Consider the following 57,671-nt stretch of genomic DNA (forward strand, 5'->3'; position numbering starts at 1 on the left):
AGCAGTAGCAGGGCATAGCGATCAAACAGCACACCGATCCAATCACTGTTGTTGTCAGCTTTGAACCGCTGTAGTAGCTCCTGGTCTGTTAGTTGTTGTATGGCTGGATTATTCACAGGCTAATAAATGGAATGCTGCATACTAGATGCAGCATTCACAAAAATCCATAATATTTTCTGATATAAAAAGTTTACATGCTATCCAGCGCCTGCTTGGCGGCGTCTTTCATGCTGCCGTCCATGCGTATTACCTCACGGAACATGCGGCGGGCTTTGCCCATTTGTCCTTTGCTGCGATAGCAGATAGCGAGTTGATAGCGGGCCAGTTCCACGTACTTGCCGGAGCTGACAGATTCCAGTCTGCGGTACCTGTCTATCGCTTCACCCAGGTTACCTTGTTGCTGGTATACCATAGCGGCTTTATAAAGGTATTCGTCACTGTTGATGGGTAAGGCGGCGGCTGATTCTTTTTTAGCCGGTTCAGGTGCCTTTTGTTCTTTGGCTACCTGGGCTGGCTTATTATCCGGTTTTGCAGTCCCCTTGGTATCGTCATCTTTGGCTTTATCATCATTCTTATCCGCCTTATCCGCCGCGGCTTTACGGATGGAATCCTGTTTTTGCTTCAGCAGGTTGGCCTGCTGTACTTTGCGGATACTGTCGGCCGCCGCTTTATGTTGCGCGGCTTTCAGGGCGGCTGCTTTTTTCAATGCAGCAGAATCTACAGGCTTCTGGGCCGCTGCCAGGACCGGTTTTGCCGGCGGCGTGACGGGCGCCGTATGTGTCGCTTCCGGCGCAGGCGTGGTAGTATGATCTACAGGCGTTACAACCGGAGGATTGCTGGCGGCGGTAATGGCGGTGCTGTCCTTTGCAGGCAGGCCGGCCATTATGTGCACGGGCGGCGGCTGGTTCCTTATATGGCCACGCATTACATATACGCTGCCTATGCCGAGCCCGATAAAAGCAACGATCCAGAAGTATACCAGCATATGTTCTTTGTTCTTTTCCTTGCGGGTATACTGGGCTATCTTCTGGGTATGTGAAACAGGCTGAATGCTGCTATGTACATAGCGTTGCAGCTTATTGGTCAGGTCCTGGTACCTGTCTGTATTTTCTTCCTTTTCCAATGCCTGCAGTGCATCAAAGCACAGGTCGCAATCTGTGAGATGCTGCTCTACCAGGTGTTTTTCTACATCGGTCAACCGGCCTTCCAGGTAACGTGGAAGCTGATCCCTGCTGAGGCAACGGATCGTAGAAAAAATCTTTAGTACTTTATCGTTATTCGGTTTACTACTTAACATATCCATTCATAAATAGCTTGGCAAGTTTTCCTTTGGCGGCTTTCAGCTGTGTTCTCAGTTTTTCCCTGGAGATACCGGTGGTAGCGGAAAGGTCAGCAAAGGGTTTATTTTCAAGATAGAATTGCGTGATGAGTGCCCGGTCGTCGGCATTAAGTCGCTGTAAAGCCTGTTCCAGCCGTACTATCAGGTCCTGCCGGTCAATGATATTAGTAGCGGCTTTGTCTACAGTATTCTCGATATGGAGTAAATCTCTGCCATCGCGTGATGGATAGAACGGGGTATTTTTCTCTGGTTTACCGAGATACCCTTTCTGTATATGTAAAATCCATTCGTTTACCTTGTAGATCGTTTGGGTTTTAAGACTGGCACTTAATCTTTGGAGGAGAGAAGGAAAGACTACGTTGGGGTCCAGGTTAGATTGCGGACTTAAATGGGGGAGGGTAACTGCAACCAGCAGATGGCTGTACCTGTCCATCAATACGCCTTCTGCCTCGCGGTCATGTTGTTTTCTGGCGCGGGATATTAGCTCTTTGTCCGATAAATTGGTTAACTGTTGTTGCATAAACTTATTACTTTATATTTACGTACAAAAGCGGAAAAAGTTCATTCAGCGCATAATATTATTGAATAATAAAACGGATTTATACAATTAATATGCCATACGCCATTGTAACTGTGCCAGTTGCGCCATTGCGGGGAACGGCCTCACACAGGAGTGAAATGATTTCCCAGCTGTTATGGGGTGCCGCTGTATCTGTTATTGATACGGCTCCGGATGGCTGGGTACAGGTAAAAAATCAATACGACGGGTATATGGGGTGGGTCACCGCCGCCCACCTGGAAACCATTGACGAAGCGCTTTTCCTGGAACCGGCTACCAGGTATCTGCCGGGTTGGGTAAATCGCGTTACGATGAACGGGGTGCCTATGCTGGTGCCTTTCGGTTGCCTGGTGAAAGGGCACGGCGACACAGCCGTTCAATGGGGTTCTATCACCGTAAAATTCGAAGATAAACCAGTTTTGTTAAATAATAACAATTCGGTAGATGTTGATGCACTTAAAGCAGCGGCAGCACAGTTCTTAAATACCGGCTACCTCTGGGGAGGTACCAGTGTATTTGGCGTGGATTGTTCCGGCTTTACACAAAACGTGTTTAAACTCTCCGGTATCTCCCTCCTTCGGGATGCTTATCAACAGGCTGGCCAGGGGCAGTTGGTAGGATTTCTACAGGAGGCACAGCTGGGCGACCTGGCCTTTTTTGATAATGAAGAGGGACGCATTACGCATGTGGGCATCCTGCTCAACGATCATGAAATCATCCACTCTTCCGGCAAAGTACGCATCGATGCCATCGATAATGAAGGGATTATTAATACCGATACCGGCGTTCGTACGCACCGGCTGCGGATTATAAAACGATTTTTTTAGGAGCGAAAAGCATAAAGCCGAAAGCAAAAAGCCATTGTGGAGAAGAACTCTGCGAGTATTTAAAATTCGCTTAGATCAATCTTCACAATGGCTTTTTGCTTTCGGCTTTATGCTTTTCGCTTTTATCAGCTCTGCTTGAAAATCTTGCGGTAATCCTCGAAGCTCTTCACAATAATCTCTTCTGCTTTTACTTTGTTCTGGAATTCTTCTACCACTACGGTTTTCTTTTCCAGCTTTTTGTACTCTTCAAAGAAATGACGCATTTCATCGATGAAGTGAGGAGGTAATTCAGAAATATCGTTGATATAGTTTACACTCATATCGTTGGCAGCTACTGCGATGATTTTGTCATCTGCTTCACCACCATCTATCATCTGCATTACACCAATTACTTTGGCTTCAATGATACACATGGGTACGCACTCTATTTGAGAAAGCACCAGGATATCGAGTGGATCGTGGTCATCGCAATAAGATTGTGGAATAAATCCGTAGTTGGCAGGGTAGTATACAGATGAATATAGTACGCGGTCCAGTTTCAGCAAACCGCTTTCTTTATCCAGTTCATATTTGGCACGGCATCCCTTTGGAATCTCTATAATGGCATTTACAATGTTAGGCACTTCAGAACCGGGATTCACACTGTGCCAGGGATTTGTCATCATAATAATCTACTTTACTTTAAGGTTTATTGTTCAATATTGGATTAATGCTGAAAAGTGAATAAAACACTCACCTCACTTTTCATGAAGATATGGTCAAAAGGTTCCGTTAAGTAAAAACAGGAAATAAGCCACACATTCAATCATTAATGCGTGGCAAAATTAAGGTAACTGGCCGTTAATAGCTAAAAATTATCCTCCTTTTGTACAAAAAGCCAAAGAGAGGAGAAAATTATTTAGTTTCAGGCAGTATAGCACCGGCGGAAGATGCAGTATCGGCCGGCAATACAGTGGTGGAGTCAAATGTGTTGCCAGTTTGTGGCGCGTAATTAGGAATGATGCTGTCGAAAGTCAGGGAAATTTTCCACTGTCCGTTTTCCTTCACCATTTGTAGCACTTCTTTCTGGTGGGCAGATGAGTTCAGGATGGTAACAGCCGCTTTGTCGCCATTCTCTTCTATATTCACCACTTCTATCTTTGCATTTTTAATTTTCTCTCTTTCTGCTCCACTGCGGCGGCCGTCGAAAATAGCATAGATCTGTATTACCTGTTGGGATTCTTTGGTGGCATAATCCCTTGCCTGGTCGTAGTTCGAATCCTGAATGGCATGCATAAAGGCCAGCGCCACCTCTTCTGGGGTAGCCCTCTTCTTACAACTGCCCAGCAGGAAGGTTGTAGTCAATGCCAGTGTCATGATTCGAAAAAAATTGGTCATGCGGTCGATAATTATAATATATCACAACAAAAATAGGGGTAAACTTCAATTCTGCAAAGTCTTACGACTACAGCTACGCTTATTCACAGGCTCCCGGACTGAATTTTCCCTCACGTAAAAACAGGTGAACTTACGGTAAACGCCGTTAACAAAGAGTTAATATTTGATAATCCGGCTATTTTGCCGGGTACTGATATGGCTGCCGGGAATACTCCGGAAGTGTAACAGGCCCCACAAAATAGCCGGTAATAAATCGGTTTATTTGTCCTTGTTAGCGTCGTATGCCTTGATGATTGCTTTTACCAGGCGGTGTCTTACCACATCTTCTTCATCAAGTTCCACATGCCCTATCCCCTCAATATTACGAAGGATGCGGGTGGCTCTTTCCAGACCGGATTGCTGATTTTTTGGTAAATCTATCTGGGTAAGGTCACCGGTGATGATGGCCTGTGCAGAAGCGCCAATACGGGTTAGAAACATCTTGATCTGTAAATCAGTGGCATTTTGCGCCTCATCCAGGATAATAAAGGAATTATCCAGGGTACGGCCACGCATATACGCCAGCGGGGCAATTTCAATAACACGGTTGGTCATATAATAACTCAGCTTTTCAGCCGGGATCATATCGTCCAGCGCATCATACAGGGGACGCAGATAAGGGTCAATTTTTTCTTTCAGATCTCCCGGCAGGAAACCCAGGCTTTCACCCGCTTCCACGGCTGGACGTGTCAGAATAATCTTTTTAACCGCTTTGTTTTTCAATGCGCGTACCGCTAATGCCACTGCCGTATAGGTTTTACCAGTACCAGCCGGACCTATCGCGAAAATAATGTCATTCTTTTCCGCCATAGCCACCATCTTCTTCTGGTTGGATGTACGCGCCCTTACTGTACGACCGTTAGGACCAAACACCAATACTTCATTGGGGTTACGCTCACTGAAATTATCGATTCTTGTGCCCTCCTCATCTCCAAGTATCTGTTCAAAATAGTTCTCCGTAAGATTACCATTCCGCTCCAGGTACTTAACGATCTGACTGATTTTTTCCTCCGCTGTAGCCACTTCTTCCGGTGCCCCACTCAATTTTAACTGGGTGCCCCTGGATAGGATCTTCAGCAATGGGAATTTCTTTTTCAGCAGATCGAGCTTTCCGTTATTAACGCCGAAAAACTCTATGGGATTAATACTGTCTAAATTGATAATGGATTCAGTCAATGATTCTATGATTTAATTGTCCAGGAAATTGCTGTTCGTATCGAATATATTTAAATCTTGTATAACCTGGAGGCCGCAATTGTTAAGCTATCACTAAATTCTATACCCATTCTGCTTGAAAGACTCCACTTTAGCGGCAATATCCTTGTTGCCTAAAGCGAGAATACGGGCGGCCAGGATAGCTGCGTTACGGGCACCCGCTTTACCTACTGCCAGGGTACCAACCGGTAAACCCGCAGGCATCTGTACTATTGAATACAGCGCATCAACACCACCAGGTAAACCACCATCTAAAGGAACTCCCAGAACTGGCAGCGAAGTGTAAGCAGATACCACTCCCGGTAAGGCTGCTGCCATGCCGGCCGCGGCAATAATTACGCCAAATCCCTTCTCCTGTGCAGTTATACACAATTCTCTTACTTTATCAGGATTCCGATGCGCAGAAGCCACAATCATCTCATTCTCGATGCCAAAATATTGAAGGTGTTTTTGTGATTCTTCCATTACTGGTTTGTCACTCTCAGAACCCATGATAATCAAAACTTTCATCTCTTGATATTTAAGTAAAAATGTTAATGTAATAAGTTGCCCCAAAGATATTGATCGTTTAACAATTTGAAAAAACTGAAAATCCACAGCTAGTGGATAAATGATACACTTTACCCATGCTTCCCCTTGTTAATAGCGCTTTTATAAGGAATTGACCTTTCCGGAACATTTTATTACTTTTACTTGTACAATAGTGTTTTTTGTTATATTATGCCTACTTTCGGCATTCAGGACACAACGATCTTAGTCACTGCTATCATATGAATGTAGTTATGCTGGAACAGCATTACCGGCACTTGCAACACCTTGAATCCGCCATTAATGCCTGTGCACTCTCTGTTACAATCAACACTGTGGGAACAGTGACTGCGGTAAATACGCAGGTGGTAACGGCATTACTGCAACCAGCCGAAGCATTGGTAGGTCAGCCCGCAGCCAGCATACTCCCGCCCGCCGATCCCCGGCAATGGCAACGCATCTGGACATCCCTGCTCGCCGGGCAGCCCGTACAGGAACAGGTTTGCTTCCTGAAACCAGACCAACAACCGCTCTGGCTCGAAGCCGGCATCAGCCCCCTTATGCAGGAAGATGGTACCATGGCCCATTGCATACTCATTGGTATGGATATCACTGCCCGCAAACTCGCTGAAATCAAACGGGCGCAGAATGAACCCTACTATAGCCAGGTACTGGAAAATCTTCCACTCGGCCTCCAGCAATTTTCTCCCGACGGGAACAGCATCGACCTGAATACCCGCCAACGGGAAATATGGGGAGAAACACATGCCTTCTTTACCAAACCTGGCTACAACTGGCTGGAAGACCCCTTCTACCGCCTCAATGGCCTCGTGGGGATGTTTGATGAAGTACTTAAAACCGGTAAAACACTCAAACGGGAAGTGCTCCTCAGCTACCGCGAGAAAACCAACGAAAACATCACCAGGCTATACCCGGTATACTTTGAAGCCACCATCTTCCCGCTCACCGATCCACAGCGGAATATGGTCAATATCTTCCTCATATTGGATGATATCACGGAAAAAAAGCTCTCGGAACTCAGCCTGCAGAAAAGCGAAAGACTCCTCGACAATATCATCGAAAACCTGCCCATCGGCTATATCCAGTTCGATAACTTCGGTTTTATACGCCGCATTAATCAAACCCAACGCCAGTTCTTCCAATCGCCGCATCTCACCATGATGCGCCAGCCCTTCAACGTAATGAACGATAGCCTGGCCACCATGTTCGAATTGGATAAACTCTTCCTCCAGGCCCTGGAAGAAAATAAGTCCCTGCGCGTGGAGAAACGCATCGACTTCTCCCAGGACAAACGCTGGACTACAGTAGGACGCGAAGTATACTTCGACCTCACCGTATTCCCGGTGATTGAACCCGTGGATAAAGAAATGATCGTTGTGGCCCTGGTCAATGATATTACCGATAAAAAAATGCAGGAGCTGGAAAACCGGAAAAACCAGGAATTCCTGCAACAAACCGGCAGCATCGGCAAAATAGGCGGCTGGGAACTGGACCTGGAAAGTAAACAGGTACGGTGGACCGACCAGTCGTACTATATCCACGACTGCACACCCGGCTCCCCGGTCGACTACGAAAGCGCCCTGTCGTTCTATACCCCGGAAGCCCGTGAAAGCCTGGAAATACTGGTCCATCAGTGTATGAGCACAGGTAAGCCCTTTGATGCCCAACTCTCTATTATTTCTGCCCGCCAGCAGCTGAAAAGAGTGCGCTCTATCGGTCAGCCGGGGTATGTAAATGGGAAACTGGTACGCATGTACGGGGTAGTACAGGATATTACCGAACAGGTGGAAATAAAGGACGCACTCTCCCGCAATACAGAGCTGATGCGGCTTTTCTTCGATACCATCGATATGGGATACGCTGCTATGGAAAGAAACGGCAATCTCAACTTCCTCAACCGCAAGGCAGAAAAGATGATCGGCCATCCGGTAGCCATTGGCAGCAATATCTTCGAAGAATTTCCCCGCCTGAGCGGCACCGTTTTTTACGCCAGGCTCCGGGAATGTATACAACAACAAACCTCTCAGTCCTTCGGCATCTATTTCCCGGTAGTCGACAAATGGTACGATTTTCTGCTCACACCCATGCAGGACGGCGGTATTTCCGTATTTATGCGCGATATCACCGACAGCAGGAAATTGCAGAAAGAACTGAGAAAAGCCAACGACCAGTTATCCAATCTCAATAAAAACCTGGTTAACCAGAATAAGCAGCTGGAAGACTTTGCCCATATTACTTCTCATAACTTGCGGGCGCCCATCGCCAATCTCAAGGCGCTGATGCAAATGCACAATGAAGCCATTGCGCAGCAGGAGCGGGATCTGTACCTGGGCATGGTGCACGAAGTCATCAAAAAAATTGATGAAACCCTCAACGACCTGGTGGAAGTAGTACAGATACGTAAAGACGTAAATGTGGAAAAGGAAAAACTACTCTTTGCCGAGCGCTTACAAAAGGTAAGGGATGTGCTGCTGGTAGATATTGAAACCAGCCATATTCAAATTACCTTTGACTTTGATGAAGAACCGATGATTGAATATCCCAAGGTATACCTGGACAGTATCCTGCAGAATTTTATTACCAATGCGATCCGCTATCGATCCTCAGAACGCACGCCCGCAGTGCATTTGAAAACCTGGAAGGAGAACGACAACATCGTACTGAGCGTACAGGACAACGGGGTGGGCATAGATATGGAGCGTTTTGGCAGCAAACTTTTTGGGTTCAGAAAAACATTTCACAAAAACAAAGATGCAAAGGGAATCGGCCTGTTCATTACCAAAACCCAGGTGGAGGCGATGGGGGGTAGTATACGGGCTGAAAGTCATCCTGGCGAGGGAACAAAATTTATTATTACATTTAGATCCGAATAAACCCCCTTTATGAAGTTGATCGATACGATTTTTATTGTAGATGATGACCCGATTCACCAGCAGATTGCTAAAATCATGATCGAACGTCAGGCTATCAGTAATCACATACGTGTATTTTCAGATGCACAGGATGTACTGGACTATCTCCGTACCAACGCCAGCAGTCCCGAAGCCTTACCGGATCTTATTTTGCTCGATCTCAATATGCCGGTGATGGATGGTTGGGAGTTCCTGGAAGAGTATGCCGGGTTCTGCACACAGCTCCCCAAGAACATCCGGATCTTTGTATTGACCTCATCCATTGATGAGAAGGACAAGGAGCGCGTGAGCGGCTACAGCTTTGTAACCGGCTATCTTACCAAACCTTTATCCAAGGAGATTATTGCGCACTTGTCTTAAGGAGATGAATCATCTTTTCAGGATCGGCTGCGGAAAAGACCGCACTGCCTGCCACTAATACATTGGCTCCCGCCTGGATTAACTGCCCGGCATTTTCGGGTCCTATGCCTCCATCCACTTCTATCAACGCATGGGCATGATGATCTGTGATCAGCTTCCGCAGTTGCCTGATTTTATGATAGGTCTGCTCAATAAAGGTTTGACCACCGAAACCAGGGTTTACACTCATCACCAGTACCACATCGATATCACGAATCACATTTTCCAATAGCTCAATAGGTGTATGCGGATTCAGGGCTACGCCGGCTTTCATGCCCAGGCCCTTGATTTGCTGGATATTCCGGTGCAGGTGTATACAGGCTTCATAGTGCACCGTTAAAATATCGGCGCCCGCTTTTTTGAAATCTGCCGCATACTTCTCCGGCTCTTCTATCATCAGGTGTACATCGCAGGGCTTATTGGCCTTTTGTTTGATCTGGGCAATGACCGGCAGGCCGTAACTGATATTCGGTACAAACCGGCCATCCATCACATCGAGATGAAACCAGTCAGCCTCACTACGATTAACCATGTCCACTTCTTTTCCCAGCTCCAGGAAATTCGCTGCCAGCAAGGACGGCGCCACTAAAACAGGATGTTTTTCCAAATGCAATATTTTTGAGTCATGTAAATGTAAGCAATTAAGGCTTCAGTCGCTGTAAGGCCTCCCTGGCTTCTTTGAAATCTTTTTTGAAGGAAGTAGCTTTGGCATAATCATCTATGGCCATGGCTTTATTGCCTTGCTGCTCCTGGCTCTCCGCCCGGTAGTAATAGGCCCAGGCATCGGTAGGCGCAGCTTTGGCGGCCAGGTTAAAATAAGTATAAGCCTGTTTCCAGTCCCGCTTACCCCGGTAAATTTTGCCGATAGCCAGGTAGGCTGGCTCAAACCCCGGATCTGCTATAATGCACTGGCGATAAGTAGCCAACGCATGCTCCGGATTGTTGAGATAGGTTTCCTGCGCCTGCCCGGCTTCATACAGGGGCCCGGCATTGGTGGTATCCATCCGCCAGGCCTGTTGGTAATAGTCGACAGCACGGGATTCTTTCCTGCTGCGCAACAAATCACCCAGTTCCATCACGGCTTCAAATTCCGCCTGGTTGCCGGCTGCCTGCACGGCGGTGGTGAGGTGCTGAATAGCGGCCGCTGTATCCTGCCGGTCTTCTGCCATTCTCGCTTTCAGGTAAAAGGCTTTGTCGCGCGCATCTTTGCTTTTTGCCAGCACACCGGCAATACTATCGGCCGGACCATACTGTTTATTTTCAATCATAGCGGTGGCCAGGCGATATTGCAGGTACGTATAGCCGGGAGCGATAGCCAGCGCTTTCTCGAAACTGCTGGCGGCTTTGGCGTAGTTGTTCACTACCAGCGCGGCTTCGCCGGCGCCGGCCCAGTAATCCGTATTGGAAGGTTGCAGGGAGGCCGCTTTCTCAAAATCAGCCTGCGCCAGCTGCGGGTTGGTGTTAAACAACAGCAGGGCACGGCGGTAATACAGGGCATCATTTTCCGGAAACCGTTGTATGGAATCTGTAACAGGGCGGATAATATCACTATATAAGGCCGAATCAGCAGCATTGGCATCAGCTGCGTGACGGGTGCCGGACTCATGACAGCCTGCGGCACCCACGAACAACAGGAGGATAGATAAATACTTCATACTGGCGCCAAAACTACAGAATCATTACCGCATTAACCAGTTTTTAAGCGTAGCATAATCTGCTGGCAATAAGGTAGCCTCTTTTTCCTTGCTGTATAACGACATCACCTTGGCGGGCGTGTATATTTCTTCCCGGATAGATTTCGGTGCGGTGTCTTCAAATTTCACGGGGTGCGCTGTTTCCAGGAAAACCCCCGTCAGTTCCGGCGAATTTTGCAGGTAGCGCTGTAAGCCCATAAAACCTACGGCCCCGTGCGGGTCCAGCATATAGTGATGTTCTTTCCACACCTGTTCCATGGTACGGATAGTATCTTTATCATTAAAGCTATAGGCGGTAAATCGCTCTGCCAGCTGGGGAAGGTTGTTACCGAATAACTGTAAGATCCGTACGAAATTACTGGGGTCGGCTACGTCCATCGCATTGGAGAGGGTAGGAGTAGCGGTACCCGGCTCGTATTTGCCGCTGGCCATGAAGCGGGGTACTGTATCATTTACATTGGTGGCGGCCACAAAGTGTGAAATGGGCAACCCTATGGCGGCAGCCATCATACCGGCGCATATATTACCGAAATTGCCGCTGGGCACAGAAAATACCAGGCGTGGATGGGCCGCTTTCATTTGTTTGTAAGCCAGGAAATAATAAAACATCTGCGGCAACCAGCGGGCTACGTTGATGGAATTAGCGCTGGTCAATGGCCGGTGGGCTTGTAATTCCGCATCCAGGAACGCTGTTTTTACCAGCTGCTGACAGTCGTCGAAGGTGCCGGCAATTTCCAGCGCATGTATGTTATGCCCTAAGGTAGTAAGCTGCTTTTCCTGTAAGGTACTCACCTTCTTTGATGGATATAGGATCACTACCTCTACACCTGGCACCTGGTAGAAGCCATGGGCCACGGCACCGCCGGTATCGCCGGAAGTGGCTACCAGCACAGTAACCGGCTGTGTGGCATTGCGGCGGAAATAGCCCAGGCAGCCGGCCATAAACCTGGCGCCTACATCTTTAAAAGCAAGCGTAGGGCCGTGGAACAGTTCCAGCGCATAAGTATGACCGGTTACTTTTTGTACCGGGAAAGGAAAATGTAAGGTATCTGCTACGATCTTTTTTAATGCTGCTTCGGGTATTTCATCTCCAACAAACGGGCGGATGACGTTAAGTCCGATTTCATGATCCGTATAATCTTGCAGGTGACTAATAAAATCTTTGTCTAAGCTGGGAATTTGCTCCGGGAAGTAAAGTCCCCTGTCTGGTGCTAACCCTTGTACAACTGCTGTCTCGAAATTTACCTGGTGCTGCTTGTTTTGTAAGCTGAAATACTGCATGAATAAAACGTTGTTAAAAGGTTAGTCAATCACTTTTACACCTGCGGTGTTGATTTGGGATACATAGATTTTATAATCTACTCCCAGTGGTGCGTAAACGCTATCCATGGTGGCCGCTACTTTGCGGGCATTCTCTTCACCTTTGCTCAGCATAAAAACAGATGGGCCGGAACCGGAAATTCCTCCGCCCAGTGCGCCGGCTTCTTTGCACTTTAATTTCAGCTCATGAAATGCCGGTATCAGGATGGCCCGTACCGGTTCTACAATCACATCTTCCAGCGAACGGCTGATCAGCTCATAATCGTCCTGGTAAAGGCCGGCTACCAGCGCGGCCACATTGCCCCACTGGCGGATGGCGTCAGTCATCAGTACTTTTTGTTTCAGTATCTCGCGTGCATCCGACGTTTTTACTTCGATCTGGGGGTGTATAACAGTCACCCATAAATGCTCCGGTGTACGCAAACCGGTAATATCCAGTGGGCGGTAGCTTCTCACCAGGGTAAAGCCGCCCAGGATGGCCGGTGCTACATTATCCGCATGAGCAGAGCCACAGGCCAGCCTTTCGCCTTCCATGGCAAAACGCACCAGTTGTTTTTTGGTAAAAGGTTCGCCCAGCAGGTGATTTACGCCTACTACGGCGCCCGCACTGCTGGCAGCGCTGGAGCCAATACCGCTGCCCGGATGTATATTTTTAAAGATCTCTATTTCAATACCAATATCAGGTCGCTCATATTTCTGTAATAACGCCTGAACAGCCACCCCGGCCACATTCCTGGAAGCTTCCAGCGGTAGGTCGGCGCCATGGATGGCGGTAATACGGATGCCGGGTTCACTGCTCCTGCGGAGAATCATCTCGTCTCCCGGCGCATCCAGGGCCAGTCCTATTACGTCAAATCCACAGGCAACATTGGCCACAGTTCCCGGCGCAAATACTTTGATACTATCCATAAACCGTATTAGTTAGTTTAATTTAAGAATTGATTTTTACGTTTGCAACTATGCCGCAAAGTCTTCATACAAAATTTATAATCTGGCACTGCGGATAATATCTGCAAATATGCCGGAGGCGGTAACATCGGCGCCTGCACCTGCGCCTTTTACGATCAGCGGCTGGTCTTTATAGCGACTGGTACTATACAGTACGATGTTATCCTTGCCTTCCAGTTTATAAAACGGGTGGTCCACGCCTACGCTTTGCAGGCCCACAGATGCTTTGCCATCTTCATAACGGGCTACAAATTTCAATCGCTTGCCCTCTGCAGCAGCGGCTTCCCGCAATCCCTGGAAGTGGCCGGCATGTACATCCAGTGTTTCGTAAAAGTCTGCCACCGATGGCGCATCCAGGCAGGCACCGGGGAGGAAAGAGTAGTTGGTGATTTCATCCATCTCAATGGCGGCGCCACTTTCCCGCGCCAGGATCAATATCTTTCTCATCACATCTTTCCCACTCAAGTCTATCCGCGGATCTGGTTCGGTATATCCTTCATCCTGTGCGGCTTTTACTACCTGCCGGAAACTGGTGCCATTCACAAAATGATTAAATACAAAGTTCAGGCTGCCGGATAATACGGCTTCTATGCTATGTACCTTATCACCGCTCCGGATCAGGTCATTCAGTGTGTTGATCACTGGTAAACCGGCGCCCACATTAGTTTCAAACAGGAAGGAGGCATTGTATTTCCGGGCCAGGTCTTTCAGTTTCTTGTAGTAGGCATAATCGGAAGAACAGGCAATTTTATTGCAGGTGACTACGGAAATACCATGTTGCAGGAACTCGTGGTATACGGCAGCAATGTCAGCACTGGCGGTATTATCTACAAATACGCTGTTGCGAAGGTTCAGCGCTTTGATTTGTTGTACAAAATCATCAGTGCTCAGATGCGCTCCGCTGGCCAGTTGGGTACGCCAGTCATCGAGTACAATGCCGGTTTCAGCTACCAGGGTATGTTTGCTGTTGGCCAGCCCGATCACCCTTACCTGCAAGCCCAGCTCGTTGCGCAGGTAATGTTCCTGCTGCTGCAGTTGTTCCAGTAGTTTACTACCCACATTGCCTACGCCGGCTATGAAGAGGTTGATCTGTTTGAGCGGTGTTTCAAAGAATGTTTCGTGCATCACGTTCAGTGCTTTCCTGATATCTGACTTGTTGATGACTGCGGAAATATTTTTTTCGGTAGATCCCTGTGCGATGGCCCTTACGTTGATACCATTTCTGCCAAGAGTACCGAAAAGCTTGCCGCTGGTGCCATGATGATTTTTCATGTTATCGCCTACTACGGCCACAATGCAGAGATCTTTTTCTACCTGCAACGGTTCTATACGTTTCTCCAGTATTTCCTGGCCAAACTCACTGTCTACCGCAGTTTTGGCTTTCAGCATATCTGCTTCATGAATACCTACGGTGATGGAATGCTCAGAGGAACTCTGGGTAATCAGGATTACGTTGATGCGTTCCCGTAGCAGGGATTCGAACAGGCGTTTGGAGAATCCTGGAATACCCACCATGCCGCTACCCTCGAGGGTGAGCAGGGCAATATGCTGAATACCGGAGATACCGGTAACGGGTAAACTCCGTTCTTCGTTGTCCTGTATCAGGGTGCCATGATCTTCTGGTGCAAAAGTATTTTTGATCCAGATGGGAATACGTTTACTCATCACCGGCTGAATGGTGGGAGGGTAGATGACTTTGGCGCCGAAGTGCGACAATTCCATGGCTTCTACATAAGAGATATGTGAAATAGGAATGGCCTGTGATACCATGCGGGGATCGGCGGTCATCATGCCGCTTACATCTGTCCATATGTCAAGTGCCGACGCATTTACAGCGGCAGCTATAATAGAGGCGGTGTAATCGGAGCCGCCCCGGCCCAACGTGGTGGTTTCTCCATCTGCTGTAGCGGCTACAAAACCGGGAAGTACTACGTAATCACTGGTGTTCTGTGCAAAGAACTGTGCAATATTGTGGTTGGTGGTAACAAAGTTAACGGTAGCATGACCGAATTGCTGATCGGTAACAATCAGTTCGCGGCTGTCTTTACAGCTGGCGGAAAATCCCTGTTGTTTCAGTTTTTCTGCTACGATCACGCAGGACATCAATTCGCCGTAGCTCATGATTTTGTCGAGCGTGCGGGGACTTAGTTCCGCTACCTGGAAGATGCCATCACAGAGGTTTTCCAGGGCATTGAGTTTTTTCTTCAGCTGGCTGATCTGGCTGCTTTGTGCCGTGATAGGGAACAGCTCACGGATAGTATCCAGGTGCCTGGCTTCAATTTCCTGCAACACTTCTTTGTAGGCTTCCTGGCCTTTTTCAGCCAGTTGACCACAGCGTATAAGTTTGTCCGTAATTCCTCCCAGTGCGGATACTACAATGGCATACTGTCCTGCAGGTTTATATTGTTTGAGGATGTGACAAACCTGTTCTATTGCTTTGGCGCTTCCTACTGAAGTGCCGCCGAATTTTAATACTTGCATATGGAAAATTTATACGTAGATAACTCCGGGTCCTCCCGGTTAGGTACCACTTGTTGTGGTCATTGGATCATATGTGAAAACTAACCCCGCACTGGGGTTGTAATAATGGTAGACGTGGTCGCCATAGTGCCCGTAACCACTTGCCGGGAAGCAGCGGTTGTTATAAAGGATTGATATGTATAAAACGGTATCACTATTGAAATATGACGATTGTGTAACAAAAGTCAGCAATTACACCGGTAAATAAAAGTGCAGTGAATATTTTTAGAAATGTTTCAAAAAAAGGCTGTTTAGTTTGTATTTGTGTGTTATTAAGTTTGTTTTAATGATATATTTTCAATGAAAGAAAGATTGTTTGATGATTTTACTATTTCATTATTTTCAATAAATATTGAATCTATGACAATATTATGACTGTATTAGCTGTTTTTAACTAAGTTTTACTGTTCCGCTGACCGGATTGTCATATACCCCGACTTGCGGCTCATCTCCCTAACATCTTTTGGAGATTATTAAATTATATCCTTATCTTAGTGACCTAAACAATCGCCACTTGTCCATTTCGCTGAAATATACAAGCAACAGTCAGTCAAATTACTACTTCCTCATGGCAACACTTGCTATGGATTCGGCTTTGGCATAACCTTTCCCAACGGCCTCTAACGGCCATTCTTCGTGTTTATATACCGTAACTTTGTAATAGTATTCCGTTGCTATTCCTGTGCGTGTACAACTGTTTACCAGTTCACATTTACAGGTATCCTGCAACCCGCTACGCAAAATGATTTTTATACACCGGCAACCGGGGAATCATACACCCATTCAATTATTAATTGTACACCAGAACAATCATTGTACACCAGAACAATCTTTTCAATTTACCTGTTATGCCACACTATCATAAACTTGGACAAATACCGCATAAACGCCATACCCAGTTCCGCAAACCGGATGGCAAGCTGTATTCGGAACAGTTATTTTCCACAGAAGGCTTTTCTTCTCACTCCAGCTTATTATACCACTGCCACCCCCCTACAGAGATTGTTAAGGTAGACGAGCCCTACTCCGTAGCGCCCAAAGTGGCAGAAGAAAAAATGCTGAAACACCGCAGTTTCATGGGCTTCAAAGTAAAGCCGGAAGATGATTTCCTGCAGAGCCGCAAGGCAGTATTGGTCAATAGCGACCTTCATATTGTACTGGCAGCACCCCGCAAAAGCATGGAGGGATACTTCTATAAAAATGCAGATGCCGATGAAATGATCTTCGTGCATGAAGGAAGCGGTACACTGAAAACGCAGTACGGGCAACTGACTTTCGGCTATGGCGACTACCTGGTAATTCCCCGCGGTACCATCTACCAGATCATATTTAATACAGCAGACAACCGCCTGTTCATTGTAGAGTCGTTTAGTCCTATCCGTTATCCAAAAAGATATCTCAGCAAATACGGCCAACTGCTGGAACATTCGCCCTATTGCGAAAGGGATATCCGGCAACCGGAAAACCTGGAAACGATCGATGAGGAAGGCGATTTCCTGATCGTTGCCAAAAAAAAGGGCGTTATTTACCCGCTTCATTATAAACATCATCCGTTCGATGTGGTAGGATGGGATGGCTGCGAATACCCGTTTGCCTTTTCCATCCATGATTTTGAGCCGATCACCGGCAGGGTGCACCAACCACCGCCGGTGCACCAGACATTTGAGGGCAACAACTTCGTGGTATGCTCCTTCTGTCCGCGCCTGTTCGACTATCATCCCCAGGCAATCCCGGCTCCGTATAACCATAGTAATATCGACAGCGATGAGGTATTATACTATGTAGATGGCGACTTTATGAGTCGCAAGCATGTGGAACGCGGCATGATTACGCTGCACCCGGCGGGCATCCCGCATGGACCGCACCCGGGCGCCGTGGAAAAGAGCATCGGCGCTAAAGAAACAAAAGAACTGGCAGTGATGGTGGATACTTTCCACCCGTTACAGATAACAGCAGCAGCATTAGACATTGAAGATGGCAGTTATGTCATGAGCTGGGCAGAGTAATAACAAAATCAACCTCCTTAATAGAACCAAAACAATTGAATGTTATGGAAACAGCATTAATGAATGCCGACAACCTAACCGGTCAGCAGGATTTTTTACCACTCAACGGTACCGACTATGTTGAGTTTTATGTAGGCAATGCCAAGCAGGCCGCCCATTACTATAAAACAGCTTTTGGCTTTCAATCCGTAGCTTATGCAGGTCCGGAAACCGGGGTAAGGGACCGGGTTTCCTATGTATTGGTACAAAACAAACTGCGCTTTGTACTGACAACTTCCCTGTTGCCCGATACCGATATTGCCCGCCACGTGGCCAAACATGGTGATGGTGTTAAAGTACTGGCCCTTTGGGTAGATGATGCCCGCGCCGCTTTTGAAGAAACCGTAAAACGAGGTGGTACGCCTTACCTGGAGCCGGTAGTAGAGAAGGACGAATTTGGCGAGGTGGTGCGCAGTGGTATCCGTACCTATGGCGACACGGTGCATGTTTTCGTGGAGCGGAAGAATTACAAGGGACTTTTCCTTCCTGGTTATAAAGAATGGAAAACCGCCTATAATCCTGCAGATACCGGTTTATTATATGTAGACCATTGCGTGGGTAACGTAGGCTGGAATGAAATGAATACCTGGGTATCATTCTACGAACGTGTAATGGGATTCAGGAACCTGATTTCTTTCGACGATAGCGATATTTCTACCGAATACTCGGCCCTGATGAGTAAGGTGATGAGTAATGGCAACGGCCGTGTGAAATTCCCGATCAACGAGCCGGCAGAGGGAAAGAAAAAATCCCAGATCGAAGAATACCTGGATTTCTACGGTGGGCCCGGTGTACAACACGTGGCCATTGCTACCAATGACATCGTAAAAACGGTGACCGAACTGCAAGCCAGGGGAGTAGAATTCCTGACAGTGCCCTCTTCTTATTATGAAACATTGCTTGACAGGGTAGGCAAAATTGATGAAGACCTGGCTCCACTGCAAAAGCTGGGCATATTGGTAGACCGGGATGATGAAGGATACCTGTTGCAGATTTTCACCAAGCCCATACAGGACCGGCCAACCGTATTTTTTGAGATTATTCAGCGTAAAGGAGCACAGTCCTTCGGTAAAGGTAATTTCAAAGCCCTCTTTGAGTCAATCGAAAGAGAACAGGCCCTGCGCGGTAACTTATAATTAACACGACCTTTTTATCACTTGTAGGGTTACTATAACCCACAGTGATGGCTACAACTATTAAATGCAGAGCCCGCCTGGATTGCCCGGCGGGCTTTTTTATTTTCGTTTATTCAAATATTTATTAATTTTAATGTGTAATTTTGAATAATAAGAGAATGCGGGTATAACAAAGATTGTCTTAGAAGATCCTTGTTGTTAACAACTTAATAACTAGCACTTCCTTTAATTCCGGTTATTTTTACGCCTTCTTTTATATACTTTAACTTTTCTTAATGTAAAACCTATGCTCAACAAATTATCCATCCAATGGGCTGGCGCAGCTATGCTCATCGCTTCTGCAGTAACCTTTTCCGCTTTTTGCGCTGATAACAATGGCCAGTCAGACACTTACCTGCATAAAATATCTTCTCCGGCCGGACAAACCGTACTGGAATACAATGCCGACAAAACCATCCGGAAAATTGTGCAACAGCACAAAACAGAAAACGCCGACTACAATAATGTACAGCTGCCGGTATATGAAAATGGCCGCCTCGTGAAAAGCCTGATGGCCGATGACGAAAACGCCACTACCGGTGAACTGTATACCTCTTACGACTATGCGCCTGATGGCAATAACATGGCGAAAATCAGCTACTACCGTAATAATGCAGTATATGCCTACGATTCGCTGGTATATAATGCTGCCGGTAAGCTGACCTTCCGTTACCAGGTAAGTAAAAACGTACAGAAAGGTGCCTGGGAAAATACCGGTTACCAGCAATTTACCTGGAATGAAGATGGCGACATCTCCCGGATGGATACCTACGGCAAACAACCGGGCTACAGCAGGTTTGTGCATACAGCCATGGTCACCTATACCTACGATAACCGCCCTAATCCGCAACAGCAACGCCCGGAGCTGGCCGGCCTGATGGACCTGAATGTGGCACATTTATCGGCGCATAATATCGTAACAGAAAACTATAACAGCGCCAATTCTTCCCGGATCATCACCAGTACTTATTCTTATGCCTATAATACTGGTAAGTTCCCCGTACGTGGCACCTATACCTCTGGCGTGGATGCAGCAGTGGTAAAACTGGAATGGATAAAGCTACAGTAAGGCAATAATCTGTAACTTTACAATATTAAAACCAGAAGTTCCGTTTTTTATGAGGATGCAAACATTATTCGGCGTACTATTTCTGTTGGGAGGAATTTTTCAGGCGTTCACGGCTATATTAATCTACCAGGGGCATAAACACTATATACTTAAGATTGCCAGCAAAAAGGTGAGTATGGTAGTATATTTTATTCTTTCGCTGTTATTGTTTTATCTTGCTTACGTGAATCTGGTTTAATATTAAAATTTTGTTGAATTAGTATATGAAACGACTTGTTGTAATCGTTCTGATATTGCTTGGTGCCGGTAAAATTTTTGCGCAGCAGTCTTTCCTCGAAAATCAGAAAATGTTTCCCAAAGTAGGGGAGGCCTACCGGGAGAAAGAGGAGTTGCTCAAAAAGGAATTTGAAAAGAAAGGGCTTGCCTATCCTGCGAAATATATTTTCATACGCTCTTTTAAACTGGACAGCGAAATGGAGATCTGGGTGAAGAATAGCGCCTCAGATAGCTTCCGCCTGTTCAAATCCTACCGGGTTTGTACCTTGTCCGGGAAAATGGGCCCCAAGCGTAAAGAAGGCGACCGCCAGGTACCGGAAGGTTTCTACTATATCAATGACTTCAATCCAAACAGTAACTATCACCTTTCCCTGGGTATTAATTATCCCAACTATTCCGACCGCATCCTGAGCGATCAGAAAAATCCGGGAGGTGAAATCTATATCCACGGCAACTGTATCACGGTAGGTTGTATTCCATTAACTGATGAGTTTATCGATGAGGTATATGTGCTGGCCGTAAATGCTAAAAATGCGGGGCAGGATTTTATCCCGGTGCACGTTTTCCCGGTTAAATTCAACAACCAGGGTTCCATGAACTACCTGGGTACCTTTACCCTCACCGATAGTTCTTCCAAACAGTTTTGGACGGAGCTCAGATCCGCTTACGACTACTTCGAAAAGCACCATAAGCTGCCGGTAGTACTGGTCGATGCCAAAGGCAAGTACGTACTGTAAGATCAAAATATAACATTCACGCAATAAAGGCGGATGAAGGACACAGCCATGAAGCTGTTCCCGTCATCCGCCTTCCTGTTTTTTGTCCCCTGCCTCTTGTTTCCTGCCATTCCATCCCCCTTTTCCCCATATTAATTTGGTTTTTAGAATTATTTTTTTCAACTTGTTCAACGGTCAAATCAATTTACTATTTATGCATAGAAGAGACGCAATAAGGAATGTGGCGATTTTGTTGGGTACAGCCATTTCCGCTTCCACGTTATCAGCTTTAGAAAGCTGCACAGGTTCCGCACCGAAGAACTATGATTTGCAAAAGCCTGAAACCAAGGCATTATTGGCAGAAATCGCGGAAACTATTATACCCAGAACCGGTACGCCAGGTGCCAAAGACGCTAAAGTAGAAGACTTCATCATTGTGATGATGAACGATTGCTACAAGAAAGAAGACCAGAAAGTATTCCTGGATGGCCTGAAGAAAATCGATGAAGCCAGTGAAAAACAATTTAAGAAAGGTTTCATGGACATCACGCCGGAACAACGTACCGAACTGCTGACTAAAATTGAGCAGGAGCGTGTAGATTACAATAAACGCAAAGACAAAAAAGAAGGAGATCCTACCCATTATTTTCAATACCTGAAGGAATTAACCCTCCTGGGCTACTTCAGCTCTGAGCCAGGCGCTACCAAGGCTTTACGCTATGTACCTGTTCCCGGTAAGTACGAAGGCTGTACGCCTTATACCAAAGGGGAAAAAGCCTGGGCTGTATAATATAATAATGGCTTCCGGCTGTTAGCGAATGCAGACGTGTTAACCCACTACGCACTAACAACCGAATGCTTTCTTTTTTATGCGTTAAACCTGATAATACATGAACCTGAATATAAAAGCACAGGAAGAAAACACCTTTGATGCCATTGTGATTGGCTCTGGTGTAAGCGGCGGCTGGGCTGCCAAAGAACTGACTGAAAAAGGCTTGAAAGTACTCATGCTTGACCGTGGTAAACCACTGGAACACGTGAAAGACTACGAAACGGCTACTAAAGATCCCTGGGAATTCCCACACCGTGGCCGTATTACGGTAGATCAACGCGAAACGCATCCTAAGCTGAGCCGCGACTATCCTTATAGTGAGCACAACGAAAAATACTGGATCAACGATTCGCAGAGTCCCTACAACGAGGTAAAACGTTTCGACTGGTACCGTCCCGATATCGTGGGTGGAAAATCTATTATGTGGGGCCGTCAGTCTTATCGCCTCAGCGATATTGACTTCGAAGCTAACCTGAAAGACGGCATCGCGGTAGACTGGCCTATCCGTTATAAAGATATAGCCCCCTGGTATGATTATGTAGAGAAATTTGCCGGTATCAGCGGTACCCGCGAAGGCTTACCACAGCTGCCCGATGGCCAGTTTATGCCTGCTATGGAAATGAACTGCGTGGAGAAGGATGTAAAGAAGAGTGTGGAAGATAAATTCAAAGGCCGTATCATCACTATGGGCCGTGTGGCGAACATCACGCAACCACTGCCTGGCCGTGAAAAATGCCAGTACCGTAACCTCTGCAGCCGCGGATGTCCGTTTGGCGCTTACTTCAGCACACAATCCTCTACGCTGCCGGCTGCCCGGGCTACCGGCAACCTCACGCTTCGTCCTGATTCTATCGTAAACTCCGTGATTTACGACGAAAAACAAGGCAAAGCTACCGGCGTAAGAGTTATCGATAAGCACACCAAACAAATGGTGGAATACTACGCTAAAATCATTTTCATTAATGGTTCTACCCTGGGTTCAACTTTTGTAATGCTCAACTCTATCTCTTCCCGCTTCCCCAACGGATTGGGCAACGACAGCGGCGTACTGGGTAAATACCTGATGGATCACCATTTCCGTACAGGCGCTTCCGGTACCGCAGAAGGGTATGATGACAAATATTATTTCGGTCGCCGTGCCAACGGCATCTACGTTCCCCGCTACCGTAACATCGGTGCTGATAAGCGCGATTATATCCGCGGATTCGGTTACCAGGGCGGCGCCAGCCGCTCCGGATGGAGCCGTGGTATCGCGGAAATGGGCGTGGGTAAAGACTTCAAAGAAATGCTCACTGAACCGGGCAAATGGAGCATCGGTTTAGGTGGTTTCGGCGAATGCTTACCATACGAAGCCAACCAGGTAACGCTCGACAATTCCGTGAAAGACGCATGGGGCCAGCCAGTGCTGAAGTTCGATGCCGAATTCAAGGAAAACGAGAAAAAAATGAGGGTAGACATGATGAACGACGCGGCTGAAATGCTGGAAGCAGCTGGTATTAAAAACGTGAAAACATACGACAACGGCTCTTATCCGGGTATGGCCATTCACGAAATGGGTACGGCACGTATGGGCCGTGATCCTAAAACATCCGTGCTCAACGGTTTCAACCAGATGCATGCGGTGAAGAACGTATTCGTAACAGATGGTTCCTTCATGGCTTCCGCTTCCTGCGTGAACCCTTCCCTCACTTATATGGCAATGACAGCCCGAGCAGTGGACTACGCGGTGAAAGAGTTAAAGAAAGGTAATATCTAAAAAGGGATCTATGAATCTGAATATAAAGGCCGTCAAGGAAAATACCTACGATGCGATCGTGGTAGGTTCCGGTATCAGCGGAGGCTGGGCGGCGAAGGAGTTGAGTGAAAAGGGATTAAAGACACTGGTGCTGGAAAGAGGGCGTAACGTAGAACATATCAAGGACTACACCACCGCCATGAAAGCTCCCTGGGAATTTGCCCATCATCTCAACACCAGCAACGAAATGAGGGAAAATCACCCTATCCAGAGTCGTTGCTATGCATTTGATGAGGCTACCCAGCAATACTGGGTAAATGATAAAGAGAATCCCTACAATGAAATAAAGCCGTTCAACTGGCTCCGGGGATACCATGTAGGCGGACGTTCCCTCATGTGGGGCCGCCAGGTATATCGCTGGAGCGATCTCGACTTTGAAGCCAACGCGAAAGACGGGCACGGGGTGGACTGGCCTATCCGTTATAAGGATATTGCTCCCTGGTATGAGTATGTAGAAAGATATATCGGTGTAAGCGGGCAAGCCGAGGGCTTGCCGCAGCTGCCGGATGGCGTTTTCCTGCCGCCGATGGAGATGAACTGCCTGGAGAAACATGTGGCTGCCAGGGTAAAGGAAAAATACAATGACCGCATTATGACCATTGGTCGCGTGGCACACCTGACAAAAGGAATGAAAGACCGCGGTCCTTGCCAGTACCGTAACCTTTGCGCCCGCGGTTGTCCGTTTACCGGCTATTTCAGCAGCAATGGCGTTACCCTGCCGGCTGCTGCCGCCACGGGTAATATGACGCTGCGTCCGGACTCTATTGTATTGGAAGTATTATACGATAAGGATAAAGCCAAAGCTACCGGCGTAAGAGTGATGGACTCCCACACGCTGCAAACGGTAGAATATTATGCCGATATCATCTTCCTGAATGCTTCTACACTGGGTACCAGCTGGATTATGCTGAATTCTGTATCCGATCGTTTCCCGAATGGTTTTGGTAACGACAGCGGGCAGCTGGGACATAACCTGATGGACCACCACTTTGGCGTAGGCGCCGGCGGCGAGTTTGAAGGTTTTGAAGACCAGTATTACAGCAGTGGCCGCAGACCCAACGGTATCTATATCCCCCGTTTCCGCAACACCAACGACAAAACCATGCAGAAAGACTATGTGCGTGGATTTGGCTACCAGGGCGGCGCTGGCAGGGGCAGAGGTATCGGCTGGGATGGCATTGGCGTAGCTTTGAAGGAAGCGCAGACCGAGCCTGGAAAATGGCAAATGGGCGTGGGCTCCTGGGGCGAACACCTGCCTTATTTTGAGAATAAGGTAACGCTGAACAAGAATAAGAAAGATAAGTATGGTCTGCCCACACTCGATATCGACTGCGAGTTCAAGGCAAATGAACTGGCCATGCGTAAGGATATGCAAGCCAGCGCCATTGAAATGCTGGAAGCGGCAGGGTTGAAAAACGTGGGTGGTTACGACGAGGCGCCTCCTCCCGGGCATTGCATTCACGAAATGGGAACCGCCCGTATGGGTAAAGACCCAAAAACGTCTGTGCTCAATGGTTTCAACCAGGTACATGCGGCTAAAAACGTGTATGTAACTGATGGCGCCTGCATGACTTCTTCTTCCTGCGTAAATCCATCTATCACCTATATGGCGCTTACTGCAAGGGCCTGTGATCACGCTATCAGCGAACGCAAAAAAGGAAATATTTAATAAGGGCCTTATAAGGCTTGTCTGAAAGGGCTGTAGTTTTATGACCGGGGCATATCCGGGAATAAAATTGCAGCCCTTCAGTTTTACCTATTTTAAAATATTTAGCGTATTTTGAACGCTTATCGGCAATTTATCTGAACAATGAAGAAAATAATTCTAAGTGGCATGCTGGCATTGTCCTGCTGGATGGGACAGGCCGTACAGGCACAGTCTAAACATGCTTTTGCTTTAAGCAAAACGGATTTCCTGCTGGATGGCAAGCCTTTCCAGATGATCAGTGGAGAAATGCACCCGGCCCGTATTCCACACGAATACTGGCGTCACCGCATTCAAATGGCAAAGGCCATGGGTTGTAATACCATTGCCGCCTATGTTTTCTGGAACTACCACGAGCCAGTAAAAGGTCAGTTTGATTTCAGTACAGGGAACCATAATATCGCGGAGTTTATTAAAATAGCCCAGCAGGAAGGCATGTGGGTGCTATTACGCCCGGGGCCTTATGTATGTGCAGAATGGGAGTTTGGTGGTTTACCGCCTTACCTGTTGCAGACGCCGGATATTAAGGTACGCTGCATGGACCCGCATTATATGGAAGCGGTGACCCGCTATGTGGAGCACCTGGCAGCGGAAGTAAAGCCTTTGCTGGTCACCAATGGTGGACCTGTGGTGATGATGCAGATAGAGAATGAATATGGCAGCTACGGTAACGATAAAACGTATTTAAACACCCTGAAAGACCTGTGGGTAAAACAGGGGATCAATATTCCTTTCTATACGGCCGATGGTCCTACCGCCTATATGCTGGAAGCTGGCGGTGTAGATGGCGCAGCCATAGGATTGGATTCTGGCGGATCTGAAGCAGATTTTGAAGCCGCTAAAAAACAGAATCCCAATGTACCTTCCTTCAGCAGTGAATCATACCCGGGATGGTTAACGCATTGGGGCGAAGAATGGCAACGCCCGGGCATTGAAGGTATCTCCAAAGAAGTAAAATTCCTGATGGACACCAAACGCTCTTTTAACCTGTATGTGATTCATGGAGGTACCAACTTCGGTTATACTGCCGGGGCTAATTCGGGAGGTAAAGGCGGTTACGAACCCGATGTAACCAGCTACGACTATGATGCGCCTATCAACGAACAGGGGGGCGCTACGCCTAAGTACCAGGCTTTGCGTCAACTCATCGGTAGTTATCTCCCGAAGGGTAAAAAATTGCCGCCAGTTCCAGCGCCTATTCCAACCATTACTATTCCGGCGATCAACCTGACGCCTTTCACTTCCGTATGGGATCATCTGCCACAGGCCGTGCAAACGCCGCAGCCTAAGCCATTTGAGGCATTTGGGCAGGATTATGGTTTTATGCTGTATAAAACCACCCTCATCGGGCATAAGAGCGGTAAGCTGACCGTCAAAGATCTGCACGATTATGCCACAATATTTCTGAATGGAAAATATATCGGGAAGCTGGATCGCCGCCTTGGTGAAAAAACGATCGATATTCCTGCGAGCGACGTGAAAAACCCGGTACTGGAAATCCTCGTAGAAGGCATGGGCCGTATCAATTTTGCAGACGCCATCATTGATCGCAAAGGGATTACCGATCGTGTAGTCCTGAACGGTATGACCCTGATGAACTGGGAAGTATACGGTTTGCCGATGACAGAAAAATATGTACAGGAGCTCACCCCGTCTGCCGGCAACGCGGCAAGGCCGGGCCAGTTCTACAAAGCCACTTTCCAGCTGGATAAAACCGGCGACACCTATATCGATATGTCGAATTATAAGAAAGGCCTGGTATGGGTAAATGGCCATAACCTGGGACGCTACTGGGAAATAGGCCCACAGAAACGCCTGTACTGTCCTGCTCCCTGGCTGAAGAAAGGAGAGAATACCATCGTGGTATTTGATCTGCACCAGGAAGCGGCGGCGCCGGTATCCGGAGCAGCAGCGTTATAATTTTTCTACTTTACAATAAGGAGGCCGGGAACTTCTGTTCCCGGCTTTTTTATGCGCCGGAAGATAGTCATGCTAACCAGTTTTCTATCATTGTGTATTGTTTACACAAATAACTTTCTTTTTCCACTGCCTTGCTTTTAACATTGAAAAATGGTAACTTAGGAATGGTGGTTTTTCATTTATTTACTTCTTAAAAAGCAGCTTGCCATGGGAAAAGTACGTAATATCCTGCAGGCTAAGGGTCATGCAGTATACTCCATAAATCCTGACAACACCGTTTTTGAGGCCCTTCAGAAATTGGTAGATCATAACGTAGGTGCGTTGACTGTAGTAGATGAAAATGATCGTTTCCTCGGAATTTTTTCAGAACGTGACTATGCCCGCCGGGTGATCCTGAAAGGACGTGCCTCTAAGGAAACATTGATCAGGGAAATTATGACAGAACGACCTATTACTGTTACTGAAGATGATGCTATTGAAGACTGCATGGCATTGATGACAGATAAAAGAATTCGTCACCTACCGGTGGTAGATGACAGGGAAAGACTGATTGGATTGATTTCTATCGGTGACGTGGTGAAATTTATTATCGATGACCAGCGGTATATTATTACCAGTCTCGAGTGTTATATTACCGGTACACATACCTGATGAGCGCAGTATAAACAGTTTTGTTCATTCGCGGTAGTTTTAGTAACTTTATTTTCATAGAGTCTTTACCGTTAGTAAGAAAATGAAATGTTATGAGCCGGATATATATCCGGCGCCCCTCTGTGAGATGGCGGTTTACAGACTGGTTAATTATTGTTTACAGACTAGTTAATCATCAATAGCAGACCTGTTCAGTAGATTGGAAAGCAGACTACTGGTTTTTTTCTAAAGCATGGCATAACGGACTTTTAAGTAAATCGCTCGGAGGGCGAACACTTTGAAAAGCGCTGTTTCTGACATTACACCCATGTGGCCTTTGCTGGCCTACGCGGCCATCGTGGTGGTACTGATTGGTACCATCCTGGGCCTGTCTTATGTGCTGGGTCAGCATCATAAAGATCGTGCTACCGGTGAAGCATATGAGTCCGGTATCATCTCCACCGGGTCTGCCAGACTCCGGTTCCCTTCCCAATTTTATCTCGTAGCAATGTTGTTCGTTATCTTCGATATCGAAACCGTATTGATTATTTCCTGGGCTATTGCCTACCAGGAAGTAGGATGGACGGGATTTATCGGCGTAACAATATTCATTGCTATATTATTGGTAGTACTGATTTACGAATGGCGTAACGGCGCATTGGACTTCGGGCCCGATGGAAAAAGAATTTTACGCGCGTATAAAAAAATGAAAAGGAAGCACCCCTCAGGAATTCATCATTACCAGGAAAATAAGACTTCAACGCCTCCGGCACTCACGTAACAGCAGCAAATAATCACGCATAGCAAAATCAATTTCGTATGAAATGGTGGTTGACTAATGCAAATGATGTAACCGGTAAAATCTCCGGCAATACGTCTATGGAAGAAGTCATACAACAAAGTGTGATGTTGACTTCTGTAGAAAGCCTGCTGTCATGGGGACGGAAAAATTCGCTGTGGCCTTTTCATTTCGGCCTTTCCTGTTGTTTTGTGGAGATGGCTACCGCCATGACCCCCAAGTATGATATGGCCCGCTTCGGCGCAGAAGTGATCCGGGGCACGCCCCGTGAAGCCGATGTAATGATCATTGCAGGCACCGTATTCATCAAAATGGCGCCCGTTATCCAACGGCTGTACGAACAGATGATGGAACCCCGCTGGGTGATTTCTATGGGCTCCTGCGCCAATTCCGGCGGTATGTATGACATCTACAGCGTAGTGCAGGGAGTGGATAAATTTTTACCGGTAGATGTATACGTGCCCGGTTGCCCTCCCCGTCCCGATGCATTTATGCAGGGACTCGTATTACTGCGTGACAGCGTAGGTAAAGAAAAAAGGCCGCTGAGCTGGGTGATCGGTGAACAGGGCGTAATACGGCCGGAGAAGATTTCCATGAAAGAAACCCTGCGCGAAAAAAGACAACAAATGACCAATTTTAAAACTCCTGATGAAATATAAATGATTACTAACAGTAACGGATATATGAAATAACTAACCGGAAGAAATCAGCAGATTGTTTACCCTCATCGTCTAAAACTTAATACGCTATGCCGGAGCGCATTGCAGCGGAATTAAGCACCCGTTTTGGTGACATCACCTTTCAGCCTCAGGCTACACGGGATGGGACGCCCACCTTCTGGACGCCACAAGAGCATATTGTGGCCGTACTACAGTTCCTGAAAGCTGAAATACAAATGCCTTATCGCATGCTCTATGACCTCACGGCCATCGATGAGCGTGCGTATAAACGGCAGCAGAACGGGCATAAACCCTATGACTTCACCGTCGTATATACCCTGTTTTCTTTCGAAAGAAATGAATTCCTGCGCCTTAAAGCCGGCCTCCACGGCGAATACCCGGCCATCCAGAGCATTACAACGGTATGGCCTGCTGCCAACTGGTATGAACGCGAAGTATACGATATGTTTGGTATCCGCTTCCATGGTCATCCTTTCTTGAAACGCATCCTGATGCCTACCACCTGGGAGGGGCATCCGCTCCGTAAGGAGCATCCGGCCCGGGCCACCGAAATGGGGCCATTTAAGCTCTATGATGAGAAGCAGGATAGGGAGCAGGAGTCGTTGCGCTTTAAGCCTGAAGAATGGGGTTTAAAACGCCATAGCGAGGATGCCGACTTTATGTTCCTCAATATAGGTCCGCAGCACCCGGGTACACATGGCGTTTTACGCATTATCCTGCAACTCAATGGGGAAGATATTGTAGACGCCGTGCCCGACATCGGTTTCCATCACCGCGGCGCTGAGAAAATGGGAGAACGCCAGTCCTGGCATACGTATATCCCCTATACAGACCGTATCGACTACCTGGGGGGTGTTAACAACAACCTGGCCTATCTCCTGGCAGTGGAGCAACTGGGAGGTATCGACGTACCGCTGCGGGCACAGGTGATCCGGGTAATGCTCTGCGAATTGTTTCGCATTGCCAGCCACCTGGTATGGTATGGCACCTTCGCCCAGGATCTGGGGCAACTCTCGCCCGTGTTCTACATGTTCACCGACCGCGAACGCGTTTTTGAGATCATCGAAGCCATCTGCGGCGGCCGCATGCACCCCAACTGGTTCCGCATTGGCGGCGTAGCACAAGACCTGCCCAAAGGCTGGGAAGTGCTGGTGAAAAACTTCCTGCAATACTTCCCGCGGCAGCTGAAAGAATATGATGCCATGGTGATGAAGAATTACCTGTTTAAAGCCCGTACCAAAGGCATTGGTATCTATACCCTGGAGGAAGCGATTGAGTGGGGCGTTACCGGGCCGGGACTACGCGCCTGTGGCCTGGAGTGGGATATGCGCAAGAAGCGGCCCTATAGCGGGTACGAAAACTTTGCCTTTGAGATCCCGGTGGCACAGAACGGCGACTGCTACGACCGCGCCCTGGTGCGGGTGGAAGAAATGCGGCAAAGTCTGCGCATCATAGAACAATGCATGAGCTGGATGCCCGAGGGTGACTATAAGTCGCGCCACCCGCTGGCTACCCCTCCGGTGAAGGCCAACACCATGCAGGATATAGAAACGCTGATCCACCATTTTCTCAATGTGAGCTGGGGGCCCGTTATTCCCTCCGGGGAAGCCATGAGCTGTACTGAAGCCACCAAGGGATGGAACAGCTATCACCTCGTGAGCGATGGCAACACCGCCGCCTACCGGGTAAGGGTACGAACGCCCTCTTTCCCGCATATGCAAATGATTCCGCTGATCAGCCGCGGATATACTGTGGCAGATCTTTTATCGATACTGGGAGGAATGGATTATGTATTGGCAGACATCGACAGATAATTGAACCATATATGCTTTCAGCTACTGAAATAGAACAGATCACCCATGAGCTGCAACAGGTGCCGGTAAAAAAGGCAGCCTGCATTGAAGCCCTCAAAATTGTGCAGCAGCAGCGCCGCTGGATATCCGATGAAAGTGTAGCCGACATTGCCGCCATGCTGGACATGAGCACCGCCGAAGTAGATAGTGTAGCCACTTTCTACAACCTTATTTTCCGTCAACCGGTAGGGCGCCACGTGATCCTGCTTTGCGACAGTATCAGTTGTTACGTGATGGGCTATACGAAAATTAAGCAGGCGCTGGTGGAGTTATTACATATCGGCTACGGGCAAACGACGCCTGATGATCGCTTCACCCTGCTGCCCAACGCCTGCCTGGGTACCTGCGATCATGCGCCGGCGCTGATGGTAGACAACGACCTGTATCGTGATATCGCCATCTCGGATTTACCACAAATACTGGATCAATATTTATAAAAATGGAACGACCACTTACACAACATATTCCTCTTTCCGGAGCCGCCCTTCAGCTGAAGGAATACGAAGCGGTGGGTGGTTACAGCGCCCTGCGTAAAGTATTGCAGGAGCTGACTCCCAAAGAAGTAACAGAAAAAGTAAAAGATGCCAACCTCAAAGGGAGAGGAGGCGCGGGATTCAGCACCGGTATGAAATGGAGCTTCGTACCCATGAATGTTACCGGCCCCAAATACCTGATTGCCAACGCCGATGAAATGGAGCCCGGTACTTTTAAGGATAGGTGGCTGTTAGAGGGCAATCCGCATCAGTTGCTGGAAGGAATGATCATTGCCGCCTACGCGATACAGGCTACACAGGCCTTTGTATTTATGCGCTGGGCGTATAAGGAGGCTGCGCAGATCATGACCAGGGCAATTGCCGATGCCTATGCTGCCGGCTATCTCGGTAAAAATATACTTGGTAAAGACTTTCAGCTGGACATGCAACTGCATACCGGCGTAGGCCGATATATGTGTGGAGAAGAAACGGCGCTGCTCAATTCGCTCGAAGGCAAACGCGCTACACCCCGCGCTAAGCCCCCGTTTCCGCAGGTGAGCGGCCTGTTTGGTAAACCTACGATTGTTAACAATGTGGAAACCCTGTCTTATATCCCGCATATCATGAACAAGGGGGGCGACTGGTTCAAATCGCTGAGCTATACCGCCGACGGGGGAACGAAAATTTATGGGGTAAGTGGAAAGGTCAACAAGCCCGGTGCCTGGGAGCTACCTATGGGGGTTACGATGCGCGAATTATTGGAGGAACACGCCGGTGGCATGAAAGCAGGCCTTCGCTTTCGTGGCGTACTGCCCGGCGGCGCTTCCACCGATTTCCTGACCGATGCCCACCTCGATGTGAAAATGGATTTTGTCGGCGTAGCTGCTGCCGGAAGCCGCCTGGGTACCGGCACTATGGTGGTATTGGATGACCAAACCTGTCCCGTTGGATTTGTTCATAACCTGGAACATTTCTTCGCACAGGAATCCTGCGGCTTTTGTACCCCCTGCCGGGAAGGACTGCCATGGACGGAAAAAATATTACTAGCCCTGGAACAGGGAAAGGGAACATATGCAGACCTGGAACAACTGGAAATACATACCCAATTGCTGGGACCTGGAAATACTTTCTGCGCACTGGCGCCCGGTGCCATGGAACCATTGCAGAGCGCGCTGAAATATTTCCGGGAGGATTTTGAGCAACATATCAAAGATAAAAAATGCCCATATGCCCATCATTAATATAGATAATAAAAACTACGAGGTAAAGGAGGGGAAGAACCTGCTTGAAGCTTGCCTGTCGCTGGGTTTGAACCTTCCTTACTTTTGCTGGCATCCCGCGTTGGGCGCCGTGGGCGCCTGCCGGCAATGTGCGGTAAAAGTGTTTAAAGACGCAGACGATACCAAAGGAAGGATCATCATGTCGTGCATGGAGCCGGTAAAAGATCAGCTGCGTATGTCTATCGACGATAAGGATGCCCGTAACTTCCGGGAGCACGTGATCGGCTGGCTGATGACCAATCACCCGCACGATTGCGCCGTATGCGATGAAGGTGGGGCCTGCCACCTGCAGGATATGACCGTGATGACCGGCCACAGCTACCGCGATTATCATTTCACCAAACGAACTTACAACAACCAATATCTTGGACCATTCCTGAACCATGAGATGAACCGCTGCATCCAGTGTTACCGCTGCGTGCGTTTTTATAAAGACTTCGCCGGCGGGAAAGACCTGGATGTATTTGCGGCGCATAACCATGTGTACTTCGGGCGTCAGCAAGATGGTATCCTGGAAAGTGAATTCAGTGGCAACCTGGCAGAGATCTGTCCTACTGGCGTTTTCACGGATAAAACACTCAAGCAGCACTATACGCGTAAATGGGATCTCACCTCCGCCGCTTCCGTATGCCAGGGCTGTGGCCTGGGATGTAATATTCTGGCCGGAGAAAGATACGGCGCAGTAAGACAGATCACCAACCGCTTTAATGCCGCCGTGAATGGATATTTCCTCTGCGATCGCGGTCGCTACGGCTACGAATTCGTCAACAGCGATCAGCGTATTAAAACGCCTATGGTGCACCACGGGCCAGCTGAACAATCCAACGGTATTCCCGTCCTGGAGCACGTGCATCACAGGATGGTGCCGGGTAAAACAATAGGCATCGGGTCTCCGAGGGCATCGCTGGAATCCAATGCGGTATTGAAAGAGCTGGTAGGAGCAGATAATTTCTACCTGGGCGTATCTGCTGCCGATCACGACCTGGTGTCGTTATCACTTCGCCTGCTCCGGCAGGGCCCTGTACGGGCGGCTTCCCTGCAGGACGCAGCGGCAGCAGATGTAGTGCTGATCCTGGGAGAAGATGTAACGAATACAGCGCCGATGCTGGCGTTATCCGTGCGACAAGCGGTGCGGCGTATTCCTGTAGCAGCAGCGCAGCAGCAGGTACATCTCGCTGCCTGGCAGGATGCCGCCATACGCGAAGCGGTGCAGGAAGATAAAGGGCCCCTGTTTATTCTCAGCATGCAGGAAACCAAGCTGGATGAAATAGCACAGGGCGCCTGGCATACAGCGCCTGATAATATTGCACGTATAGGCTATGCCGTTAGTCACCTGCTCAATGATACTATTCCGGAAGTAACCGGTATGTCGGAGCAGGGCAGGGATATTGCCGCTACGATTGCAAAAACACTGAAGTCAGCCGCCCACCCGTTGATCATAGCCGGCTATGGCGGCGGAAGCGAAGCCATTCTCAAATCGGCCGCCAATGTAGCCTGGGCCTTGCATGACCTGGGAATTGACGCCATGCTCAGCTTTACGGTACCTGAGTGTAATAGCATGGGACTGGAAATGCTGGACGGGCACCGGCTGGAATCCGCCGTAGAGCGGGCGCTGAATAATGGTGCAGATACAGCCATCGTCCTGGAAAATGATCTCTATCGCCGCCTGAACCAACACAGCGCAGATCTTTTCTTCAATAATATCAAAAGCGTGATCCTGCTGGATCACCTGTATAATACCACTGCCGAAAAAGCGACCGTCATACTGCCCGCCGGCACTTTTGCGGAATCGGATGGCACGCTGGTGAATAATGAAGGTCGTGCACAACGTTTCTTCCAGGTGTTTACTCCAACAACCGCTGTCCAGGAAAGCTGGCGCTGGCTGCTACAGGTAGCCGCTGTCAGTGGCCATGCTGTCTTGTCTTCCCTGCAACACCTGGATGACGTAGTGAAATTTATTGCGGCTACTTACCCGCAGTTCGATGGCATCACCACACTCACTCCAGATGCTCATTTCCGCCTCGCCGGGCAGAAAGTACCCCGGGAGCCACATCGCTATAGCGGCCGCACCGCTATGCTGGCGAATGAAAATGTGAGCGAACCAAAGCCGGCAGAAGATGAAGATACCGCGCTATCCTTTACCATGGAGGGATACCGGGGAGAACCCCCTTCTTCCATGATTCCTTTTTTCTGGCAACCAGGATGGAATTCGGTGCAGGCGGTGAACAAGTACCAGGTAGAAACCGGGGGACCGCTGCACGACGGTAACGCAGGAAAGCGATTGATTGAACCTAACGTAAACGGGCATACGCCTTTTTATACTGAAGTGCCCGAGCCCTACCTGCCGCTCAAAGAACATTTATTGCTGGTGCCCTGTTACCATATATTCGGATCGGAAGAACTGAGCATTCATACGCCAGGTATAGCAGCACGTATGCCCGCTCCCTACCTGCTGCTGCACAGCGAAGATGCCAAACGCTTCCAGGTAACAGAAGGACACCTGTTGCATTTTATGGATAACGGTCACCACTATACGTTACCGGTGATTATTAACGATACCTTACAGCAAGGGGTAGCCGGGATACCTGTAGGCCTGCCGGGCATGCAGATTGCAGAGGCGCCGCAGCTGATAAAAGTATAACGATATGACAAACTTCTGGTGGATCATTGGCGGAGTACTCTTTGCACTCCTGAATACGGCCGCAGGCCTGATCTGGGTAGAACGCCGGATGCTGGCGCTTTGGCAGGATCGCTATGGCCCTAACAGGGCAGGACCGTTTGGGCTATTGGTAGTGTTGGCAGATACGCTGAAACTGTTTTTCAAAGAGGATTGGATCCCGCCCTTTGCAGATAAAATAGTGTTTGTGTTTGCGCCGGCTGTAGTAATGCTCAGCGTGCTGATGAGCTTTGTGGTGATGCCTTTCGGACCACACATTATTGTAGCCGATTTAAATATAGGCTTATTGTTTTTTCTCGCCATGTCATCATTAGGTGTGTACAGCGTGGTACTGGGAGGTTGGGCATCCAATAATAAGTACGCCCTGTTGGGCGCTATGCGTGGGGCTTCCCAGATGATCAGCTACGAAGTATTCATGGGGCTGGCACTCATGGGAGTAGTAGTACTGAGTGGCTCCTTTAACCTGCGTGAAATCGTGGAAGCACAACGAACCATATGGTTTATCGTACCACAGTTCCTGGGCTTTCTCATCTTCCTCGTGGCCGGTGTAGCAGAAACGCACCGCCTGCCTTTCGATATACCGGAAGCAGAAAGTGAGCTGGTAGCAGGCTTCCACTCAGAATATTCCGGGATGAAGTTCGGTATGTTCTTCATCGGGGAATACCTGGGAATCACCCTGATTTCAGGGATGCTGGTAACGCTCTATTTCGGCGGCTGGCTGGGCCCTGCCTTCCTGCCACCAGTTATATGGTTTGCAATAAAAACTTTTTGCTTCATCCTGCTTTTCATCCTGTTCAGGGCTTCCATGCCAAGGCCACGGTATGATCAACTGATGGAGTATGGATGGAAAGTATTATTTCCCCTATCTATCCTGAACCTGCTGGTAACAGCAGCCATCAAACTTTGGTTAAATACTTAAAACAGAAAACAATGTTTAGTCTGGTTAGAAGTATGTGGTTGATATTCCTGCATATGTTTCACAAGCGGGAAACATATCAGTATCCCGAACAGAAGGCGCCACTGCCGGCCCGCTGGCGTGGAAGGATTGCGCTCACCCGCGATCCGGATGGAGGAGAGCGTTGCGTAGGCTGTTATCTCTGTGCAGCGGCTTGCCCGGTAGATTGTATTTCCCTGCAATCTACAGAAGATGAATCCGGCAGGCGATATCCCGAATTTTTCCGGATCAACTTCTCCCGCTGTATTTTTTGCGGGTTCTGTGAAGAAGCTTGCCCTACTTACGCGATACAACTGTTACCCGATTTTGAAATGGCTGAATACAGCCGCCAGCAGTTGGTATATGAAAAAGAAGACCTGCTGATCAACAGCCAGGGAAAATATCCTGGCTATAATTATTATAAAATAGCAGGGATGGCCATACAGGGAAAAGATAAAGGCGATGCAAAGAATGAAGAACCGCCGGTAGACGTTAAAAGCTTACTGCCATGATGGGACCAGCCTTTTACATAGCGGCCGCTATTGCGGTGATTGCCACGGTAATGGTCATTACCCGTTATAATATCATGCACGCTTTACTGTACCTGGTGGTATCGCTGTTGGCAGTGGCCGTGGTATTATATCTCTATGGCGCGCCCTTCATCGCCGCCCTGGAAGTGATTGTATATGCCGGCGCCATTATGGTATTGCTGATATTTTTTGTGATGATGCTCAACTTGGGTAAAGAGTCGGCCATGCAGGAGCAACGGTGGTTAAAGCCACGCATCTGGATATTCCCGTCTTTACTCTGTCTGGTGCTCCTGGGAGAGCTGGTTTTCCTGATATCCCAAAATCATCAGCCACCATCGGAGATAAAAGTAGTAGATCCGAAGGCGGTAGGGATGGCATTGTTCGGTCCCTACATGGCAGCGGTAGAACTGACAGGTATATTGCTGATGGCAGGTATTGTGGGCGCCTATCATTTAGGTCGGCAAAAAGAAAAAACATTGCACCGATTTCTTGAAAATTAAATAGCATGAATATGCACCCTACCACCGCAGGTATGCTGCTGGCCGGCGTTTTGTTCGTATTGGGACTGATCAGTATACTGGTACGCCGCGACATCATTTTTATGTTACTCTCTGTAGAAGTAATGCTCAATGCAGCAGCGTTGGCTTTTGTAGTGGCTTCTGCACACTGGGGTACGGCCGACGGACAGGTGATGTTCATCTTCATATTGGCAATGGCGGCGGCGGAGGTGTCGGTAGGACTGGCGTTGATACTACAGTTATATCATCAGCTTAAAACACTGGACAGCGATGAAGCTGCTAAAATGAACGGATAAAATGAACTTGTTATGCTTCCTGCACTCATACCGATCATTCCTTTTATCAGTGCTTTCCTGCTCATGCTGGGCTGGAAACGCCTAAGCCGTATAGCCGTAGCCGTATTAGGTTGTGGCAGCATTGGGCTGGCAGCAATGGTGGCGGTCATTACAGCCATACAGTTTGCCGGTAATTCCGAACAAGCCATTGTACAACATGCGGCCAGCTGGGTACTGGCAGGCACTTTCCAGGCGGGCATCGATTTCAGGCTCGATGCGTTGTCGGTTGTTTTTGTACTGGTGATTACGGTAGTGGGCTTCCTGATACACGTATATGCGGCGGGGTATATGCACGACGACCCCGACTATGCCCGTTTTTTCGCCTGTATGAACCTCTTTGTGGGCGCTATGCTCACGTTGGTAATGGCCGATAATTTATTACTACTTTATTTCGGTTGGGAAGGCGTAGGGCTTTGCAGTTACCTCCTGATCGGTTTCTGGTACAAAGATCCCGCCAATGGATATGCGGCGCGTAAAGCATTTATTGTAACGCGGGTAGGCGATACCGCTATGGCCATTGGGTTGTTTATGTTGTTTCAATACACAGGTACGCTCAACATCCCGGATATACTTGGGAAGAGTCCGCAGCTCTGGACTACCGGGGCGCCTGTAGTGACCACCATTGCTTTGTTACTCTTAGGCGGAGCAGTAGGTAAATCGGCCCAGCTGCCCCTGCAAACGTGGCTACCCGATGCAATGGCGGGGCCCACGCCGGTAAGCGCCCTGATTCACGCCGCTACAATGGTAACGGCGGGAGTATACCTGGTAGCACGTATGCATGTGCTTTTTGAACTGGCCCCGCTGGCCGAAACCACTACAGCTGTTATTGGTGCTATTACCCTGGTACTGGCAGGCTTCAGTGCATTGGTGCAGACGGACATTAAGCGGGTGCTGGCGTACTCCACAATCAGCCAGATAGGATATATGTTTTTGGCATTAGGATGTGGAGCCTGGTCGGCCGCTATCTTTCATTTTGTTACCCATGCCTTTTTTAAAGCGTTATTATTCATGGCCGCGGGGGCGGTGATAGTAGCTTTGCATCATGAGCAACGCATGACTAAAATGGGGGGGCTCCGAAAGCTATTGCCTGGCGTGTATGGGGTATTCCTGGTCGGTTGCGCTTCACTGGCGGCTATTCCCTTTGTAACCGCTGGTTTTTATAGCAAAGACCAGATCATTTGGTTGTCGTTGTCTGCTACACACGGGCATGTGGCCCTCTGGCTGGCAGCCTTGCTGGGCGCCTTGCTCACAGGTATGTATACCTTCCGTATGTTTTTCCTGGTATTTTACGGAGAAGCCAAAACAGCGGTGCACCACCGGCCTGGTAAAAGCATGATGATCCCCTTGTATATACTCGCTGTTTTATCAACCATAGCCGGATTTATAGAACTGCCACATACGATGGGGCATGTAACACTTTTCAGCAATTGGTTACATCCCGTATTGCCTGCAGTCACGGTAATAAACGACAGTAATGCTATGGAGTGGACGTCTCAGGCCATGTCTGCCCTGCTGGCCATAGGAGGCATCGGCCTGGCTTATGCCTGGGTAGTATTGCGCCCGAAAGGAATGTCCGATTTCCTGGAAATGCCGGCGATAGATTGGTTGCGGAAATATTGGGCCAGGGGCTGGGACTTCGATTATGTGTACAACATTTTACTGGTACATCCTTATATCCACCTGTCGCGCATGAACCGGAAAGACCTGGTGGACAAGCTGTATACCGGCCTGGCTGCGCTGATGGAATGGTGCCATAACGTGCTGGCGCGTACGCAGAGCGGTTTGTTGCGATGGTATATTATGGCAGTAGTGCTGGGCGCTGTAGCGGTGTTGTCGGTACTCATCTGGAGAATATACATATAACTTAAACGACTAAACGAAATAATATGATCCTGCTGGTGCTATTAATCGTTCTTTTTGCTGCTGCGTTGCTATCCTGGGTAGCGGGGGCAAAAAGCCATGCAGCGTGCCGCTGGATAGCACTCTGCAGTTTATTGTTCAACCTGGGGATAGTGATCCGTATCTGGCTGGCGCACACCGCGATCTCCGGTCGCTGGTGGTACCAGTATAAAGTAGATTGGGTACCGCATTTTGGTATTAGCCTGCACCTGGCCATGGACGGCCTCAGCCTGCTGATGCTGGCCCTTACCTTTTTCCTGGGAGCGCTGGCTGTGCTCATTTCCTGGAAGGAACTGCAAACAAGAGTAGGGTTTTTTCATTTCAACCTGTTGTTTGTACTCTGCGGCATCACCGGTGTTTTCCTTACCATGGACCTGTTCCTCTTTTATTTTTTCTGGGAGATGATGTTGATACCCATGTATTTTTTGATAGGGATATGGGGCCATGAGCATCGCGAATATGCGGCCAACAAGTTTTTCCTGTTTACCCAGGCTGGGGGCCTGCTGATGTTGCTGGCCATATTGGGACTATATTTTGTGCACGCGGCTAACACCAATGTATATACGTTTAATTATTTCGAGTTGTTGAATACGCCTATGGAGGCGACTACCGCACGCTGGCTGATGTTAGGATTCCTGGTAGCCTTTTTAGTGAAGCTACCGGCTGTGCCCTTCCACACCTGGTTGCCGGATGCGCATACAGAGGCACCTACCGCCGGCAGCGTGGTGCTGGCCGGATTGTTATTGAAGACCGGCGCCTATGGTATTCTCCGGTTTGTGTTACCGCTGTTCCCGGCTGCTGCGGCAGAAATAGCACCGCTGGCGATGTTGCTGGGAGTGGCAGGCATCCTGTATGGCGGCATGCTGGCGTTTGCACAAACAGATCTCAAGCGATTGATTGCCTATACCAGCGTGAGTCATATGGGATTTGTGCTGGTCGGGGCATTCGCTTTTAATGAAATAGCCTACCAGGGAGTAGTGATGCAAATGATCACCCATGGTATCAGCACAGGGGCGCTGTTCATCATTGCCGGCGCTTTGTATGAGCGGATCCATACCCGCAACCTGTGGCAAATGGGAGGGCTCTGGTTACGGATGCCATTAATGGGTAGCGCCGCTTTGATCTTTGTGATGGCTTCCCTGGGGCTACCGGGCCTGGGCAACTTTATCGCTGAATTCCTGATTCTATTGGGTAGCTGGCCTGCCAGCCACCTGTTTACGATCCTGGCTACGATAGGATTGGTGATTGCCACCGCCTATTCCCTGCGCCTGATGCAGAAAGTTTTTTTAGGTCCCTGCGACCGGCAATATGCCATGCGGGATCTTAACGGGCGTGAATTGGTGATCATCATATCATTGATTATTGCTATCTGCTGGCTGGGCTTTCATCCGCAGCCGGTTCTCAACACCACTCAAAACACCGCTTATGTCATTCGTTGATTTCTTAAGCCTGGGTCCCCTCATTACACTTTGCGCGGCATCGGTCATCGCGATGCTGTTGGTAGCCATCTGGCGTAATCACCGCATTGTATACAGCTTTGCTATTATCGCATTTTTGATGTCGATGACGGCGGTGATACCAGCTATTATATACATTCCTCATCCGGTGCCTCCTTTATTAGTAATCGATGAATTTTCATTGTTCAATACAGGATTAATACTGACGGCCGGACTGATCATCCTGTTGCTGTCATTTAACTATTTTGAAGAAAGGGAGGAGCGTAAGGAGGAGTATTACATACTGTTGATACTGGCTACCATTGGGGCATTGGTGCTGGTGGTAAGCCGGCATTTTATGTCGTTGTTCCTGGGATTGGAAATACTGAGTATCAGCTTATATGGACTCATTGCGTACTTGCGTGCCCGTGAGCGCTCCGATGAAGCGGGTATTAAATACCTGATGCTGGCGGCATTGTCATCGGCGTTCCTGTTGTTTGGAATGGCGCTGGTATACGCTTTTACCGGGCATATGGATTTTCCGGGAATCGGGGCGGCACTACGACAGGCGGGATATTTGCCGGTAAGCGTCATGGCTGGTTTCGGGATGATGCTGATAGGAGTGGGGTTCAAGTTGGGCGTAGTACCCTTCCACATGTGGGCGCCGGATGTATACGAAGGTGCGCCGTTGCCCGTAGCGGCGTTTATTGCTACCGTTTCCAAGGGCGCAATGCTGGTATTGCTGATCCGCTTTTACCAGGATATCCAGGGCAACGACTATCCCATGTTGTGGTGGATGGTGGCTATTATAGCGGTGGCGTCTATGTTTGCCGGCAATTGGCTGGCCCTTACCCAGCAAAATATTAAGCGTATCCTGGCTTACTCGTCTATTGCACATATGGGATATATCCTGGTGGCATTTTTGTCGGGCGTGCAAACGGGGCTGGAGGCATTGGCATTTTACCTGGTAGCCTATTTTATTACCAGCATAGGCGCTTTTGGCGTAGTGATCGTAATGTCGAGCAGCCTGCAGGATGCAGAAACGATAGCGGATTATAAAGGATTATTCTGGCGTTATCCCTGGGTGGCCATGGTGTTTACCGTGATGTTGCTATCGCTGGCTGGTATCCCGTTGACAGCAGGTTTTATTGGTAAGTTTTACGTGGTAATGGCCGGGGTAAATGGTCATCAATGGTTCCTGCTATTTATGCTGGCTATCAACAGCGTAATAGGTTTGTATTATTACATCCGCCTGGTGGCCACCATGTTTGCAGTCCCCGCACCGGGGCAGCAAACAACGGTGGTACCGGCGTTACCTATAGCAGGGAATATCACCCTGGGTATTTTAACGGTATTGTTGATTGGGCTGGGTGTGTATCCCACTGCCATGATGCAGCTGATACAGCAAATGATGCGTATTTTAAGCTGATCATCCTGCCCTGTTTTGTTCATCAGCAGTGCCTGTTTTTCTTTCCCGTGCGGCCTTGATGCTGGCATTGCCGAACTTATAGCTGAAGAAGAGATTAAAGGTCCTGAACTGCCAGGTATTGAAGATGCCCAGGTTCAGGTTCTTGAATTCTGCGGCGCCGCGATAGCTTTCATTCCGCAGGATGTTATTATAACTCGCTTTTACGGTCAGCTTCTTATCCAGGAATAATTTCTGTATGCCCAGGTTCAGGTTATATTGACTATACCCCCTGAACATACCGAAGATAAATGGAGAACTGTAGTATCCCATCACTTCCATCTTCATATCATACGGCAGGGTGATAGTATTGGTGCTGCTTACATAGGCATGAAAATTATACCGGCTGAAAGGTTCGCTGGTAGTCGGGTCTTCAAATTTGTACTTGTTATAGGAAAACTCTACGTTATTATCACTGCTCCACCATTTGGTGACCTGTACCGGGATCGTAAATATCAGGCCGTAGAAATCGGTCTTGTCGTAGTTTCGCTCGGTACTGATAGAGGCTTTGGTACTGTCGTCCTGGGTAATAAACTCCTCCATCATATCTTTTATCCGGCTATACCGGAAGGTGGCAATATACTTATCCTTCAGGGTGTATGACAGCTCGGCAATATTGCTGTATTGTGGCCGCAGGTAAGGATTTCCCCTGAAGTAAGTGTATTTGTCGAGATAGAACATAAATGGATTTAGCTGCCCATAACCCGGACGTTCTATCCTGCGGGATAAGGCCAGGCTGAGTTTATTTTTATCATCCAGTTTTTGCTCTATCCCGACATTGGGGAAGAAATCGGTATAGGACCGTTTTACATAGGTGTCGGTAGTAAAGGAACGCCCGGCCGAACGGGTATTTTCCACCCTCAATCCCAGTTGAACGCCCGTTTTTTGTATTTGCTTTTTAAAGCTGGCATAGGCGGCATAAATATCTTCCTGGTAATTAAAACGATCGCTCTGTGAGAGGGACGGCTTGTAGGCGCCCTGCATCAGGGAATCAAATCGCAGGTCATTGGTGGTGGTAACAAAGCTTACTTTGGTGCCGGCTTCCAGTTTTCCCGATGCGCCTATAGGCCAGCTGATATCCGCCTTCAGGCTTTTAATGATTACCTGGGTATTACCGTCGGTGCGAATACTATTCGGGTTACGGCTCGTATTGGAATGGGTATCATACAGGCTGTCATTCAGCTGCATCAGGCGGTGATTGTTAAACTGGGCATAGTCTGCATCAAAGCTGATTTCCCGTCCTCCTACGGTATCCAATACCCCTTTGTAATTGAGGTTGAGGGCTATGTTATCGAATTTATTGTTGTTGGTGGTAAGGCTATGAATGATGGAATCCGGCATCATGTGCTGTTTACCGAGAAAGGCATCACTGAATATTTGATTGCTGAAAGCGTTTTTATAGCCATTGGCCAATATCCCGATGGTGTGTTTTTCGGTGAGAAAATAATCCAATCCCACTTTCAGGTAGTTATTTTTAAAGCGGTTGCGCTGGAAAATGCTCTGATCCAGGGACGTAACACTGCCATCGCCTTCCTGGAACAGCCGGTCATATTGGCGGGTAACCATCCGGGGGTAGTCGCCCTGGTCGAAGTTGCCGAAGAGGTTAAACTTTTCGGTTCTCCAGTTAATATTCCCGGATACGCCATAGCGGCCATATTTCGACTGGGTAAGCGTGGTGTTGATATTCCCGTTGATACCTGTCAGCTTTCCTTTTTTAGTTTTAATGTTGATGATGCCCCCATTCCCGGCAGCGTCATATTTGGCAGAAGGACTGGTCAGTATTTCTATCGTGGCAATGCTTTCTCCTGGTGTGGTTTTTAGGAGGTTCGTGAGTTGTTCTCCGCTGAGGTAGGTCAGTTTGCCATCTATCATTACCGTTACGCTCTGGCCTTTCAGGGTTACGTTTTCGTTGTTGTCTACCTGTACGCCTGGCGCCCTGCGGAGCAGGTCCAGTGCGGTATTACCGGCGGCGCTCACACTGTTTTCGATATTCATCACTGTTTTACCGGCAGCGGTTTCGATCAGGGGCTTTTGTGCAGTCACATTCACCGCCTGCAGATTTTTACCCAGCGGCGGCAATGATACATTACCCAGGGCAATGGTTTTATGGGTGGCATCTACCTGGAATGGCTTCGTATACGTAGTGGTGTATCCTACCTGGGAGGCCTGGATGAAATAGTGTCCATGAGACACTTGTTGAAAGGCGCAGCTGCCGTTGTCAGCACTCATTTCTCCCTTAACGAGGGCAGAGTCTTTCACCTTGCGTAGTACCACGCTGGTAAAAGGGAGCGGTTTCCCGCTATTATCCGTTATTGTCAGTGTAATCTTTCCTGTGATGGGTTGTTGTGCGAACATAGGGGCTACGCAGCAAAAAAGCATTCCCAGGGCGACGATGATTGTTTTCATACGATCGTTTCCGTTGTTAATTTCTCAAAAGCTATTTCCTGTATATATTGGGTCGGGTCCTTACAATCTACTATTTGCTAATTTTATATTGATCTTCGTAATACTGCAATGCCATTTTCAGTACACTTTGTATTTGTCCAAGGGGCATTTGTACATTGTCATTTGCTACACATGATTGGGTATTGGCAGTACAGGAAGAGGGAGCCTGGAAGCTTCCCAGGGTGATCAGGTAGACAGGAAGTTCATCCGGGTTTTTGGCCGAAAGGTGGCCATGGTTTGCTATTTTCCCTCCAAATGCCAACAACAGCATCATTAAGGAACTCAGACATAAAAGAATAGCAACTTTTTTCATACCACATTTTTACTAAAGACGAACAGGTACGAAAAAAGTTGCACGGGGAAGGGAAATAATTTTACTGGATAAATTTATTTTTTCCAGAGACGTTGTATGGTGGCGGGAGAGCGTTGTTCCAACAGGATGGTATGCCCGTTGCTCAGTTCCTCCAGCAGGCTGGCCTGATAATAACGTACCGTCAGCAGTTCCAACCCTTCATTATAAACGATTTTGAATTGCTGGTGCAGGGTTTTTATCAGCAGCTCTATTTTTTCCGGGTTATTATCGATGCAGCAGGAGAAATTGATGGCCCCATTTTGCATCAGGTTGATTTTTACCTTCAATCCATGGAAGATTTCATAAATATCACTGATTTTATCTTCGGTAATAAAGGAATAATCTTTTGAAGTAATGTTTAGTAAAACCTGGTTCTTCTTCAGTACGATAATAGGAGGGAGCTGCTTTACGTCGGCAGTTTCCTTAATAACGGTACCCGGGAGGTTTTTGTCCAGGAAACATTTTACCAGCAAAGGAATTTGTTTGTTCTGGAGCGGTTTAATGGTTTTAGGGTGTATCACCTGGGCGCCATAATACGCCATTTCTATCACCTCGCCATAGCTGATTTCCGGGATATTTACGGTATTGGGAAACAGTTTTGGGTCGGCATTTTTTAAGCCTTCTACGTCTTTCCAGATGGTCTGGCTTTCCGCATCGAGCATATTGGCAAAAACGGCGGCGGAATAGTCACTGCCTTCCCTGCCCAGGGTAACGCTTTCGTTTTGGTCAGTACTACCTATGAAGCCCTGTGCAATGACAATGTTAGTGCTGTTGAACAGTGGGGCTACTTTTTCGGTCACCTGGCGCTGTGTATAGGCCCAGTCAATGTTGGCATCCCGGAAGTTGTCGTCTGTCCGGAATACATCCCTTACATCCACCCAGGTATTGGTCAGCCCTATGCTATTGAAAAACGCGCTGACAATGGCGGTACTGAGCAACTCACCCAGGCCTACCAGTTGGTCGTAATAATAGTCATAGGTCCGCATGGGCTTTTCTCCCAGCGTCCATTCGGCTTCGGTAAAGAACTGTTGCAGCTGTGTAAAAAGGGGATGCTGGCGATTGCCCAGCAACGCCTCCGCCACATTGAGGTGATGTTGCTCAATGTTGAACAACAATTGCGCGGCGATTTCCCTTTTGCGGAGGAAAAAGTTCTCTGCCACCTTTTCCAGCTCATTGGTCGTTTTTGCCATCGCAGAAATAACAATGAGTAGCTTTTCGTCCGGAAATGACTGTACGATCTGCGCCACTTGCCGGATACGTTCAACACTTTCTAAACTTGCGCCACCAAACTTGAAAACCTTCATATGATAGTTTATCTTCTATTAAAAAATTATTTGGCAAAGTAAGACAAGTTTAGAATTGTTTTAAAATCTGTTTGCAGATAAATGACAGTTCTCTTAAAATAGTGGCATTTCCGTTAATTTCGTGATAGAACCTAACGTTATGAATCTTAAGCAAAAAGTTATGACCCTGGATGAATTTACCATCCAGGAGTTGCGTAATTACCCGGGCGCAACAGGGCAATTATCCGGCTTACTGCGGGATATTGGCTTGGCGGCTAAGCGGGTGAATGTGGAGGTAAATAAGGCAGGTATTGCCGATATCCTGGGGGAAGCCGGTAAAACCAATGTACAGGGTGAATCGGTAAAGAAACTCGATGAATTTGCCAATGAACAATTCATCAACTCATTAGAAACCAGTATTTACTGCTGTGGTGTGGCTTCCGAGGAAAACGAAAACTTCATCGCCTTCAATGATGAGCACTCCAAAAAATCCAAATATGTGGTGCTCATGGATCCCCTGGATGGCTCCGGCAATATAGATGTCAACGTATCTATCGGTACCATTTTCTCTGTATATCGCCGGCTAACCCCGGAAGGTACGGAATGTGAGCTGGAAGACTTTCTTCAACCCGGTACCCGGCAGATTGCCGCCGGTTATATCATCTATGGTTCGTCTACGATGATGGTATATGCTACCCGACGCAGTGTACAGGGTTTTACCCTGGATCCATCTATAGGTGAGTTCTGCCTGTCGCATCCTAACCTCAAATGCCCTCCCGAAAGCGATATTTTCTCCGTGAATGTGGGCTACTACCACCTTTACGAAGCAAAGATCCGTAAATCGATCGATCATTTTATGGCCAGGAATGAAAACGACCGCATTTACCGCCACCGTTTTGTAGGCTGTATGGTGGCTGAAATACACCGTACCCTGATACAGGGCGGTATTTTTATGTACCCTGCTTATGGGAAATGGGTATCCGGCCGCTTAAGGCTGTGTTATGAATGTAACCCCATGTCATTTATCATGGAAAAGGCGGGCGGCGTGGCCATGGCCAACGGTAAACAACGCTTGCTGGAGCTGAAACCAGCGCAACTGCACCAACGCATACCTATTTTTATCGGGTCCAAAAATATGATGGATACCTGGCAGCATATTGTCAACGAATAGGAAAAAGATTTTTATAAAAACGGTGTGGAATGAATACAAAATATTCATTTCACACCGTTTTTAATTTTTGGTATAACAGTTGCTAAACCCCCAGCTGATTTACTAGTCTTATTAAGTACTATTCATTATTTATTTTTAATTATTAACCATTTTAGTTCTATGTCGATTTTGAAGAACCAACGGATCTTTTTACTGTTTGTAGCCATGCTGGCTTTTTTCCAGGTAAATGCGTGCTCACGTGTTACCAGCCACCAGGGCGACCATAACGGGGAAGGTAGCATGGATGAACAAATCCTCTACTACACCAACAAGTTCCGTCAATCCAAAGGTCTGAAGCCCCTGCAACTCGATGAAACCATCAGTCAGCAGGCCCGCCGCCACAGCCGCGATATGGCCAACGGCAGCACTGGTTTCGGACACGAAGGATTCGAGGACCGTGTGGCCAACGTATCCAAAAAAATGGGGCGTGTGAGCAGCGCTGCTGAAAATGTGGCCTATGGCACCCTCGATGCCGAAGCAGTAGTAAACGGCTGGATCAAAAGCCCTGGTCACCGCAGGAATATGCTGGGTGACTATACCCTGATCGGCATAGGCACGGCAGATAAGGGACGGCTAACTTTCTTTACGCAAGTCTTTATAAAGCAATAAAGCCGAAGGCAGAAAGCAAAAAGCCCGTTGAAGCGGGTGAACTTAGCGAATATTCGCTGGGATCATTCGCTTCAACGGGCTTTTTGCTTTAGGCTTTCTGCTTTTTTCCGTACTTTGGCCTCATGGAAAAGAAAAAGATCATCGAAGTAAACAACCTCGTAAAAAAATATGGGGAGTTTATGGCGGTAAAAGGAATCAGCTTTGAGGTGTATGAAGGCGAGATCTTTGGCCTGCTGGGCCCTAACGGCGCCGGAAAATCCACTACCCTGGAGATTATTGAAACCCTGCGTGATAAAACCGAGGGAAAGGTAATAGTTGGAGGATACGACCTCGACAAAGACCCTAACGAAATCAAAAAAATCATTGGCGTACAGCTGCAAAGTTCAGGATACTACCCGGGGCTGAACCTGGTAGAACTCATTGAAATGTTCGGAGGCCTGTATAACCAACCTGTAGAGCCCATGAAGCTCCTGGGTATGTTTAACCTGGAAGACAAGGCCAAGGCAAAGTTCAAGGAGCTCTCCGGTGGACAAAAGCAACGCTTTTCCATTGCTACCACCCTGATTAACAAGCCACAGATCATATTCCTCGACGAGCCTACCACCGGGTTAGATCCTCAGGCCAGGCGCAATCTATGGGATCTTATCCAACAGGTACGCAACCAGGGCACCACGGTAGTCATCACCACTCACTATATGGATGAGGCAGAATTCCTCTGTGATCGCTGCGCCATCGTGGATAGTGGCCGAATCATCGCCATCAATTCGCCGGATGCACTCATCGATAACCTGGTATCTTCCGGTTTCGAAAGAAGGAAGGAAGTGAAGAAAGCGAACCTCGAAGATGTATTTATTCATCTCACTGGTAAAGACCTCCGGGAGGAATAGATGATGGAAGCACTCAAATATCCAATTGGTCGCTTTGAGCCGCTGCCGGCGTACACACCCGCCATGTTGCAGGGCTTTATAAAAGATATTCATTACCTGCCACAGCAGATAGAAATTGCGGTACAACACCTCGATGAATACCAGCTGCAAACGCCTTATCGCCCCGAAGGGTGGACGGTAGCACAGGTAGTACATCACCTGGCCGATAGTCACATGAATGGGTATACCCGCATGAAGCTGGCCCTCACGGAGGATAAGCCGGTGATCAAGCCATATGAGGAAGGCGCCTGGGCGCTATTGTCGGATGTAGCTGCTACCCCCATCAATGTTTCCATCACGCTGCTGCATGCCCTGCATACCCGCTGGACCAACCTCATGGAGCGACTGGAGGATGCCGACTGGGAACGGACTTTTATACACCCGGCCAACGGTACACAATACAATCTCAAAACACATGCGGCGAATTATGCCTGGCATGGAAAACACCATCTGGAGCATATTCTGCGCCTGAAAGAAAGGATGGATTGGTAACGCACTGATATGATGACTATGGACTGGAAACTACTCTCTTCGAAATACCTGTTTAAAGACGCCTGGCTCACCGCCCGCGTAGATAAATGTGAAACCCCATCTGGTAAAATTGTAGATCCGTATTATGTATTGGAATACAATAACTGGGTGAACGGCGTCGCTATACGCGAAGATGGACAGGTGATCATGATCCGCCAATACCGCCAGGGAATAGGGCAAACGTTGCTGGAAATTCCCGGAGGCACCATGGATCCTTCAGATCCTTCACCTTTATTTGCCATGCAACGGGAAATGCTGGAAGAAACCGGCTACGAGTTCAAAGAATGGGTAGAACTGGGTACCATTGCACCTAATACCGCATCGAGCAACAATTACACCTATATGTTCCTGGCTACCGGCGGCGTAAAAGTACAGGAGCAGCAACTGGACCACAACGAAGAAATAGAAGTGGTAACGATGCCTATCGGTGAGCTGCAGCAACTCATACTCGACAACAAAATAGTACACAGCCTGCATACTAGCTGTATCTTCTATGCGCTGCTGCACCTGGGCAAAATGGGTATGAAGTAACGTTACATCACTTCTGCTACCACAAAAAAGCTTCCGCAAACCAATATCATATCCTCCGGTTTGGCATGTTGTCGCGCTGCTTGCAAGGCTGCCTGTACAGAAGGATAGGCATGGCCCTGTAAGCCGCCCGCTGCACCCATTTCTGCCAGTGCTACTTCGTCCAGCGCACGGGGAATCTGTGCTTTACAGAAATAGTAATGGGCGGTACCCGGAAACAAAGGCAGTACCTTTTCTACTTCCTTGTCCTTTACAAATCCCACTACAATATGCAATTGCTGGTAATTGACATGCCCCAGCTGTTCTACGATTTCTTTTATACCAGCTTCATTATGGCCTACATCCAATACTGTCAGTGGATGTTGTTGAATAACATCCCAGCGCCCTCTCAAGCCCGTGAGCTTCTTTACATGGGAAAGTGCGGTGCCAACATGTTCCCATGTAATATGCCAGCCTTGTTGTTGCAATAACTTCACGGCCGACAAAACACCCATCACATTTTTTTCCTGGTATTGGCCATTCAGGTCGAGCTGAAACTTCCGCATTTGCTGCTGTTGCCGGTCCATCAGCATCAGGTTGAGGTGATGGCCTTCAATAGCACTGGAAGACTCCATCCATTCCTGGTCGGCAAAGTGAATAGGGGCTTGTTTTGATTGTGCGGTATTAATAAATACTTCCTGCACTTCAGGCTGGGTTTCACTGATCACAACGGGCACACCGGGCTTTATAATGCCTGCTTTCTCCGCCGCAATTTCCGGGAGGGTATCTCCCAGCATATTTTTATGATCATAGCTGATATTGGTAATCAGCGCCAGTTCCGGTGTGATCACGTTGGTACTGTCCAGCCGCCCGCCAAGTCCCACTTCAATGATGGCGATATCCACCGCTTCCTGTTTAAAATATTGGAAAGCCATGGCTACTGTCAGCTCAAAAAAGGAAGGCGCAATATCGGTAATATGCGTATGCATGCCTTCTGTAAAACGCACTACAAAATCTTCTGGTACCATGGCGCCATTAACGCGGATACGCTCCCGGAAGTCCAGTAAATGAGGAGAAGTATACAGTCCCGTTTTATAACCCGCCTGTTGAAAGATCGCTGCCAGCATGTGACTGGTAGAGCCTTTCCCGTTGGTGCCGGCTACATGTATGGTTTTGAAAGTGTGTTGTGGCTGTTGAAGTTGCTCCAATAACGCCAGGGTGTTGTGTAAATCCGTTTTAAAAGCACTGGCGCCCACTCTGGTAAACATGGGCAGCTGTGCATATAGATAATCCAGCGTTTCTTTATAAGAGGCCATATTAGTTATTATTAACCGGGCAGCCAACCTGGCGCTTACGCATCTGGAAGATGCCTCCACCATTGCCATCGCCCCGTTTAAACATGCTTGAGTTTAAACGCAAAGCTACGAAAGCCTGTCCATGATCGATATGCTTTTCAAGCAGGTTCGTAAAAATTGTGCCGGAACCAATGACCAGGGGACCAATGCGAATGGCGGCGCCTACATCGGCCTGGCCATTGTGATTAATGGTGAGTGGGAGGTAAGCACCAAACAGGTAGCTTTCATACCTGGGCGTAATATTAAACTGGGTAAGCGCATACGTTTTAGTAATGTCGCGCTGTCCCGCTGTAAGGGCTATCACCGCCTGGGCGCTCACAAAGAAACGGCCATCTATATTGTAATCGCCCATTAAATTGAGAGCTGTCGGCAAAGTCATGTTGAAGGTAGAATCGGTTGGCAGCGGTGTAAAGTAGTTATTCAGACGCCGGGCATATTGCTGCAAACTTTCATTCTTCTTATACTGCAAATCGTTAGGCACGACATGGTCTCTTACCAGGCTCAGATCTGTGTTGATAGCGCCCTTGTTGTATTTAATGCGACCAATGTCTGTAATGGAAACGCCTATACGAAATTGATAGTCATCCGTATCGGAACCTTCATATTCGCCGAAGCCGCCATTATCAGCGCGATACTCGTATATCACGCCGATATCAGCGCCAATCCCTGCATTCTGGAACAGTTGCAGGTTTTTCTGCGCAGGCGATTGCCAATTATCCAGCTCTTTATTATAGCCATAATACATCGTACCACTGGTGATGTTGGCGTCATGTGTAGTGTTTAACCGGAAATCCACATTTTTTACGGCCGCATAACCAGCGGCTATGCCGCTTAGCAGTTTCAGTGTAACGCCTGCTTTCCAGCGGCCCGTATAGGTTTCCTTGATCACCCGTGCGTAGCTGAGTCCCAATTCATGCCAGATGTGAGCAGACACGCCTATCTGCGGAATACTCATCCCCTTATCCACGAATGCGGGGTTGGGGAAGTTGACACCGAAAAAATTAGCAATAGGTGTGGTTACATTGCCGCCGTTACTGCTGCTGCGCATACGCCATACAAAGGAAACAGATTGCTTCTCATCAATTTTGTAAAGTACAGAAGGCAATACCACTTCTGCCATCTCCCAGCCATTCTGCTTTCGGTTGGCACCCTGGTCAAGGAAGTAATCTCTACCCAGCCGGAAGGTATCAGGTGTATGGAACAAGACTGATTTGGGCACACTCGCATAGGTATTGCCCGCATTTACGTCGACACCAACAATGTTGACGTCCCATTTGTAGCGATAGCCGGCCGCACTGGCCGGGTTGGATAGAACGCCGTGAATACCGGCGTAAGTGCTGTTGTTATATCCCGGAAATGTTTGCGCAATAGCAGTGGCGGGCAGCAATAATAATAATGCTGCGGCACGGAAAAGGATACGGTCAAGTTTTTCAATCATCGTTGGCGATAAAAAATAGGTTTCTCGAAAACACACACAAACTTTGCGCATATTAATGTTTATAGTCATAGGTAGAGATGTAGGAGCTGGTGAATACGTATTTTTTGCCATGAGACTTATCAGTCATGCAAAGGAACAAGGGTATCCGGTGTCATTATTACAGATTATTCAGCTTTGAAATAGAAGCGTATAGTGCCAAATTGCTCTTCCGGTGCATCCGGATTGGCATTATACTTTAATTGTCCGCTTCTCGCGGCCTTCCTGGCAATCTCGATCAGTTGCGGGTTGCTGATGGTAGACCCCTTCATACTAAAAGTGGCAGATGTCACATTTCCTTGTTGGTCTACTTTTATATTGATGGCTACATAGCCTGTTTCAGTGCCGTCGTAGGTTACTTGTGGCCTTCCGATGAGGCTTCTGCCGTTCAGGTGAAAATCTGAACGACCACCACCGAGGCCACCGCCCGTATAGCCGCCGCCGTTGGGGTTACCACCCAGTTGGCCACGATCGCCGGGCTTGCCGGTATTACCTTCCCCGGTTGCATTATTAGACCCGTTGGCTCCATTACCACTATTGGCACTATTACCAGTTCCACCGGAAAATACCGCTTTAGGTTTAGGCGCCGGAGGTGCGGGTTTAGGAGGCGCTTCTGTAGGTTTCTTAACAGGTTTTGTATCTGGTTTGGGTGCTAATTTTTTAGGAATTTCTTTTGGCTTCTCTACAGGCTTTTCCGGCTTCTTGATTTCCGGCGCCTCTTCTTCATCCTGGGTAGCAATATCTTGTTGAGGTTCGCTGTTGTCTTTGACTGCAGTGGCCGGACTCTCTGCAGGCGCTGGTTCCGCTGCTGCAGCGCTGGGAGGGTTAGGATTCATGGGCTGTACATCTCCCATGCCGTCATCGGAGGTGCCGAGGTTGACTTCCATGCCCAGGTCCTGGTCTGGCAACGGGGGAGGTGCTGAAAAGCCGGTAAATATGAGCGCTACTAACAGCAACGCATGAACGCCGATAGTAACCCCTAATGCCTGAATATTTTTTTTACCGTTTTTATCCTCCATGATAACCTTATTGAGCGCCTGTTTAGACCAAAGTTAATCTTTTGCGCCAGAAAAAATAATCACTATCCAAAAGATGAATTCCGGATCTTTGCAAAAACTATGCTGTTAATCCTGTTTTTGCTATTTATTTGAGCCAATTTTTATGAACCTTATAAAACAAACCGTACGACTTTATCAAAACGCCTATACCGGTCTTTCCCCAGCCACCTGGTGGTTATCGCTCGTACTGCTGATTAACCGGAGTGGAGCAATGGTGATCCCGTTTATGACCGTTTACCTTACCCAACACCTGCACTTCAGCATTGCCCAGGCAGGTCTGGTAATGGCCTGCTTTGGCACCGGCGCTATTGTAGGCGCATTGCTGGGCGGATGGCTGTCAGATAAAATCGGTTTCTACCAGGTACAATTCTGGAGTTTGTTCTCTAACGGATTATTGTTCGTTTTATTGGGACAAATGCGCACGTTTGAACAAATTTGTATCTGTGTGTTTGTGATGAGCTCTGTGGGAGATGCCTTCCGGCCGGCTAACAGCATTGCCATTGCGGCCTATAGCGCGCCGGAAAACCGGACCCGTTCCTATGCCCTCAACCGGCTGGCCGTTAACCTGGGTTGGTCAGTGGGCCCAGCCATAGGAGGCATACTGGCCAGTTTCAATTATCACCTGCTTTTTTATGTAGATGGAGGCACCTGTATGGTGGCCGCGCTGCTGATGCGTATTTTCCTGCCCCCTGTTCCGGCGCCACCCAAAGTGGTAAAAGCGGCTGTGAAGCCGGAAGATAAAGTGTGGAAAGACCATATTTACCTCTGGTTCCTGTTTTTCGCTACACTCAGCGCTATTTGTATGTTCCAGTTCACCAGCATGGTGCCCCTGTACTATAAAGAAATCATACACATGGAAGAGTGGGCCATCGGGCTTACCATGTCGCTCAATGGCATTATGATCGCCGTGTTGGAAATGGTGATGGTATACCGGCTGGAAGGAACGAAGCCCAACCTGGTGTTTATAGCACGGGGCGCAGTGATGGTATGTACCGCTTACCTGTTATTGTCGGTAATGCCTCCTTTCTGGGCCCTCGCCGCCGTATTTATGATGGTCATCACTTTCGGGGAAATGTTCTGCCTCCCGTTTATGAATAGTTTCTGGATTGCACGGAGCCGCGATCATAACCGTGGTCAATATGCAGCACTTTACACCATTTCATATTCTCTCGCCAATATTGTATCGCCTACTACAGGGGCCTTTGTGGTACAGCATCTCGGTTTTAAGCCCTGGTGGGCTATTACAGCGCTGGGATCTTTACTGGCCGGTGGAGGGTTTCTCTGGCTGCAGAAAAAGCTGGGAAGTGTTGGGAAAACAGTACCTGCATCCGGCGCCGCATAAGTGGTGAAGGATGCAGGGCTACTGTTCAGCCTATAAGCATTGGTAGTTAGTAATATTTACATAAAATGGCATCTCACAAGCTGCTGCTGTAAAGGCCAGCTGGGCATACTTATTAACTGCCGGTGCACAAAGATCATTTGCTCCTACATACGCGCCCTGCGCAGGCACACTGGAGAACCATATTTTTATCACATAGTCGCCGTTACCAGATTGAGGAAATGCATACGGAAAAGTTGGATTCGAAACTGAATAAGTATATCCAGTGGGTACATATACCAGCTGAATGCTGGATACTACGGCAGAGGATTGTTTAGTAACGGTAATGATAGGGCCACACCTTCTGGCTGTGGGATGAGCGCCTTTCTTCTCTTTTTTGGGCGGAGTACCCGGCAAACCAAAGCTGCTGGCTGTCAGCAATAACAGTAACAATGCTGATAAAAAGGAATACTTCTTCATGTGGGTTTTATTTTCAGATGAAACAATGCCTTAATTTAAGTAATTCCAGCCGCGTTACATATTAGAAATTCATCATGAGAAGTAGGCGTTAGTGACCCAAAATTGTTCAACACTTTACAATTATTGTCTTCAAATCGCTAATTTTGCAGAAAAACTAGTAAAATTGGTTAATGAAAGTCATTCAATTTACGGTTCCCGTTGCCGAAGAAGGGGCGGTGGTCATACAGGAAGACATTTTACCCTACTTTTATAACTACCTGCACCGGCATAAAGAGGCCCAGGTAACCCTCATCATCAAAGGGGAGGGGACGCTGATTGCAGGTAATTATACCCAGCCATTCCGGGCAGGGGAAATTTATGTGATTGGCGCTAACCAACCCCATATGTTTAAAGGGGATGCCCGCTATTTTGAAAATTTACAGGAGAAGAATATACACGCCATCCATATCTTCTTCGATCATGAACAGGCGTTGCAGGGATTATTTTCCCTGAAGGAAATGGACAGCGTCCGGAAATTTTTGCAATTAACGGCCAACAGTCTGCAATTACCCGCCATGCACGAGGAAAAGATGAAAGCGGAAATTTTAAAGATTTCCCGCCTTTCCGGCGCTGAGCGACTCCTGGCATTTGTAGGCATGCTGGTATATTTTTCTAAACAGGTGAAAGACTGGAAGTCGCTATCCACCGGCTTTTCCCGCCATTCCTACAGCGAATCGGAAGGCTTGCGCATGAATGATATCTACCAGTACACGCTGGAACATTATGCAGAAAATATTTCGCTCAGCCAGATTGCCGGAGTGGCGCATCTTACGACTTATGCCTTCTGTAAATACTTTAAAAAACATACCCGCAAAACCTACCTCGAATTCCTGAATGAAATCAGGATCAACGTAGCCTGTAAGAAAATTATTAACGGCGATTTCGATAGCATTGCTGCAGTGGCCTATGCTACGGGGTATAACAATCCTATTACTTTTAACCGGGTGTTCCGGAAGGTGACAGGGATGTCGCCTTCTGCCTATGCCAGGCAATATCGCTTTGAAGAAGTGGCGGAATAAAAATAGCCTTTGGCAATTGACCGGAAGCAACCGGTAAAATTACCAAAGGCCGTATCAATTAGTGGGCAAAATCGCTCATATAATCGCCGGTAATACGTTCCATAGGTGGGTTAAAATAACCGAATTTAACGTCCGGGAATTCTTCATGTATCAGTTCCTGTAACTGCTTTACCCCCAAGCATTCGCCGGTTTCAGTAACGCCCAGCTTACCCAGGTACCAGTCAGGATCAATATTGAAGTTGCGCCATTGGATCATGTTCAACCCCGTTTCCTTAATCAGTTTACGCAGTGCTTCATATTCGTCGGCGCTATCGGTCATACCCGG

At 48.0% G+C, this 57,671-nt stretch carries 52 protein-coding genes (2 of these 52 running past the window's edge); 32 read left to right on the top strand and 20 right to left on the bottom strand.

The features are described 5' to 3' along the window. From HGH91_RS19060 to HGH91_RS19070, 3 genes are all read right to left on the bottom strand, one after another. Window positions 1–116, bottom strand: partial view of an RNA polymerase sigma factor gene (locus HGH91_RS19060; RefSeq protein WP_168740389.1) — the 5' portion only. 466 nt of this gene lie to the left of the window's left edge; only the first 116 of its 582 coding nucleotides appear in the window; it begins with the start codon at window positions 114–116; its stop codon lies off the left edge, out of view. A gap of 74 nt (window positions 117–190) precedes the next feature. Continuing rightward, the gene (locus tag HGH91_RS19065; protein ID WP_168740390.1) at window positions 191–1,297 is read right to left on the bottom strand and encodes a zf-HC2 domain-containing protein; all 1,107 of its coding nucleotides are present in this window, start codon (window positions 1,295–1,297) and stop codon (window positions 191–193) included. Then, window positions 1,287–1,859 (bottom strand): RNA polymerase sigma factor, encoded by a 573-nt coding sequence (locus HGH91_RS19070; protein ID WP_168740391.1) that lies wholly within the window; start codon window positions 1,857–1,859, stop codon window positions 1,287–1,289. Before HGH91_RS19070 ends, HGH91_RS19065 begins: the two co-directional genes overlap by 11 nt. A 92-nt stretch (window positions 1,860–1,951) precedes the next feature. On the opposite strand from HGH91_RS19070, the gene HGH91_RS19075 reads away from it, so the two are divergent. Beyond that, window positions 1,952–2,725: a C40 family peptidase gene (locus HGH91_RS19075; protein ID WP_211092355.1), complete on the top strand. Its 774-nt coding sequence runs from the start codon at window positions 1,952–1,954 to the stop codon at window positions 2,723–2,725. A gap of 125 nt (window positions 2,726–2,850) precedes the next feature. On the opposite strand, the gene HGH91_RS19080 is transcribed toward HGH91_RS19075, so the two are convergent. The 4 genes from HGH91_RS19080 to purE form a co-directional block, all read right to left on the bottom strand. Next, window positions 2,851–3,390 carry an inorganic diphosphatase gene (locus HGH91_RS19080; RefSeq protein WP_211092356.1) on the bottom strand — a complete coding sequence of 180 codons (540 nt, stop codon included), beginning with the start codon at window positions 3,388–3,390 and terminating at the stop codon, window positions 2,851–2,853. Between the two features lie 229 nt (window positions 3,391–3,619). Next, entirely contained in the window at window positions 3,620–4,102 is a 483-nt protein-coding gene (locus HGH91_RS19085) for a DUF4878 domain-containing protein (protein WP_168740392.1), read from the bottom strand. A 258-nt stretch (window positions 4,103–4,360) separates the two neighbouring features. Further along, entirely contained in the window at window positions 4,361–5,317 is a 957-nt protein-coding gene (locus HGH91_RS19090) for a PhoH family protein (protein ID WP_168740393.1), read from the bottom strand. A 93-nt stretch (window positions 5,318–5,410) separates the two neighbouring features. Continuing rightward, a complete protein-coding gene (gene purE / locus HGH91_RS19095) occupies window positions 5,411–5,866 on the bottom strand; it encodes a 5-(carboxyamino)imidazole ribonucleotide mutase (protein ID WP_145669256.1) in 456 nt (151 codons plus the stop codon). Window positions 5,867–6,126: 260 nt separating this feature from the next. On the opposite strand from purE, the gene HGH91_RS19100 reads away from it, so the two are divergent. Then, on the top strand, window positions 6,127–8,778 hold the full coding sequence (locus HGH91_RS19100; RefSeq protein WP_168740394.1) for a PAS domain-containing sensor histidine kinase: 2,652 nt from the start codon (window positions 6,127–6,129) through the stop codon (window positions 8,776–8,778). A gap of 9 nt (window positions 8,779–8,787) precedes the next feature. After that, window positions 8,788–9,177, top strand: coding sequence for a response regulator (locus HGH91_RS19105; RefSeq protein WP_168740395.1), 390 nt, complete (start codon window positions 8,788–8,790; stop codon window positions 9,175–9,177). On the opposite strand, the gene rpe is transcribed toward HGH91_RS19105, so the two are convergent. The 5 genes from rpe to thrA form a co-directional block, all read right to left on the bottom strand. Next, a complete protein-coding gene (gene rpe, locus HGH91_RS19110) occupies window positions 9,158–9,823 on the bottom strand; it encodes a ribulose-phosphate 3-epimerase (protein ID WP_145669264.1) in 666 nt (221 codons plus the stop codon). The two genes, HGH91_RS19105 and rpe, sit on opposite strands and share 20 nt — an antisense overlap. A 34-nt stretch (window positions 9,824–9,857) precedes the next feature. Then, on the bottom strand, window positions 9,858–10,871 hold the full coding sequence (locus HGH91_RS19115; protein ID WP_168740396.1) for a tetratricopeptide repeat protein: 1,014 nt from the start codon (window positions 10,869–10,871) through the stop codon (window positions 9,858–9,860). Between the two features lie 24 nt (window positions 10,872–10,895). Continuing rightward, on the bottom strand, window positions 10,896–12,191 hold the full coding sequence (gene thrC / locus HGH91_RS19120; protein ID WP_168740397.1) for a threonine synthase: 1,296 nt from the start codon (window positions 12,189–12,191) through the stop codon (window positions 10,896–10,898). Between the two features lie 21 nt (window positions 12,192–12,212). Beyond that, on the bottom strand, window positions 12,213–13,139 hold the full coding sequence (locus tag HGH91_RS19125; RefSeq protein WP_145669277.1) for a homoserine kinase: 927 nt from the start codon (window positions 13,137–13,139) through the stop codon (window positions 12,213–12,215). A 75-nt stretch (window positions 13,140–13,214) separates the two neighbouring features. Further along, entirely contained in the window at window positions 13,215–15,659 is a 2,445-nt protein-coding gene (thrA, locus tag HGH91_RS19130; protein ID WP_168740398.1) for a bifunctional aspartate kinase/homoserine dehydrogenase I, read from the bottom strand. An 887-nt stretch (window positions 15,660–16,546) separates the two neighbouring features. Between thrA and HGH91_RS19135 the strand changes: the two genes are divergently transcribed. The 22 genes from HGH91_RS19135 to HGH91_RS19240 all read left to right on the top strand — a co-directional run bounded on the left by HGH91_RS19135 (window position 16,547) and on the right by HGH91_RS19240 (window position 42,704). After that, window positions 16,547–17,704: a homogentisate 1,2-dioxygenase gene (locus HGH91_RS19135; RefSeq protein WP_168740399.1), complete on the top strand. Its 1,158-nt coding sequence runs from the start codon at window positions 16,547–16,549 to the stop codon at window positions 17,702–17,704. 44 nt (window positions 17,705–17,748) lie between these two features. Next, on the top strand, window positions 17,749–18,879 hold the full coding sequence (gene hppD / locus HGH91_RS19140; protein WP_168740400.1) for a 4-hydroxyphenylpyruvate dioxygenase: 1,131 nt from the start codon (window positions 17,749–17,751) through the stop codon (window positions 18,877–18,879). Between the two features lie 286 nt (window positions 18,880–19,165). Further along, the gene (locus HGH91_RS19145) at window positions 19,166–19,987 is read left to right on the top strand and encodes a hypothetical protein (RefSeq protein ID WP_168740401.1); all 822 of its coding nucleotides are present in this window, start codon (window positions 19,166–19,168) and stop codon (window positions 19,985–19,987) included. Window positions 19,988–20,250: 263 nt separating this feature from the next. Beyond that, on the top strand, window positions 20,251–21,000 hold the full coding sequence (locus HGH91_RS19150) for a murein L,D-transpeptidase family protein (protein ID WP_168740402.1): 750 nt from the start codon (window positions 20,251–20,253) through the stop codon (window positions 20,998–21,000). 193 nt (window positions 21,001–21,193) lie between these two features. Continuing rightward, window positions 21,194–21,769, top strand: coding sequence for a gluconate 2-dehydrogenase subunit 3 family protein (locus tag HGH91_RS19155; protein WP_168740403.1), 576 nt, complete (start codon window positions 21,194–21,196; stop codon window positions 21,767–21,769). Window positions 21,770–21,869: 100 nt separating this feature from the next. Continuing rightward, entirely contained in the window at window positions 21,870–23,567 is a 1,698-nt protein-coding gene (locus HGH91_RS19160; protein WP_168740404.1) for a GMC oxidoreductase, read from the top strand. A gap of 10 nt (window positions 23,568–23,577) precedes the next feature. Next, entirely contained in the window at window positions 23,578–25,275 is a 1,698-nt protein-coding gene (locus HGH91_RS19165; RefSeq protein ID WP_168740405.1) for a GMC oxidoreductase, read from the top strand. A 141-nt stretch (window positions 25,276–25,416) separates the two neighbouring features. After that, window positions 25,417–27,231 carry a glycoside hydrolase family 35 protein gene (locus HGH91_RS19170; protein ID WP_168740406.1) on the top strand — a complete coding sequence of 605 codons (1,815 nt, stop codon included), beginning with the start codon at window positions 25,417–25,419 and terminating at the stop codon, window positions 27,229–27,231. Window positions 27,232–27,438: 207 nt separating this feature from the next. Next, window positions 27,439–27,882 (top strand): CBS domain-containing protein, encoded by a 444-nt coding sequence (locus tag HGH91_RS19175; RefSeq protein ID WP_145669348.1) that lies wholly within the window; start codon window positions 27,439–27,441, stop codon window positions 27,880–27,882. 277 nt (window positions 27,883–28,159) lie between these two features. After that, complete coding sequence (locus tag HGH91_RS19180; RefSeq protein ID WP_247651778.1) at window positions 28,160–28,642, top strand: NADH-quinone oxidoreductase subunit A; 483 nt, start codon at window positions 28,160–28,162, stop codon at window positions 28,640–28,642. 38 nt (window positions 28,643–28,680) lie between these two features. Next, window positions 28,681–29,319 carry an NADH-quinone oxidoreductase subunit B gene (locus HGH91_RS19185; RefSeq protein ID WP_168740407.1) on the top strand — a complete coding sequence of 213 codons (639 nt, stop codon included), beginning with the start codon at window positions 28,681–28,683 and terminating at the stop codon, window positions 29,317–29,319. Between the two features lie 89 nt (window positions 29,320–29,408). Next, entirely contained in the window at window positions 29,409–31,154 is a 1,746-nt protein-coding gene (gene nuoC / locus HGH91_RS19190) for an NADH-quinone oxidoreductase subunit C/D (RefSeq protein WP_168740408.1), read from the top strand. 11 nt (window positions 31,155–31,165) lie between these two features. Next, window positions 31,166–31,630 (top strand): NADH-quinone oxidoreductase subunit NuoE, encoded by a 465-nt coding sequence (gene nuoE / locus HGH91_RS19195; RefSeq protein ID WP_168740409.1) that lies wholly within the window; start codon window positions 31,166–31,168, stop codon window positions 31,628–31,630. 2 nt (window positions 31,631–31,632) lie between these two features. Next, complete coding sequence (nuoF, locus tag HGH91_RS19200) at window positions 31,633–32,907, top strand: NADH-quinone oxidoreductase subunit NuoF (RefSeq protein WP_168740410.1); 1,275 nt, start codon at window positions 31,633–31,635, stop codon at window positions 32,905–32,907. Then, complete coding sequence (nuoG, locus tag HGH91_RS19205; RefSeq protein ID WP_168740411.1) at window positions 32,894–35,587, top strand: NADH-quinone oxidoreductase subunit NuoG; 2,694 nt, start codon at window positions 32,894–32,896, stop codon at window positions 35,585–35,587. Before nuoF ends, nuoG begins: the two co-directional genes overlap by 14 nt. A gap of 4 nt (window positions 35,588–35,591) precedes the next feature. Continuing rightward, complete coding sequence (gene nuoH / locus HGH91_RS19210; RefSeq protein ID WP_168740412.1) at window positions 35,592–36,542, top strand: NADH-quinone oxidoreductase subunit NuoH; 951 nt, start codon at window positions 35,592–35,594, stop codon at window positions 36,540–36,542. 11 nt (window positions 36,543–36,553) lie between these two features. Next, a complete protein-coding gene (gene nuoI, locus HGH91_RS19215) occupies window positions 36,554–37,069 on the top strand; it encodes an NADH-quinone oxidoreductase subunit NuoI (RefSeq protein WP_168740413.1) in 516 nt (171 codons plus the stop codon). Further along, window positions 37,066–37,587 (top strand): NADH-quinone oxidoreductase subunit J, encoded by a 522-nt coding sequence (gene nuoJ / locus HGH91_RS19220; protein WP_247651779.1) that lies wholly within the window; start codon window positions 37,066–37,068, stop codon window positions 37,585–37,587. The genes nuoI and nuoJ overlap by 4 nt, the downstream gene beginning before the upstream one ends. A gap of 5 nt (window positions 37,588–37,592) precedes the next feature. Next, the gene (nuoK, locus tag HGH91_RS19225) at window positions 37,593–37,901 is read left to right on the top strand and encodes an NADH-quinone oxidoreductase subunit NuoK (RefSeq protein ID WP_168740414.1); all 309 of its coding nucleotides are present in this window, start codon (window positions 37,593–37,595) and stop codon (window positions 37,899–37,901) included. 12 nt (window positions 37,902–37,913) lie between these two features. Further along, window positions 37,914–39,803 (top strand): NADH-quinone oxidoreductase subunit L, encoded by a 1,890-nt coding sequence (gene nuoL / locus HGH91_RS19230; protein WP_168740415.1) that lies wholly within the window; start codon window positions 37,914–37,916, stop codon window positions 39,801–39,803. A 23-nt stretch (window positions 39,804–39,826) separates the two neighbouring features. Then, on the top strand, window positions 39,827–41,278 hold the full coding sequence (locus HGH91_RS19235; RefSeq protein ID WP_168740416.1) for a NuoM family protein: 1,452 nt from the start codon (window positions 39,827–39,829) through the stop codon (window positions 41,276–41,278). Beyond that, window positions 41,265–42,704, top strand: a complete 1,440-nt coding sequence (locus HGH91_RS19240; protein ID WP_168740417.1) for an NADH-quinone oxidoreductase subunit N — start codon at window positions 41,265–41,267, stop codon at window positions 42,702–42,704. Before HGH91_RS19235 ends, HGH91_RS19240 begins: the two co-directional genes overlap by 14 nt. Here HGH91_RS19240 and HGH91_RS19245 read toward each other — a convergent pair whose 3' ends face one another. From HGH91_RS19245 to HGH91_RS19255, 3 genes are all read right to left on the bottom strand, one after another. Beyond that, complete coding sequence (locus HGH91_RS19245) at window positions 42,705–45,146, bottom strand: TonB-dependent receptor (RefSeq protein WP_168740418.1); 2,442 nt, start codon at window positions 45,144–45,146, stop codon at window positions 42,705–42,707. 70 nt (window positions 45,147–45,216) lie between these two features. Further along, window positions 45,217–45,498, bottom strand: coding sequence for a hypothetical protein (locus tag HGH91_RS19250; RefSeq protein ID WP_168740419.1), 282 nt, complete (start codon window positions 45,496–45,498; stop codon window positions 45,217–45,219). Window positions 45,499–45,572: 74 nt separating this feature from the next. Continuing rightward, window positions 45,573–46,841 (bottom strand): aspartate kinase, encoded by a 1,269-nt coding sequence (locus HGH91_RS19255; RefSeq protein ID WP_168740420.1) that lies wholly within the window; start codon window positions 46,839–46,841, stop codon window positions 45,573–45,575. Window positions 46,842–46,980: 139 nt separating this feature from the next. Here HGH91_RS19255 and fbp point away from each other — a divergent pair, with 139 nt between their 5' ends. From fbp to HGH91_RS19280, 5 genes are all read left to right on the top strand, one after another. Beyond that, window positions 46,981–47,991: a class 1 fructose-bisphosphatase gene (gene fbp, locus HGH91_RS19260; RefSeq protein WP_168740421.1), complete on the top strand. Its 1,011-nt coding sequence runs from the start codon at window positions 46,981–46,983 to the stop codon at window positions 47,989–47,991. 159 nt (window positions 47,992–48,150) lie between these two features. Further along, window positions 48,151–48,639, top strand: coding sequence for a CAP domain-containing protein (locus HGH91_RS19265; RefSeq protein ID WP_211092357.1), 489 nt, complete (start codon window positions 48,151–48,153; stop codon window positions 48,637–48,639). A gap of 122 nt (window positions 48,640–48,761) precedes the next feature. Further along, window positions 48,762–49,526: an ABC transporter ATP-binding protein gene (locus tag HGH91_RS19270; RefSeq protein ID WP_145669399.1), complete on the top strand. Its 765-nt coding sequence runs from the start codon at window positions 48,762–48,764 to the stop codon at window positions 49,524–49,526. Continuing rightward, complete coding sequence (locus tag HGH91_RS19275) at window positions 49,527–50,057, top strand: YfiT family bacillithiol transferase (protein WP_247651780.1); 531 nt, start codon at window positions 49,527–49,529, stop codon at window positions 50,055–50,057. A gap of 18 nt (window positions 50,058–50,075) precedes the next feature. Continuing rightward, on the top strand, window positions 50,076–50,627 hold the full coding sequence (locus HGH91_RS19280; protein WP_247651781.1) for an NUDIX hydrolase: 552 nt from the start codon (window positions 50,076–50,078) through the stop codon (window positions 50,625–50,627). A gap of 2 nt (window positions 50,628–50,629) precedes the next feature. Here HGH91_RS19280 and HGH91_RS19285 read toward each other — a convergent pair whose 3' ends face one another. From HGH91_RS19285 to HGH91_RS31415, 3 genes are all read right to left on the bottom strand, one after another. Beyond that, the gene (locus HGH91_RS19285; protein ID WP_247651782.1) at window positions 50,630–51,919 is read right to left on the bottom strand and encodes a bifunctional folylpolyglutamate synthase/dihydrofolate synthase; all 1,290 of its coding nucleotides are present in this window, start codon (window positions 51,917–51,919) and stop codon (window positions 50,630–50,632) included. Window position 51,920: 1 nt separating this feature from the next. Continuing rightward, entirely contained in the window at window positions 51,921–53,396 is a 1,476-nt protein-coding gene (locus HGH91_RS19290) for a DUF5723 family protein (RefSeq protein WP_168740423.1), read from the bottom strand. Window positions 53,397–53,560: 164 nt separating this feature from the next. Further along, window positions 53,561–54,451: a hypothetical protein gene (locus HGH91_RS31415; RefSeq protein ID WP_168740424.1), complete on the bottom strand. Its 891-nt coding sequence runs from the start codon at window positions 54,449–54,451 to the stop codon at window positions 53,561–53,563. A gap of 142 nt (window positions 54,452–54,593) precedes the next feature. On the opposite strand from HGH91_RS31415, the gene HGH91_RS19300 reads away from it, so the two are divergent. Beyond that, entirely contained in the window at window positions 54,594–55,832 is a 1,239-nt protein-coding gene (locus HGH91_RS19300) for an MFS transporter (RefSeq protein WP_168740425.1), read from the top strand. A 30-nt stretch (window positions 55,833–55,862) separates the two neighbouring features. Here the strand turns inward: HGH91_RS19300 and HGH91_RS19305 are convergent, their stop codons facing one another. Next, window positions 55,863–56,288: a hypothetical protein gene (locus HGH91_RS19305; protein ID WP_168740426.1), complete on the bottom strand. Its 426-nt coding sequence runs from the start codon at window positions 56,286–56,288 to the stop codon at window positions 55,863–55,865. Window positions 56,289–56,458: 170 nt separating this feature from the next. On the opposite strand from HGH91_RS19305, the gene HGH91_RS19310 reads away from it, so the two are divergent. Then, window positions 56,459–57,346, top strand: a complete 888-nt coding sequence (locus tag HGH91_RS19310) for an AraC family transcriptional regulator (RefSeq protein WP_168740427.1) — start codon at window positions 56,459–56,461, stop codon at window positions 57,344–57,346. 58 nt (window positions 57,347–57,404) lie between these two features. On the opposite strand, the gene HGH91_RS19315 is transcribed toward HGH91_RS19310, so the two are convergent. Beyond that, window positions 57,405–57,671: the 3' portion of a radical SAM protein gene (locus HGH91_RS19315; RefSeq protein WP_168740428.1), read on the bottom strand. It continues 1,029 nt past the right edge of the window; 267 of the gene's 1,296 nt are visible here — the last part of the coding sequence; its start codon lies off the right edge, out of view; the stop codon is at window positions 57,405–57,407.

The sequence above is a fragment of the Chitinophaga eiseniae genome (assembly GCF_012641265.1).
GTDB lineage: Bacteria > Bacteroidota > Bacteroidia > Chitinophagales > Chitinophagaceae > Chitinophaga > Chitinophaga eiseniae_A.

Bases quoted from the DNA above. Each gene is read 5' to 3' on its own strand.
- HGH91_RS19065 (WP_168740390.1), bottom strand. From the start codon at position 1,297: ATGTTAAGTAGTAAACCGAATAACGATAAAGTACTAAAGATTTTTTCT.
- HGH91_RS19070 (WP_168740391.1), bottom strand. From the start codon at position 1,859: ATGCAACAACAGTTAACCAATTTATCGGACAAAGAGCTAATATCCCGC.
- HGH91_RS19075 (WP_211092355.1), top strand. From the start codon at position 1,952: ATGCCATACGCCATTGTAACTGTGCCAGTTGCGCCATTGCGGGGAACG.
- HGH91_RS19080 (WP_211092356.1), bottom strand. From the start codon at position 3,390: ATGATGACAAATCCCTGGCACAGTGTGAATCCCGGTTCTGAAGTGCCT.
- HGH91_RS19085 (WP_168740392.1), bottom strand. From the start codon at position 4,102: ATGACCAATTTTTTTCGAATCATGACACTGGCATTGACTACAACCTTC.
- purE (WP_145669256.1), bottom strand. From the start codon at position 5,866: ATGAAAGTTTTGATTATCATGGGTTCTGAGAGTGACAAACCAGTAATG.
- HGH91_RS19100 (WP_168740394.1), top strand. From the start codon at position 6,127: ATGAATGTAGTTATGCTGGAACAGCATTACCGGCACTTGCAACACCTT.
- HGH91_RS19105 (WP_168740395.1), top strand. From the start codon at position 8,788: ATGAAGTTGATCGATACGATTTTTATTGTAGATGATGACCCGATTCAC.
- HGH91_RS19115 (WP_168740396.1), bottom strand. From the start codon at position 10,871: ATGAAGTATTTATCTATCCTCCTGTTGTTCGTGGGTGCCGCAGGCTGT.
- thrC (WP_168740397.1), bottom strand. From the start codon at position 12,191: ATGCAGTATTTCAGCTTACAAAACAAGCAGCACCAGGTAAATTTCGAG.
- HGH91_RS19125 (WP_145669277.1), bottom strand. From the start codon at position 13,139: ATGGATAGTATCAAAGTATTTGCGCCGGGAACTGTGGCCAATGTTGCC.
- thrA (WP_168740398.1), bottom strand. From the start codon at position 15,659: ATGCAAGTATTAAAATTCGGCGGCACTTCAGTAGGAAGCGCCAAAGCA.
- HGH91_RS19135 (WP_168740399.1), top strand. From the start codon at position 16,547: ATGCCACACTATCATAAACTTGGACAAATACCGCATAAACGCCATACC.
- hppD (WP_168740400.1), top strand. From the start codon at position 17,749: ATGGAAACAGCATTAATGAATGCCGACAACCTAACCGGTCAGCAGGAT.
- HGH91_RS19145 (WP_168740401.1), top strand. From the start codon at position 19,166: ATGCTCAACAAATTATCCATCCAATGGGCTGGCGCAGCTATGCTCATC.
- HGH91_RS19150 (WP_168740402.1), top strand. From the start codon at position 20,251: ATGAAACGACTTGTTGTAATCGTTCTGATATTGCTTGGTGCCGGTAAA.
- HGH91_RS19155 (WP_168740403.1), top strand. From the start codon at position 21,194: ATGCATAGAAGAGACGCAATAAGGAATGTGGCGATTTTGTTGGGTACA.
- HGH91_RS19160 (WP_168740404.1), top strand. From the start codon at position 21,870: ATGAACCTGAATATAAAAGCACAGGAAGAAAACACCTTTGATGCCATT.
- HGH91_RS19165 (WP_168740405.1), top strand. From the start codon at position 23,578: ATGAATCTGAATATAAAGGCCGTCAAGGAAAATACCTACGATGCGATC.
- HGH91_RS19170 (WP_168740406.1), top strand. From the start codon at position 25,417: ATGAAGAAAATAATTCTAAGTGGCATGCTGGCATTGTCCTGCTGGATG.
- HGH91_RS19175 (WP_145669348.1), top strand. From the start codon at position 27,439: ATGGGAAAAGTACGTAATATCCTGCAGGCTAAGGGTCATGCAGTATAC.
- HGH91_RS19185 (WP_168740407.1), top strand. From the start codon at position 28,681: ATGAAATGGTGGTTGACTAATGCAAATGATGTAACCGGTAAAATCTCC.
- nuoC (WP_168740408.1), top strand. From the start codon at position 29,409: ATGCCGGAGCGCATTGCAGCGGAATTAAGCACCCGTTTTGGTGACATC.
- nuoE (WP_168740409.1), top strand. From the start codon at position 31,166: ATGCTTTCAGCTACTGAAATAGAACAGATCACCCATGAGCTGCAACAG.
- nuoF (WP_168740410.1), top strand. From the start codon at position 31,633: ATGGAACGACCACTTACACAACATATTCCTCTTTCCGGAGCCGCCCTT.
- nuoG (WP_168740411.1), top strand. From the start codon at position 32,894: ATGCCCATCATTAATATAGATAATAAAAACTACGAGGTAAAGGAGGGG.
- nuoH (WP_168740412.1), top strand. From the start codon at position 35,592: ATGACAAACTTCTGGTGGATCATTGGCGGAGTACTCTTTGCACTCCTG.
- nuoI (WP_168740413.1), top strand. From the start codon at position 36,554: ATGTTTAGTCTGGTTAGAAGTATGTGGTTGATATTCCTGCATATGTTT.
- nuoJ (WP_247651779.1), top strand. From the start codon at position 37,066: ATGATGGGACCAGCCTTTTACATAGCGGCCGCTATTGCGGTGATTGCC.
- nuoK (WP_168740414.1), top strand. From the start codon at position 37,593: ATGAATATGCACCCTACCACCGCAGGTATGCTGCTGGCCGGCGTTTTG.
- nuoL (WP_168740415.1), top strand. From the start codon at position 37,914: ATGCTTCCTGCACTCATACCGATCATTCCTTTTATCAGTGCTTTCCTG.
- HGH91_RS19235 (WP_168740416.1), top strand. From the start codon at position 39,827: ATGATCCTGCTGGTGCTATTAATCGTTCTTTTTGCTGCTGCGTTGCTA.
- HGH91_RS19240 (WP_168740417.1), top strand. From the start codon at position 41,265: ATGTCATTCGTTGATTTCTTAAGCCTGGGTCCCCTCATTACACTTTGC.
- HGH91_RS19245 (WP_168740418.1), bottom strand. From the start codon at position 45,146: ATGAAAACAATCATCGTCGCCCTGGGAATGCTTTTTTGCTGCGTAGCC.
- HGH91_RS19250 (WP_168740419.1), bottom strand. From the start codon at position 45,498: ATGAAAAAAGTTGCTATTCTTTTATGTCTGAGTTCCTTAATGATGCTG.
- HGH91_RS19255 (WP_168740420.1), bottom strand. From the start codon at position 46,841: ATGAAGGTTTTCAAGTTTGGTGGCGCAAGTTTAGAAAGTGTTGAACGT.
- fbp (WP_168740421.1), top strand. From the start codon at position 46,981: ATGAATCTTAAGCAAAAAGTTATGACCCTGGATGAATTTACCATCCAG.
- HGH91_RS19265 (WP_211092357.1), top strand. From the start codon at position 48,151: ATGTCGATTTTGAAGAACCAACGGATCTTTTTACTGTTTGTAGCCATG.
- HGH91_RS19270 (WP_145669399.1), top strand. From the start codon at position 48,762: ATGGAAAAGAAAAAGATCATCGAAGTAAACAACCTCGTAAAAAAATAT.
- HGH91_RS19275 (WP_247651780.1), top strand. From the start codon at position 49,527: ATGATGGAAGCACTCAAATATCCAATTGGTCGCTTTGAGCCGCTGCCG.
- HGH91_RS19280 (WP_247651781.1), top strand. From the start codon at position 50,076: ATGGACTGGAAACTACTCTCTTCGAAATACCTGTTTAAAGACGCCTGG.
- HGH91_RS19285 (WP_247651782.1), bottom strand. From the start codon at position 51,919: ATGGCCTCTTATAAAGAAACGCTGGATTATCTATATGCACAGCTGCCC.
- HGH91_RS19290 (WP_168740423.1), bottom strand. From the start codon at position 53,396: ATGATTGAAAAACTTGACCGTATCCTTTTCCGTGCCGCAGCATTATTA.
- HGH91_RS31415 (WP_168740424.1), bottom strand. From the start codon at position 54,451: ATGGAGGATAAAAACGGTAAAAAAAATATTCAGGCATTAGGGGTTACT.
- HGH91_RS19300 (WP_168740425.1), top strand. From the start codon at position 54,594: ATGAACCTTATAAAACAAACCGTACGACTTTATCAAAACGCCTATACC.
- HGH91_RS19305 (WP_168740426.1), bottom strand. From the start codon at position 56,288: ATGAAGAAGTATTCCTTTTTATCAGCATTGTTACTGTTATTGCTGACA.
- HGH91_RS19310 (WP_168740427.1), top strand. From the start codon at position 56,459: ATGAAAGTCATTCAATTTACGGTTCCCGTTGCCGAAGAAGGGGCGGTG.